Annotated in this window: 58 protein-coding genes and 4 tRNA genes (2 of these 62 cut by a window edge); 45 read left to right on the forward strand and 17 right to left on the reverse strand. The window is 70.5% G+C overall.

From position 1 onward, the window contains the following. The 7 genes from BMY97_RS34940 to BMY97_RS34970 form a co-directional block, all read left to right on the forward strand. On the forward strand, positions 1-198 hold the 3' portion of the coding sequence (locus BMY97_RS34940) for a DUF3558 domain-containing protein (protein ID WP_245787666.1). 387 nt of this gene lie to the left of the window's left edge; only the last 198 of its 585 coding nucleotides appear in the window; its start codon lies beyond the left edge, outside the window; the stop codon is at positions 196-198. A gap of 4 nt (positions 199-202) precedes the next feature. Next, positions 203-1543 carry a hypothetical protein gene (locus tag BMY97_RS34945; protein ID WP_143086373.1) on the forward strand — a complete coding sequence of 447 codons (1341 nt, stop codon included), beginning with the start codon at positions 203-205 and terminating at the stop codon, positions 1541-1543. Between the two features lie 64 nt (positions 1544-1607). Next, positions 1608-2360: an ESX secretion-associated protein EspG gene (locus BMY97_RS34950; protein ID WP_091625695.1), complete on the forward strand. Its 753-nt coding sequence runs from the start codon at positions 1608-1610 to the stop codon at positions 2358-2360. Positions 2361-3213: 853 nt separating this feature from the next. Continuing rightward, the gene (locus BMY97_RS34955) at positions 3214-4122 is read left to right on the forward strand and encodes a helix-turn-helix domain-containing protein (RefSeq protein WP_091625929.1); all 909 of its coding nucleotides are present in this window, start codon (positions 3214-3216) and stop codon (positions 4120-4122) included. Continuing rightward, positions 4085-4561 carry a DUF397 domain-containing protein gene (locus BMY97_RS34960; protein ID WP_091625932.1) on the forward strand — a complete coding sequence of 159 codons (477 nt, stop codon included), beginning with the start codon at positions 4085-4087 and terminating at the stop codon, positions 4559-4561. Before BMY97_RS34955 ends, BMY97_RS34960 begins: the two co-directional genes overlap by 38 nt. Before the next feature lie 72 nt (positions 4562-4633). Next, complete coding sequence (locus BMY97_RS49690) at positions 4634-4741, forward strand: DUF397 domain-containing protein (RefSeq protein WP_091625698.1); 108 nt, start codon at positions 4634-4636, stop codon at positions 4739-4741. A gap of 793 nt (positions 4742-5534) precedes the next feature. Continuing rightward, positions 5535-6890 (forward strand): helix-turn-helix domain-containing protein, encoded by a 1356-nt coding sequence (locus BMY97_RS34970; protein ID WP_177231684.1) that lies wholly within the window; start codon positions 5535-5537, stop codon positions 6888-6890. Between the two features lie 840 nt (positions 6891-7730). On the opposite strand, the gene BMY97_RS34975 is transcribed toward BMY97_RS34970, so the two are convergent. Next, positions 7731-8105 (reverse strand): GntR family transcriptional regulator, encoded by a 375-nt coding sequence (locus BMY97_RS34975; protein ID WP_091625703.1) that lies wholly within the window; start codon positions 8103-8105, stop codon positions 7731-7733. Between the two features lie 137 nt (positions 8106-8242). Here BMY97_RS34975 and BMY97_RS34980 point away from each other — a divergent pair, with 137 nt between their 5' ends. The 8 genes from BMY97_RS34980 (at position 8243) to BMY97_RS35015 (ending at position 12965) form a co-directional block, all read left to right on the forward strand. Next, positions 8243-8647, forward strand: coding sequence for a hypothetical protein (locus BMY97_RS34980; protein ID WP_091625706.1), 405 nt, complete (start codon positions 8243-8245; stop codon positions 8645-8647). A gap of 210 nt (positions 8648-8857) precedes the next feature. Further along, on the forward strand, positions 8858-9142 hold the full coding sequence (locus tag BMY97_RS34985) for a hypothetical protein (protein WP_143086374.1): 285 nt from the start codon (positions 8858-8860) through the stop codon (positions 9140-9142). Continuing rightward, the gene (locus BMY97_RS34990) at positions 9135-9383 is read left to right on the forward strand and encodes a hypothetical protein (RefSeq protein ID WP_091625711.1); all 249 of its coding nucleotides are present in this window, start codon (positions 9135-9137) and stop codon (positions 9381-9383) included. The genes BMY97_RS34985 and BMY97_RS34990 overlap by 8 nt, the downstream gene beginning before the upstream one ends. Beyond that, entirely contained in the window at positions 9376-9624 is a 249-nt protein-coding gene (locus BMY97_RS34995) for a hypothetical protein (protein ID WP_091625712.1), read from the forward strand. The genes BMY97_RS34990 and BMY97_RS34995 overlap by 8 nt, the downstream gene beginning before the upstream one ends. Positions 9625-9629: 5 nt before the next feature. After that, entirely contained in the window at positions 9630-9881 is a 252-nt protein-coding gene (locus tag BMY97_RS35000; protein WP_143086375.1) for a hypothetical protein, read from the forward strand. Between the two features lie 35 nt (positions 9882-9916). Then, on the forward strand, positions 9917-11230 hold the full coding sequence (locus tag BMY97_RS35005; protein ID WP_245787657.1) for an FtsK/SpoIIIE domain-containing protein: 1314 nt from the start codon (positions 9917-9919) through the stop codon (positions 11228-11230). Between the two features lie 91 nt (positions 11231-11321). Next, positions 11322-12641 (forward strand): replication initiator, encoded by a 1320-nt coding sequence (locus BMY97_RS35010; protein ID WP_091625718.1) that lies wholly within the window; start codon positions 11322-11324, stop codon positions 12639-12641. Positions 12642-12740: 99 nt separating this feature from the next. Beyond that, positions 12741-12965: a helix-turn-helix domain-containing protein gene (locus BMY97_RS35015; protein WP_091625721.1), complete on the forward strand. Its 225-nt coding sequence runs from the start codon at positions 12741-12743 to the stop codon at positions 12963-12965. Between the two features lie 136 nt (positions 12966-13101). Here BMY97_RS35015 and BMY97_RS35020 read toward each other — a convergent pair. The 4 genes from BMY97_RS35020 to BMY97_RS35035 form a co-directional block, all read right to left on the reverse strand. Continuing rightward, positions 13102-13176 (reverse strand) — tRNA-Val (locus BMY97_RS35020). A 1-nt stretch (position 13177) separates the two neighbouring features. Beyond that, positions 13178-13248 (reverse strand) — tRNA-Cys (locus BMY97_RS35025). A gap of 23 nt (positions 13249-13271) precedes the next feature. Further along, positions 13272-13344: transfer RNA gene (locus BMY97_RS35030), tRNA-Gly, on the reverse strand. Between the two features lie 139 nt (positions 13345-13483). Beyond that, the gene (locus BMY97_RS35035; protein WP_005159130.1) at positions 13484-13909 is read right to left on the reverse strand and encodes an SsgA family sporulation/cell division regulator; all 426 of its coding nucleotides are present in this window, start codon (positions 13907-13909) and stop codon (positions 13484-13486) included. A gap of 384 nt (positions 13910-14293) precedes the next feature. Here BMY97_RS35035 and BMY97_RS35040 point away from each other — a divergent pair. The 11 genes from BMY97_RS35040 to BMY97_RS35095 all read left to right on the forward strand — a co-directional run bounded on the left by BMY97_RS35040 (position 14294) and on the right by BMY97_RS35095 (position 25008). After that, positions 14294-14365, forward strand: a tRNA-Val gene (locus BMY97_RS35040). A gap of 882 nt (positions 14366-15247) precedes the next feature. Continuing rightward, a complete protein-coding gene (locus BMY97_RS35045) occupies positions 15248-16768 on the forward strand; it encodes a sugar transferase (protein ID WP_177231685.1) in 1521 nt (506 codons plus the stop codon). A 167-nt stretch (positions 16769-16935) separates the two neighbouring features. Next, positions 16936-17550 (forward strand): malonic semialdehyde reductase, encoded by a 615-nt coding sequence (locus tag BMY97_RS35050; RefSeq protein ID WP_091625724.1) that lies wholly within the window; start codon positions 16936-16938, stop codon positions 17548-17550. A 157-nt stretch (positions 17551-17707) separates the two neighbouring features. After that, complete coding sequence (gene thrS, locus BMY97_RS35055; RefSeq protein WP_091625727.1) at positions 17708-19735, forward strand: threonine--tRNA ligase; 2028 nt, start codon at positions 17708-17710, stop codon at positions 19733-19735. Next, complete coding sequence (locus BMY97_RS35060) at positions 19732-20280, forward strand: HIT family protein (RefSeq protein ID WP_245787658.1); 549 nt, start codon at positions 19732-19734, stop codon at positions 20278-20280. The genes thrS and BMY97_RS35060 overlap by 4 nt, the downstream gene beginning before the upstream one ends. Before the next feature lie 61 nt (positions 20281-20341). Then, the gene (locus BMY97_RS35065; RefSeq protein ID WP_091625732.1) at positions 20342-20872 is read left to right on the forward strand and encodes a MarR family winged helix-turn-helix transcriptional regulator; all 531 of its coding nucleotides are present in this window, start codon (positions 20342-20344) and stop codon (positions 20870-20872) included. Positions 20873-20972: 100 nt separating this feature from the next. Further along, a complete protein-coding gene (pgsA, locus tag BMY97_RS35070; RefSeq protein WP_091625735.1) occupies positions 20973-21668 on the forward strand; it encodes a phosphatidylinositol phosphate synthase in 696 nt (231 codons plus the stop codon). Continuing rightward, entirely contained in the window at positions 21665-22585 is a 921-nt protein-coding gene (locus tag BMY97_RS35075) for a phosphatidylinositol mannoside acyltransferase (protein ID WP_091625737.1), read from the forward strand. Before pgsA ends, BMY97_RS35075 begins: the two co-directional genes overlap by 4 nt. A gap of 49 nt (positions 22586-22634) precedes the next feature. Further along, positions 22635-23780, forward strand: coding sequence for a glycosyltransferase family 4 protein (locus tag BMY97_RS35080; RefSeq protein ID WP_091625940.1), 1146 nt, complete (start codon positions 22635-22637; stop codon positions 23778-23780). Between the two features lie 217 nt (positions 23781-23997). Next, positions 23998-24486 (forward strand): NUDIX hydrolase, encoded by a 489-nt coding sequence (locus tag BMY97_RS35090; RefSeq protein WP_091625742.1) that lies wholly within the window; start codon positions 23998-24000, stop codon positions 24484-24486. Between the two features lie 18 nt (positions 24487-24504). Further along, on the forward strand, positions 24505-25008 hold the full coding sequence (locus BMY97_RS35095; protein WP_091625745.1) for an XdhC family protein: 504 nt from the start codon (positions 24505-24507) through the stop codon (positions 25006-25008). Positions 25009-25011: 3 nt separating this feature from the next. Here the strand turns inward: BMY97_RS35095 and BMY97_RS35100 are convergent, their stop codons facing one another. Further along, positions 25012-27123 carry an elongation factor G-like protein EF-G2 gene (locus tag BMY97_RS35100; protein WP_091625748.1) on the reverse strand — a complete coding sequence of 704 codons (2112 nt, stop codon included), beginning with the start codon at positions 27121-27123 and terminating at the stop codon, positions 25012-25014. A 140-nt stretch (positions 27124-27263) separates the two neighbouring features. Here BMY97_RS35100 and BMY97_RS35105 point away from each other — a divergent pair, with 140 nt between their 5' ends. Both BMY97_RS35105 and BMY97_RS35110 read left to right on the forward strand, forming a co-directional pair. Next, entirely contained in the window at positions 27264-28697 is a 1434-nt protein-coding gene (locus tag BMY97_RS35105) for an FAD-binding oxidoreductase (protein WP_091625750.1), read from the forward strand. Positions 28698-28754: 57 nt separating this feature from the next. Next, a complete protein-coding gene (locus BMY97_RS35110) occupies positions 28755-29717 on the forward strand; it encodes a DUF5937 family protein (protein WP_091625753.1) in 963 nt (320 codons plus the stop codon). Between the two features lie 4 nt (positions 29718-29721). On the opposite strand, the gene BMY97_RS35115 is transcribed toward BMY97_RS35110, so the two are convergent. Together BMY97_RS35115 and BMY97_RS35120 are read right to left on the reverse strand one after the other, a co-directional pair. Further along, complete coding sequence (locus tag BMY97_RS35115; protein ID WP_091625756.1) at positions 29722-30042, reverse strand: AzlD domain-containing protein; 321 nt, start codon at positions 30040-30042, stop codon at positions 29722-29724. Next, the gene (locus tag BMY97_RS35120; RefSeq protein ID WP_091625758.1) at positions 30042-30743 is read right to left on the reverse strand and encodes an AzlC family ABC transporter permease; all 702 of its coding nucleotides are present in this window, start codon (positions 30741-30743) and stop codon (positions 30042-30044) included. The genes BMY97_RS35115 and BMY97_RS35120 overlap by 1 nt, the downstream gene beginning before the upstream one ends. A 55-nt stretch (positions 30744-30798) precedes the next feature. Between BMY97_RS35120 and BMY97_RS35125 the strand changes: the two genes are divergently transcribed. Next, complete coding sequence (locus BMY97_RS35125) at positions 30799-31377, forward strand: helix-turn-helix domain-containing protein (protein ID WP_425425370.1); 579 nt, start codon at positions 30799-30801, stop codon at positions 31375-31377. Between the two features lie 4 nt (positions 31378-31381). Here the strand turns inward: BMY97_RS35125 and BMY97_RS35130 are convergent, their stop codons facing one another. Beyond that, positions 31382-32188: a maleylpyruvate isomerase family mycothiol-dependent enzyme gene (locus BMY97_RS35130; RefSeq protein WP_245787659.1), complete on the reverse strand. Its 807-nt coding sequence runs from the start codon at positions 32186-32188 to the stop codon at positions 31382-31384. Positions 32189-32319: 131 nt separating this feature from the next. Next, the gene (gene pdxS / locus BMY97_RS35135; RefSeq protein ID WP_091625763.1) at positions 32320-33234 is read right to left on the reverse strand and encodes a pyridoxal 5'-phosphate synthase lyase subunit PdxS; all 915 of its coding nucleotides are present in this window, start codon (positions 33232-33234) and stop codon (positions 32320-32322) included. Positions 33235-33691: 457 nt separating this feature from the next. Between pdxS and pdxT the strand changes: the two genes are divergently transcribed. The 3 genes from pdxT (at position 33692) to BMY97_RS35150 (ending at position 35947) form a co-directional block, all read left to right on the forward strand. Then, positions 33692-34336: a pyridoxal 5'-phosphate synthase glutaminase subunit PdxT gene (pdxT, locus tag BMY97_RS35140; RefSeq protein ID WP_281246953.1), complete on the forward strand. Its 645-nt coding sequence runs from the start codon at positions 33692-33694 to the stop codon at positions 34334-34336. A gap of 60 nt (positions 34337-34396) precedes the next feature. Next, entirely contained in the window at positions 34397-35152 is a 756-nt protein-coding gene (locus BMY97_RS35145) for a YebC/PmpR family DNA-binding transcriptional regulator (protein ID WP_091625766.1), read from the forward strand. A gap of 258 nt (positions 35153-35410) precedes the next feature. Beyond that, a complete protein-coding gene (locus tag BMY97_RS35150; RefSeq protein WP_177231686.1) occupies positions 35411-35947 on the forward strand; it encodes a DUF4262 domain-containing protein in 537 nt (178 codons plus the stop codon). Positions 35948-35954: 7 nt separating this feature from the next. Here the strand turns inward: BMY97_RS35150 and BMY97_RS35155 are convergent, their stop codons facing one another. Continuing rightward, positions 35955-36395: a cupin domain-containing protein gene (locus tag BMY97_RS35155; RefSeq protein WP_091625950.1), complete on the reverse strand. Its 441-nt coding sequence runs from the start codon at positions 36393-36395 to the stop codon at positions 35955-35957. A gap of 75 nt (positions 36396-36470) precedes the next feature. On the opposite strand from BMY97_RS35155, the gene ruvC reads away from it, so the two are divergent. From ruvC to BMY97_RS35195, 8 genes are all read left to right on the forward strand, one after another. Next, positions 36471-37151 (forward strand): crossover junction endodeoxyribonuclease RuvC, encoded by a 681-nt coding sequence (ruvC, locus tag BMY97_RS35160; protein WP_091625768.1) that lies wholly within the window; start codon positions 36471-36473, stop codon positions 37149-37151. Then, positions 37148-37744: a Holliday junction branch migration protein RuvA gene (gene ruvA / locus BMY97_RS35165; RefSeq protein WP_091625771.1), complete on the forward strand. Its 597-nt coding sequence runs from the start codon at positions 37148-37150 to the stop codon at positions 37742-37744. Before ruvC ends, ruvA begins: the two co-directional genes overlap by 4 nt. 3 nt (positions 37745-37747) lie before the next feature. Next, positions 37748-38821: a Holliday junction branch migration DNA helicase RuvB gene (gene ruvB, locus BMY97_RS35170; RefSeq protein WP_091625773.1), complete on the forward strand. Its 1074-nt coding sequence runs from the start codon at positions 37748-37750 to the stop codon at positions 38819-38821. Between the two features lie 143 nt (positions 38822-38964). Beyond that, a complete protein-coding gene (yajC, locus tag BMY97_RS35175) occupies positions 38965-39396 on the forward strand; it encodes a preprotein translocase subunit YajC (protein WP_091625776.1) in 432 nt (143 codons plus the stop codon). Positions 39397-39599: 203 nt separating this feature from the next. Then, positions 39600-41324, forward strand: coding sequence for a protein translocase subunit SecD (gene secD / locus BMY97_RS35180; protein WP_177231687.1), 1725 nt, complete (start codon positions 39600-39602; stop codon positions 41322-41324). 1 nt (position 41325) lies between these two features. Then, positions 41326-42609 (forward strand): protein translocase subunit SecF, encoded by a 1284-nt coding sequence (gene secF, locus BMY97_RS35185; RefSeq protein WP_091625780.1) that lies wholly within the window; start codon positions 41326-41328, stop codon positions 42607-42609. Positions 42610-42614: 5 nt separating this feature from the next. Continuing rightward, positions 42615-43133 (forward strand): adenine phosphoribosyltransferase, encoded by a 519-nt coding sequence (locus tag BMY97_RS35190; RefSeq protein ID WP_091625782.1) that lies wholly within the window; start codon positions 42615-42617, stop codon positions 43131-43133. A gap of 114 nt (positions 43134-43247) precedes the next feature. Next, positions 43248-45608, forward strand: a complete 2361-nt coding sequence (locus BMY97_RS35195; RefSeq protein WP_091625785.1) for a RelA/SpoT family protein — start codon at positions 43248-43250, stop codon at positions 45606-45608. 416 nt (positions 45609-46024) lie between these two features. Here BMY97_RS35195 and BMY97_RS35200 read toward each other — a convergent pair whose 3' ends face one another. Next, positions 46025-46864, reverse strand: coding sequence for an alpha/beta fold hydrolase (locus BMY97_RS35200; RefSeq protein WP_091625788.1), 840 nt, complete (start codon positions 46862-46864; stop codon positions 46025-46027). Between the two features lie 76 nt (positions 46865-46940). Here BMY97_RS35200 and BMY97_RS35205 point away from each other — a divergent pair, with 76 nt between their 5' ends. Then, a complete protein-coding gene (locus BMY97_RS35205; protein WP_177231688.1) occupies positions 46941-47720 on the forward strand; it encodes an enoyl-CoA hydratase/isomerase family protein in 780 nt (259 codons plus the stop codon). A gap of 7 nt (positions 47721-47727) precedes the next feature. Here the strand turns inward: BMY97_RS35205 and BMY97_RS35210 are convergent, their stop codons facing one another. Together BMY97_RS35210 and BMY97_RS35215 are read right to left on the reverse strand one after the other, a co-directional pair. Then, positions 47728-48513, reverse strand: coding sequence for an aminotransferase class IV (locus tag BMY97_RS35210; protein ID WP_091625794.1), 786 nt, complete (start codon positions 48511-48513; stop codon positions 47728-47730). Between the two features lies 1 nt (position 48514). Next, the gene (locus BMY97_RS35215) at positions 48515-49402 is read right to left on the reverse strand and encodes a peptidylprolyl isomerase (protein WP_091625796.1); all 888 of its coding nucleotides are present in this window, start codon (positions 49400-49402) and stop codon (positions 48515-48517) included. Between the two features lie 135 nt (positions 49403-49537). On the opposite strand from BMY97_RS35215, the gene BMY97_RS35220 reads away from it, so the two are divergent. Both BMY97_RS35220 and BMY97_RS35225 read left to right on the forward strand, forming a co-directional pair. Further along, positions 49538-50131 carry an MBL fold metallo-hydrolase gene (locus BMY97_RS35220; protein ID WP_091625799.1) on the forward strand — a complete coding sequence of 198 codons (594 nt, stop codon included), beginning with the start codon at positions 49538-49540 and terminating at the stop codon, positions 50129-50131. 5 nt (positions 50132-50136) lie between these two features. Further along, positions 50137-50802: a hypothetical protein gene (locus tag BMY97_RS35225; RefSeq protein WP_091625955.1), complete on the forward strand. Its 666-nt coding sequence runs from the start codon at positions 50137-50139 to the stop codon at positions 50800-50802. Between the two features lie 31 nt (positions 50803-50833). Here the strand turns inward: BMY97_RS35225 and BMY97_RS35230 are convergent, their stop codons facing one another. The 3 genes from BMY97_RS35230 to BMY97_RS35240 all read right to left on the reverse strand — a co-directional run bounded on the left by BMY97_RS35230 (position 50834) and on the right by BMY97_RS35240 (position 54396). Next, positions 50834-51100, reverse strand: coding sequence for a hypothetical protein (locus BMY97_RS35230; protein WP_091625802.1), 267 nt, complete (start codon positions 51098-51100; stop codon positions 50834-50836). Positions 51101-51185: 85 nt separating this feature from the next. Beyond that, complete coding sequence (locus tag BMY97_RS35235) at positions 51186-52625, reverse strand: YibE/F family protein (RefSeq protein ID WP_245787660.1); 1440 nt, start codon at positions 52623-52625, stop codon at positions 51186-51188. Between the two features lie 793 nt (positions 52626-53418). Next, positions 53419-54396, reverse strand: a complete 978-nt coding sequence (locus BMY97_RS35240; RefSeq protein WP_091625805.1) for a GlxA family transcriptional regulator — start codon at positions 54394-54396, stop codon at positions 53419-53421. Positions 54397-54495: 99 nt separating this feature from the next. Here BMY97_RS35240 and BMY97_RS35245 point away from each other — a divergent pair, with 99 nt between their 5' ends. Together BMY97_RS35245 and BMY97_RS35250 are read left to right on the forward strand one after the other, a co-directional pair. After that, the gene (locus BMY97_RS35245; protein ID WP_091625960.1) at positions 54496-55215 is read left to right on the forward strand and encodes a DJ-1/PfpI family protein; all 720 of its coding nucleotides are present in this window, start codon (positions 54496-54498) and stop codon (positions 55213-55215) included. A 135-nt stretch (positions 55216-55350) separates the two neighbouring features. Next, a protein-coding gene (locus BMY97_RS35250) for an AfsR/SARP family transcriptional regulator (protein WP_091625962.1) crosses the window boundary here: on the forward strand, positions 55351-56127 show its 5' end (the start). The gene runs 2202 nt beyond the window's last position; the window shows 777 of its 2979 coding nt (coding positions 1-777); the start codon lies at positions 55351-55353; the stop codon falls past the right edge of the window.

Genomic DNA, 56127 nt, shown 5'->3' on the forward strand with positions numbered 1-56127 from the left:
ATTGAGGGCTTCCCCGCCGTGGCGCACGCGTCCGCTCATAACTCCTGTCAGATCTTCGTTGGTCTGGCTGACGACGTGATGATCGACGTCGGTGGTTTCCTCAGTCTGAGCAAGATTGATCAGGTTGATCCGTGTCAGTCGACGCAGAAGGCGGCGAGTGCTGTGGTGACCACGTTGAAGCAGAAGGCCGGGGCGTAGGGCTGTGAGCCTGTGGGACGAGGTTCGGAACGCGGTCGGTCACTTCGCTCATCAGGTGGGGAGCGAGATTGAGCAGGGTGTGCACGCGGCGGCGGCGTGGACCCGTAATTTGATCAGTCCGCAGGGTGGTGCGGTGGCGGTCGTGCCGATTGAGCAGGAGACCCCGAAGATCATGGCCGGCTCCAGCCAGGAGTGGCACACCGGAGCTGACACGGCCAAGGCGTTGGCTGGGCGGACGCGCGGCCTGTCGGATCGGGTGTTGGATGTGGCCAGGACGTTCGAGTCGGCGTGGACGGGCCAGTCGGCGCAGGCGGCGAACGCGCACGTGACGAAGATCGGGCATGTGCTGGATTCGACCAGCGCGACCTTGGATGCCAACTCGGGCAACGTGTCGTCGGTGGCATCGAATTTCGACTACACCAAAAACAGCATGGTCAAGCTGCCGTCGCCGCCCCCTGAAGCGAGTTTCTGGGATAAAGCCGCTCCGTGGGACACCGACACCGAGAACGCGGTGAAGAAGTACAACGCGGACGCGCAGCGCAACCTTGAGGTGTACAAGAGCTACGCGACCGCGACGCAGCAGCAGGGCAGCGCGCTGCAAAGCGACTACGGCGAGCTGGGCACGTTCGACGGCGGCGACATCACCCTGGCCAAGGACCCGGCTGCCCCGCCGGCGGCGCACGGCACGGGCGGACACGGCAACACCCCGCCGCATCAGCAGCACCAGCAGGTGGGCCCGCCGTCGTCGTCGGCCCCTCCCTCCGGTTCGCCATCGGCGTCCGGGCCAGGCGCTGTGTCTGGAGGGCACGACACCAACGGATCCTCCTTCCCGAACGCGGGCGGCGAGGGCACGAGCACGGCGGGCTACGTTCCGCCCGCGACTTCGCCGGGTGGCGGCGGGGGGTCGAATCTGTCGAACCTGCCGTTCGGCTCGATTCCAGGATCGAACACGCCGAACACTGTGGGTCCCTCGCCGTATGCGGTGGGCGGGTTCGGGTATCCCGGTGGCGGCAGCGGTCCGGGGGCCGGCAGCGGTGGTCGGCTGCCTGGCGAATCCGGTCCAGGTAGCGGCGGTCCAGGTAGCGGCCGGCAGACCGGGGCACGCGGCGGCGGTGCGGCTGAGGAGACGGTGCGTGGCGGGCCAGCGGCGTCCGGTCGAGGGGGTGGCCGGTCGACGAGTTCGCCGGGTGGGATGGCGCAGGGCGGGCGCGGCGGCAAGACCGAAGAAGACCGCGAGCATGAACGTAAATACGTGCTGGACGACGACGGCTTGTTCGACGAGGACGGCAAGACGGTCGACCCGGTGACGGGTTTGCCGCCCGTGCCGCCCACCATCGGCGCGTGAGCGGCGCGATGGTCATGCCTGGCGGCGGGTGTGTGTCGGCGGTGTCGAGGGTGGGAGTCGCGCGGTGCGGGTGATCGAGACAGGCGTGGTGGTGCCACGGCTGGCGTTCCTGACCGCCTGGGACATGCTCGACCTGGGTGATCTTCCCGCGATTTTCGGTACCAGCAAACACTTCTGGATGGACGACACTTCACGCCGCCACCTGGAGAAGTCCACACTGGACTGGTTGACGGGGCACGGGCTCGCGCGCGGTGGGCGGGTGAACCCGATGTGGTCGGCGACGCTGCGGGTCATCGCCCACGCGGACGCCGAGTTCTACGGGTGGTCGAACTTCCGCGACGAGTCGCACGGCGCGATTGCTGTGGCGGTGTCGGAGGACTCGGCTGTGCGCGTGCTGGCGGACCGGGACACGGTGACGGTTCAGCCGGTGCCCGTGCGGTGGCCGGCGACCTCTCTGGTGGAGGTGCTGCCGGACATCGCCGGTGCGCCGGTGCGCAGGGTCGCGGTGGCGAAGGATTTCTACGCTGATCCCGACAGCGCGCGTAGCGGTCCGCTCGCGGAGCCGGTGGACACTCGGGAGGTGGAGTACCTGAACGAGGTGTTGCGCCGGCCTCGGGATGGTATGCACCAGCTGTATGTCGCGACCCGTGATAGTGACGGGGATCGGGTGCGCAGTGAGCCGATCAGCGCGATCGACCTGACCGGCTCTGGGCGGGTGCTGACCTATGTCACCGGTGACGATGTGATCGTGATGGCGTCGGGCACGCCCCGCGAAGTCGTGAAAACCTTGAACGACACGGTAAAGTCGTTGGTGTAACTAAAGTTGTAGTTTTCCGATGGCGTTTCGGAGTTGAAGAATCACGCTCTTACCTAGTTTGAGTTCGGTGCCGTTTCCGAACGCGGTGAACGAGATTTCGTAGATTCCATCGCATTCGTCGATATCGACTCGGCAGTTTGTTAGCGTTTGATACGTCTCAACCTCAACGCTGGTGCAGTCGTGTCCGCAGTCGCAGGCCATTACTCACCCCGTCCGTGAGTGGAGCAGAAACTCAGGCAGACCGGGCAGCGCGAATAGCGTTCCAGGTAAGCTTTATCGGCTTGAATTACCGTGACGCCGCAGACGGCGCGGTAGCCGATGTGTAGCCAATTCACGCTGTCATACACGCGTGAACCTTTACTTACTTCCTCCACGTAATGCTGTCGGCGACGAGGGGCACCGATCTGGGACGCCATCCATCGCCCGAAGTGGGCTGAATACTTTGTACGAAGGGGCGTTGCGGTAGCCATGTTTGCCTCCGTTTTCCATGCGGCCACGCATCGAGTCATGCGCGGCCGGCTGTGTAGTGTGAAAAGTGTTGCTTGTATGTGGTCTTGGCTGCCGCGTATCGGGGGATTACTTGCAGCGACAGCCAAGACCTACGGTTACACCTCCGGCAGGTGTAACCGCAGAGGAACCTTGCACGCGCCCCGGTCGCGCGATGCCTTTCCTCAACACCAGCTCAGCTGAGCAACTGCGCTTGCTGGCCGGCTGGCGGCTACATTCCCGAAAAGCGAAACAAAATCGCCTCTGGGAGATAACGGGGCGAAAGAACGAGGTATGTTGCTTTCGGTTACGTTTCTAGCGCCGAGAGCAATGTAATCAAAAACAGCATAAATTCACAACTGAATCTATGCTGTTTACCTCGATTGGGGGAACGGTGGCACAACCATCATTTCGGCGTCGCAGACTAGCGAAAAAGCTACAAGAGCAGCGGGAAAGCGCCGGACTAACCGTTGCGGAAGCGGTGCGGTTAAGCGGGTTCTCCCAGGCAAAGCTTTCGCGGATTGAAACAGGCGCTTATGGAGTCAGTGGCGACGATGTGCACACACTCTGCGAGGCATATGGCGCTGACGAAGAAACCACAGAATCCTTCACGCGCTTAGCGCGACAAGCTAAAGAGAGAAACCTATGGTGGAGGTCCTACTCTGACATTCTGGGTAACGCAAACTACATCGAACTTGAGGCCGACTCGGCCGCCCTTCACGCGTTCACAATCGACATAATCCCCGGCTTGCTTCAAACGTCCGGCTATTACGAGGCCATCATTCGTGCCGACACTCCGTTGGTCAGCAAAGAAACTGTCGCACGCCGAGTCGAGGCAAGACTTGCGCGACAACAACAGATAAAAGATCAGAACGTTAGGGTCTGGGCAATAATTGACGAGCCTGCACTGCTGCGCCCAGTCGGAGGACACGCGGTCATGGCTGACCAAATCGACTACCTGCTAAAAATTGCCGACACTCCCCATGTGTCTTTTCAGGTCTTGCCGCTCACTGCTGGAGCACATCAGAGCATAGGGAAGCCGTTTACTCAGTTTTTCCTTCGAGACGGATTTCGGGTTGTTGGAATCGACAGTCATGACGGAGGCCTCTTCATGGAGGATAACCAAAGGGTGCGGCACTTCGAGGAGGCATGGACCAGTCTCGCGGCGATGGCGCTACCCTTTCCTCACTCGATCGAGGTACTGCGCGCTCGATCAGAAGAGCACAGGAGAAATGCCCATGCACTTAGGAAACCGGCCAAAATGGCAGAAAAGTAGCCGAAGCATCAACGACAACAACTGTGTCGAAATCCTGCGGGACGCGAATTCAGTTCACATCAGAGATTCTCAAGACCCAACCGGTCCAACCTTGTTACTATCCAACCAAAGCTGGGACAGATTCACAGGCCTTGCTTTGGATTTTGCCGATATACATGGGTTTTCTTGGGCGACGGTTGCGCCAGACAAGTCAGCGATCCGATCTTCTCTCCAAACCAGTCACATCGACTGGCATGAATCGTCCAGGTTGGACAGCGCTAGGCTGAAGGATATTCCTCAGCTAGGGTTGGCATATGCAGGCGGCGAACCTTTCGTTGTTGTCCGGCAGGCGTCCGAACCCGAAGGTTTTCTTATCTACACAGTAAACGAGTGGTTGGCGTTCATCGCCGGAATCGAACTTAGAGATTTCGAGCCAGACTTGGCCGCCGCAAACGCGTAGAAGACCACAGGTCGCATGGAAGGCACTCCTTTTCAGTGCTCGACGCGGCGAACTTGACGCTAGCCGGCAAGGGTGGTTGAAAGTAGTAGATCGAACGGGCAGGGCGACGATTGCGTAGAAGTACGGTTCCGCGAAGATAGAGTCGATGTACGACTCCAAAGCTCCCGTACATCTCGATAGATTTCGGGCTGCGTGACCAACCAACACAGTTTTCCTATTCTCGCTCACGGTCTGGCCAATGCCAGCCGGACGGTAGCGGCGGCTCAGTTTCGTCGCGCTGGAGGGTTCTCGCCGTTTGTTCTTGGTTGTCCGCTGCGATGCGGGTGGCGATGTCGGCGACGGTGGGTCGTCCTCGGCGAGTCCGTGCGCGGCGTTTCGCGGTGTAGATGATGACGCCGACCGTGTACGCCCCAGGTGGGGCGAGGATGAGCAGGGCGCAGAGCCAGAGCCGCGCCGTGTCCATGACCGCTCTCCTCCGGATCGCTTGCTCGTTGTGGATGGCCGAGGGGCGCGGTCGCTGCCTGCCTGCGGAGTGGTGTCTCCGGTCGGGCTGGTGGAGCGCTGCCCCTCGGCCGTGGTCGGGTGTCCCGTCGTGGTTGCCGCTCGGGGGAGGCGGGGCACTCGACCGGTGGCCGGAGGTCGGGCGGCCACGACTGCCAGCGTCTGCGGCGGCGGGCGTGTCGGGCGAGGTGTCGCGGGGATTCAACCCGTGGTGATCTGCTCGTCGGCTCGGTGGTGATGGTGTCGGCGGTTGGCCGGCTCACTCGTGTGGCGTAACGGTGTGATAGGTCGGGCATATCGGTCGACCCGAACTTTCCGACTTCTTGTGCTCTACATCGCGTCGTGACGCGTTTACAGTGGGTACGGTGTCCAACTGTTCGCGTATAGCTGTCCACGCGGTGAGGGGAACCGGATGCGCGCCACGATCTACGAGCAGGGGCCTCCCGACCCTGGGGTGTGGGAGGAGCGCCCGATGCGTGAAGCGCTCGCCGCACGGGACATCGCGGCGGTGTTTCGGCTGCTCAAGGCCCACGGAGTCAGTCAGCGTCGGATCGCGTGGCTGACTGGGCAGTCTCAGCCGGAGGTGTCGGACATCGCGCGTGGCCGGGTTGTCATGGCGTACGAGGTGTTGTCGCGGATCGCGACCGGTCTTCAGATTCCGCGCGGCTACATGGGGCTCGCGTACGCCCCTGATGCCGGCTCGGCGGGTCTGGTGCCGGATGGCTCGGGGGCTTCATCCTGGTTGGGCACTGGCGTCGTGGGGGGTGAAGGAGGTTCCGAGGTGGAGCGACGAGCGTTTATCGCCTTGGCCGCGCAGGCCGCGTTGGTGGGAGTGAGCGCGGCGGACTGGGATCGCATCCGCATCCGCCCGAGCGCCCCGGTCACGGTGGGCCAGCTCGGTGTGTCCGATGCCGCCGCGCTGGAGAGCTCCGTGGTGTTCTACCGGGCGCAGGACGACGCCCTCGGCGGTGGCGCGGTCCGCTCCGCGATCACCGGTCATCTGGACTGGGCGACCGGCTTGCTGGATGCGCCCGCCGCCGACGCCGCTGTTCGCGCGCGAGTGATGACCGCCGTGGCGGATCTGCATTCGGTGGCCGGCTGGGCCAGCTTCGACACCGGCGACCACTCCGCCGCGCAACGGCATTTCGCGAACGCGTTGGTGTTGGCCAAGCAGTCCGACCGCTCCGACTTGGCCGCGAAGGTGTTGTTTCAGTCGGGGCGGGTGCTGCTGCACGGCCGGGACGCCATCGCGGCGTTGAAGCTGTTCCAGCTCGGGCAGGCCGCCGCCGACGACGCGCACTGTCCGCGCGCCGCCGCGCTGCTCACGCTCAACGCCGCCTGGGCGTACGCGGAGATGGGCAAGCCGGCGCAGGCTAGCGAGATGCTCGCGCGCGCCGGGGACGCCCTCGCCCGCGAGCAGGACCCGGATCAGGCTCCGTCGTGGCTGGCGTTCATGGGGCACGCGGAGATCGACGGGATCACCGGTATGACGGCCAACGCGCTGGCCGCGCGCGATCGCGGCTACGCCGAGCAGGCGGCTGAGCACGCGACCCGCTCACGCGCCGCTCGGCCCGAGTCCGACGCCCGTTCCCGCACTTCGGATCTGTTGGCGATCGCGGCGAACCTGCTGCGGGCGGGGGACCAGGCGGCCGGGATGACCGCCGCGCGTGAAGCCCTGTCCGCTGTGCGGGCGCTGCACTCGCGGCGTTTGACCGATCGGCTCGGGTGGATCAGTCAGGCCGCGTCCCTGTATCCCCGGAGCGACGATGCGCGGCAGGTGGTCGCCGACATCGCCACCGTGCGAGGCGGTCACGCGCCGGCCGTGTGAGCGTGACGGTGGTGGGCTCGCCGCCCGCCGTGTCGTCGACTTTCCTTGCCTCGCGGCGGGCCTGCACGGTCCGTCCGCTCATGCATCTGCACGACTCGGCGAAAAGGATTATCGACCAACCCTGATTACCTCAGTGGGTAATCGCGCGTGGCCTGATGGGGGAGCTAGTGGGCTGATGGGGTGAGCCGGTCGCGTCGTGGGTCTCACGAACAGATCGCGTAAACGGCTGTCATCGGGGCAATGGCCTCCACGATCCGGTTTTGACGATAATCGGAAGTGGCGCAGGGATTATCCGGGTGATCACACTGGGCGGTGCGAGAAGGTCTAGACAAGGACGGTCAGAAAGAAGGTGCGCCGTGGGATCCCGCCAACGCGAGGAGATCAGAGACATGGCATTGACACCCCTCGGCGCGCCGGCTCGGTCCGTGGTCCCGGCGCTGTGCTCCCGGTCGTGTCGAGGGGAGCGTGGCGGGGTCGTCCGAACAGGCCAACACCACACGAGACGCGCGTCTCGTGTGGTGCTCCGTTGCGGTGATCTGCTGGCCGACTTCGCCCGCTCGGCGCGGTGTGTCGGCTAAGCAGAGTGGTTGGAAGCAGGCAGTTTCTCGCCTTCTCATGGTGCGCGGATCGCGCGGCGGCGAGAACAGGGCGCGGCAGCGAGGCCGCGTCGCGGTGTGGCCGGTTGGCTCGATGACTTCAGTGTGCGAGGAGGGGTGCGGTTGTCCGGCGATGACGAGAAGGCAGACGCTCGCGAGAGCGAGGACCGTCTCCGTGTGGTCGCGGACCGGCTGGCCATCGCGGAGGCCTACGCGCGCCGCCTCATTCGTCGCTGGGAGGCGCTCACTGGGAAGGGAGACGACGACGCGCCTTCTCGGCCGCGCTGAGCCGCTTATCGAACTCGGCGAGAATGTCCATAATGGAGTCGAGTCGGGCGTGGATCGCTTCCAGGGCGTCAGGTTGACTCTCGCCACCGGGTTCGCGTCGCACAAAGGTGCCTCGACCCGCCCACGCGGTGAGGAGCCCTTCGTCGTGCAGGACCGTGAGCGCCCGCTGGACGGTCGCGGGGGCCATGTGGTGGGTTCGCGCGAGTTCGCGGATCGAGGGCAGTTTCTCCCCTTCGGGGTACTCGCCCTTGGCAATGGCGGCGCGCAGGTCGTTCGCCAGCTGGGCAGAGGGCAGCGGCGGATCGTCGGTATGCCAGGCTGGACGCACCATACGTGACAGCTTATCCGCCTCAGCTCGCCTGAGACAAGCTAGTACATCTGACACAACGTCTGACACAAGCCCTCTTGACTGTGCTAGCACACCTGATACATTGAGTGTGTCAGTACATCTAGCACAGGAGGTGTGACGTGCAGAATCTTCCACTCAACCTGGCCGGCTTCCGGCTGCTGGTCACCGAGCAGCCCGCCGCCAAGACGCGCGAAGTCGACGGCAAGAAGGTGCCGGTCACCAACCGCGCCGGTGAGACGCAGTTCGTCGTCGGGGTCTTCCTCAAGCGGCGACCGGTGCCCGGACAGGACCCGGACAAGGGCGAGGACATCCGGATCAACCTGCCCGTCGACCCCGGAGCTGGCTTCGAGCTCGACACCCAGGTGGAACTGATCGACCCGGTGGTCAACGTCTACGAGTTGCGCAACGACGATGGCGTGATCACCCGAACCGGGCAGTGGTACAAGGCGGCCGGCGTGAAGCCGGTGACCTCGCCGTCGAAGACGAAGGACCGTCCAGCAAGTGCCGAGGCTGGATCTCGCTAACACGTTTTCTCTTCATCCGTAACGATTTTCGCTGTTTGACAATTCCACAGTGGATAGATCCATGCCAAAAGCAGGCAGGCCACTTCCTGCGTGGCCGGTTGACGCTTAAGTGTCAACTATCGGCGGGGACGTGCCAAGGTGTTGTCCCGCAAGGGTTCAGCGTACATAAACGGAAGAAAAGTCAATGATGGCAAAGAAATGGAGGATCATATGGGAACGCGCATTGTCACTGAAGATCTCATGGTGGGCGGTCGTGGCGGGCACACGGCGCACCGGGTGGACCGGTGGGTGGTGTCGTGGCTGCCCGACCGCGTGCTCGACCTCACGGCGGCGATCACCGCGATGGTGCTCGGCGACATCTACGCGGAGAATCCGCCCGCCGACTCGCCGCGCTGGCGGCACGCCCGCGACTACGAGCGGGAGCTGGATATCGGCACGAGCTACCGGCCGCCCCGGCGAGCACGCGGCTGCGGGAAAGGAGCCGGCGATGTCTAACCCGGCGACGCGGCGAGACCTGCTGCTCGCGACCCTGGCCGACATCCAGGGCGAAACCGAGCTGTTGGAGGACCGGGTTCGCGAGGTGTCGGAGTCGGTCGCGACTGTCCATTCGGGACTGGCGGTGCACACGACGTCGATCACCGCCTATCTGGTGATGGTCAATCGGAGGCTGTCCGCGCTGCTCGGGTTGGTGCGGGTGATCGGGTCGGAGCGTGGGAGGCGATGGCATAGTGAGTGACCCGCTATATGTCGCGAAAATTGTTGACGCATATCGAAAAACGGCGGCGGCGCTCGGGAGCATCGCCGATCGGTTCGACTCTCACGCCTCGGTCATCGCGACCATGGATGAAGGGCTGGGCTCAGTGGCGCGAGGCTACGCCATCGACCTGTTCGCGCTCAAACGGCGACTGGAAGGCGTGTGCAACGACCTGATGTGGATCACCCAGAAGCGCGAGGCTCTGGGAAAGAAGAGGAGGTGACCTCAGTGGCGACACGGACCGCTGTGCTGGAGATCGCGGAGGACTACCTGCTGACGGCGAAGAAGCTTCGCCGGTTCGGGGACTTCCTGGAGTCGTCGCATCCGATGATGGCGTCGACAAACCGTGTCCTGGCTAACCAGATCCAGAGCTACGGGATCAACCTGCTGCTGCTCTATGTCCGGATCAACACACTCGCCGGACAGCTCGCCGACGAGGTCAACCGCTCGGCCGGGAAACTGGAGGAAGAAGGCGTGTGATGCCTGATCCTTCGCCCCGGCAGCGGGGATGGGAGGTGAAGCTTGTCCTGTGGATGGTGCGGCATCCCGTCATGGTTGCCGTCCCCGCAGTGATTGTGATCGCGGGGCAGCGGTGGGGATGGTCGGCCGTCGCAGTCACGGCGGCCGGCCTGGCCGTGGTGACCGGGTGTTGGTATCGAGGCCATCCGGACACGTTCGACCAATACGCCGGACCGTATCTGCGGGCGTGGTGCCGCCGCTGGTCCAGCTACATCGGACCACGCTGGCGTCACGCCTTGCGGGCGTGCGAACTGTCGATCACTCATCGCAAGACTAGAGAGGAGAAATTCCCCCGTATTACCAGGATTCGATCCTATTCGACCACAGTGGACACTCTGCACCTGCGGATCGTCGCCGGACAGCAGGAGAAGCACTTCGAGGCCAAATCGGCGGAGCTGGCACACGCGCTGCGGGTGCAGCGCGTGTCGGTGGAGGTGGTCAAGCCTGGCGTGATCGGGCTGCACATCCAACGCCGCGAACCGTTCACCAAGATCATCCCCGCCCCCGACATGCCGCAGCAATCGTCCACTGTGGATCTCAAACGGGTATATGTCGGGGAGACCGAGTACGGGCAGGAGTGGCGAATCCCCATACTCGGCGGGCATTTGTTCGTCGCCGGGGCAACCGGGGCCGGCAAGAACAGCATCCCGCTCGCGCTGATGCGGTCACTGGCCCCGTTGATCCGCGACGGCCTGGTCAGGCTGTGGGTGTGCGACCCGAAGCTGTTCGAGTTCGCGTCCGCCACACCGATCTGTTACCGCTACGCCGACACCGCGCAATCCTGCGCGGACCTCATCGCCGACTACCTAGCCGAAATGCAAGCGGTGCAACGAGACTTCGCCGACCGGCGGATCCGGCGGCTGTCGGTGTCGCGGGAGACGCCGATCAACGTGCTGATCGTGGACGAGATGGCCGCGTTGATGGCGTACGGCGACTACGCCATCGCCAAACAGGTACGCGGTCATCTCGCGCTCGTGGGCTCTCAAGGTCGCGCCTCGGGGCACACGATGATCGGCATGGTGCAGGAACCCACCAAAGACACGATCAGCATCCGGGACTTGTTCACCTGGCGCATCTGTCTGCGCCTGACCGCGAGCAACCATGTCGACGGGGTGCTCGGTGAAGACTCCCGCGCGCGGGGAGCCCGCGCCGACGAGATCCCCGATCTCGCCGAAACGGCCGGCATCGGCTACGTGGTCCGGCCTCGCTCCCGGCTGCCGATCCGGGTCCGGGCCGCATATGTCGACGACACGCACATCGCCGAACTCGTCCGGTTCATCACCGAAAGTCCTCAATGGACACACCAGTAGCGTTCCGCCGCTACCTAGTTTGTTTCTGGGGTGGGGTATGGCCGCACGGCCCCGCCCCGCCCCCTTTTGTTCTCATCGCAGGGAGGTTCCTATGTGGACACTCGATGAGCGGATCTCTCACCGGTTGACCGCGCCAGGCTACGCCCAGTGGCGCGCACGGGTCTTCTCGGTGGGTGGGTGCGCTCGCCCCATCACGCTCCACGGCACAACCATCATTCGCGACACCGCGACAGGCTTAGTGCGCCACAGTGTCAGCGGTCGGATCTTCACCCCGTGCGGCAACCGCCGCTCGCGCGTCTGCCCGACGTGCTCGGACCGGTACGCGGGAGACGCCTTCCACATCGTGCGCGCTGGCTTGGCGGGAGGACCCAAGGGTGTTCCCGCGTCGGTGACGGGGCATCCCCGGATGTTCCTGACGCTCACCGCACCCTCTTTCGGCGCGGTGCACAGCAATCGGGGTCTCTCAGCTCGGGGCAGGCGGATTCCGTGCCGCTGCCGCGACCACCACCCCGACGATGATCCTCGGCTCGGCACGCCGATCGATCCCGAGAGCTACGACTATGAAGGCGCGGTGCTGTGGCAGGCCCACGCGGGCATGTTGTGGGCGCGGTTCACCACCCGGCTGCGGCGAGAACTCGCCAAAGCCGGGGGTCTTCGGGTGGGCGACTTCGCCGGTCACGGCCGGCTGAGCTTCGGGAAGGTCGCCGAATTCCAGAAACGGGGCCTGGTTCACTTTCACGCCGTGGTGCGGATCGACGGGCCAGACGGGCCGGCCGATCCTCCGCCTCCGTGGGCCAGCGATGACCTGCTCGACCACGCTGTCCGTTCCGCTGCGGCGGCCGTGGTGCTCACCATCACCAGGCCGGACGGCACCCGGCTTCAGGTGCGGTGGGGCGCGCAGCTCGACATCAGGCGTATCGCGGCGCGAAGCGTGGAAGACGGGGACGGGACGATCAGCGAGCACCGGCTCGCCGCGTATATCGCGAAGTACGCCACGAAAGACACCGGGGCCGCCACGCTCGGAACGGACAGGCCGGTCCGTTCCGAGCGGCACATCGACTATCTGCGGGTGTCGCCGCACCATCGCCGGATCATCGCCACCGCGTGGCGGCTCGGCGGATTAGCTGCCTATGAACGTTTGAATCTGAGGCACTGGGCTCACATGCTCGGGTTTCGCGGGCACTTCCTGACCAAATCCCGTTGCTACAGCACAACGTTCCGCGCTATCCGCGACGATCAGCGCGGCTATCGGCTCGCCGAGTTTCTCGACCGGCTCGGCATCACCGATCCCGGCGAGGTCGCGGTGATCAACGACTGGACTTTCACGGGGGCGGGCTATCGCGACGACGCCGAATCCGAACTCGCGGCCGGCATCGCCGCGCGCATCCGATCCAGACGACATCCCACCTAGGGGAGGAGGGGAATTCCTCATGAGCACATCGACTAACCGGAAGTAAACCGAACGAGCCACCTGCTGGACCTACCAACACCTAGGGAGAACCCGACGATCATGAACACTCAAGGATTGACCTTTGATCAAATCCAAGCCCTACCCGCGATGGTCGATCTGATCACCGCCGCTCGCGCGCTCGGCATCGGGCGCAGCAAGGCCTACGAACTCGCCAAGGGCGAAGAGTTCCCCTGCCGCGTGATCAAGACAGGTGGAACCTACCGCGTCGCCACTGCTGACCTCATGTCAGTACTCGGCATCACACCACCCAACAAGACTGAGTGATCATCACCACAGTGCGAGCATCTCCGGCGACCGTCAGGACCGGGGTGTGGGGTCTCGTTCGACGGTCAAATGACGGTCAAATGATCAAAGGCCGGTTCTCGTGGAGCTGAGAACCGGCCTTTGACCTGGGGTTTTGTGGTGCGCGATACTGGGATTGAACCAGTGACCTCTTCCGTGTCAGGGAAGCGCTCTCCCGCTGAGCTAATCGCGCGAGGTGGAGACGGGATTCGAACCCGTGTACACGGCTTTGCAGGCCGTTGCCTCGCCTCTCGGCCACTCCACCGTGTAAGGCTCGAGAGCCCTCCGAGCGGACGACGGGATTCGAACCCGCGACCCTCACCTTGGCAAGGTGATGCGCTACCAGCTGCGCTACGTCCGCACTCTCCTCGGTTCCGGTTGTCCGGTTCAGGGCCTTTCGGCTCTGCTCCCGACCCCGTCGCCGTGGTGTGAGAGAACCATATCGGACCTCGAAAACCGTCCCGTCACCGGGGGGTCACCTTCCCGTCGCGAGGCTGTGATCAGGCGAGATCGTTCGGGATGAGGTGGGTCAGGGCGTCGTCGACGTCGACCCACAGGTGTTCGTTGCCCGGGAGGACCACGTCGTAGGTGCGGTCGAGGAAGTCGGCCAGTTCCTGGGCCGACGCTTCGAACATGGCGTGGCCGGAGGGGGAGTTGAGTTCGATGAGGACGGACTCGGGGTCTTCGACCGAGGGGCGGATGCGCACGTCCCCGTCGCCGGCGTCGGCCAGGAGGCCGTCGGCGAGGAGGTCGCGGGCGTAGACCCATTCGACCCAGCCGGCGCGGCCGGTGCGGAAGGCGGCGACGACCGCGTACGGGTCGCGAGTGTCGTAGCGCAGCTCGACCTTCACCGGAACCGCCGGGGTTCGCGGCGCCAGCAGGTCGAAGACCGCCGTCGAGCGGAGCGTCACGTGATCGTTGCGCATCGTCCTACCCTTCGTCTCCCTTCCCGGCCCGGACGACCGAGGACGACGATGAGACGCACGAGACCGCCGATCCGGTCGCGAGTGTTCCGGAGATCACCCGTCCGGGGGCAGGCTGCCCCGCTTGTCCGTCGTCGCCCGCGCCGCGCAGTCCTACGCGCGCGCCCACTGGGCGGCCACCCGTACATACTGCGCGGTTCAGCCGCCGCGCGATAGCACCGTCGCACGGATGTCGAACCGGGCCGCGCGCGCCCCTCTGGTGGCATGACCCTGGTTAGCTCGGGGTTGTTCGTTCCGTATCCGCTGGTAGACGGAGTGTGGTCGCGGTGAACCACCCGTTTGCAGGCCCCCGAAAGTCGTGTTGTAGAGTTCTTCTCAACACCGCAAGGGCGATTAGCTCAGGGGGAGAGCGCTTCGTTCACACCGAAGAGGTCACTGGTTCGATCCCAGTATCGCCCACTGCCGCTTGAGGCCCCGGACCACCAGGTCCGGGGCCTCAAGCGTTTTCCGGGTCCGGCTGGGCCGATCCGGTGATCTCCCCAGGTCGGGCCGCAGGCCCGGTCGCCGAGCTTCCCCGGGGCGGGGCTACGGGCCGGTAACAAGAGTCGCCGGCCGGGCCGGCGAGGCGGGTTCCGGGTGCCCGCGGAAGCTCGACGTTTCCGTCGCGATCGTTGCTGTTTTTGTGGTTTCCGAGGTCGGAAACCGCACTGAATGTGATCCTGGCCACTTTTTCGATCATGGCGAGATGAGGGCCACCCGATCGGCCGTACGGACCGCGGGCGCGAGGTGGCGGAAGTGGTAACCGGAGTGGTTCCTTCCGTGCTCGCCGGAGCCGGACGGCCCGCGGGGGCGGCCGCGGAGCGGGGGAGTGACGGCGGTTCCCGGGTTTGACGAAAACCCGCACTCGTGACACGCCCACGGTGAATGTCACCCCACCGGCGAGCGGATTGCCGGGTCCGGCGCGAGGGGGTGTCGAGTCCACAGTGGACGGGCGTGCGGAGGGTGTGTCCACTGTGGAAGCCGCGGCCCGGTTGGGCTGTTCGGGCGGCGGCCGCGCGAAGGTGGGACGGCCGTGGAATTCTGACTACATTCCGTAGCGGTGAGTGGGATACGCCTTATTACGCATCGTCATCATCCCGTTATCAACACGGCATTCATTTGCAGGGAAGACGCCGAGGTTGTGGCTGGAAATCCTTGTAACGATGCCCTGAGAGCGGCCGATACCTTGGCGTGTGTCACTCCTGCGGTGGCTGAATCGGGTAAGGATGACGATCACGTTCAGTGATCATTCTTCTTAACGCAGCGTGTCGCCGGTTGTCCTCGAACCCTCCGGGAGGTCTGATGGAAGAGTCGGTGCGGCCCTCGTCCACGGTCAGTGAACCGCCGCCGCACATCGACCTTCGCGCTATCCCGGAGCCATCGCCCGCGCCCGCCGCGGAATCCGCGGAGCCGGCCACCTCGAAGACGCATCCGGCGGCCTGGGAGAAGCGGTACCGGACCTGGGTGATCGCCAGCGACGTGCTCGCCGCGCTCCTGGTGATCGGCGTGAGCGCGTTTGTCATCGGCCGCGTGGCGCCCCAGGACATGCACGCGTTCGGCACGGCTCTCGCGGTGCTCTGCGCGCTGCCGGTCAGCCGGGCCTGGAGCCAGCGCGTGCTGGGCGAGGGGCCCGAGGAGTACCGGACGCTCGGGCGGGGCCTGATCACCGCCGCCGTCCTGGTGGCGCTCGGCGGGCTGCTCTTCCGGGCGCTCGACGTGCAGCCGTGGGTGTTCATCGTCGTGCCGGTGATCGCGCTTTTCGCGTTCCCCCAACGGTATCTGCTCCGCCAGGTGCTGCACCGCCGGCGACGGCGCGGGCTCTGCCTGCTGCCGGTGATGGCGGCGGGCAGCCCGGCGACGGTGGCCGACCTGATCGCGCGCACGAAGTCCGAGGCCCACGTCGGCTGGCGGGTCGAGGCGGTCTGCACGTTCAGCGGCACCGGCGAGGACCGCGACAGCGGGGAGGTCGACGGCGTCCCGGTGATCGGGCGGCTCGAAGAGCTTTCCCGGCACGTGCGCCGCGGCGGCTACCGCGTCGTCGCCATCACCGCCGACCAGTACTGGACGCCGCAGCGGCTGCAGCGCCTGGCCTGGGACCTGGAGGGCACGTCGGCGGAGATGGTCGTGGCGCCGGTGCTGATGGAGGTGGCCGGGCCGCGGCTGAACGTCACCGGGGTGCTCGGCATGCCGCTGCTGCGGGTCACCGCGCCGATGTTCACCGGCGGCCACCGCTTCGTGAAAGAGGTCGTCGACCGCTGCGGGGCGGCGTTGCTGCTGACGCTGTTCTCGCCGCTGCTGCTGGTGATCGCGCTGGCCGTCAAGCTGGGCGACCACGGGCCGGTCGTGTACAAGCAGCGCCGCATCGGCAAGGACGGCGAGAGCTTCACGATGCTGAAGTTCCGCACCATGGTCCCGGACGCCGACCGGATCCGGCAGCAGCTGGAGCGGGACAACGAGGGCGCCGGACCGCTGTTCAAGATGAAGCGCGACCCTCGTGTCACCCGGGTCGGCGGCCTGCTCCGCCGGTATTCGCTGGACGAGCTGCCGCAGCTGTTCAACGTGCTGGGCGGGCGCATGTCGCTCGTCGGGCCCCGGCCGCCGCTGCCGGAGGAGACGAAGAAGTACGCGCCGGACGCGCGCCGCCGCCTGCTCGTGAAGCCGGGGCTGACCGGGCTGTGGCAGGTCTCCGGCCGCAGCGACCTCACCTGGGCCGAGAGCATCCGGCTCGACCTGCGGTACGTGGAGGACTGGTCGCTCGCGCTCGACCTGCTGATCCTCTGGAAGACCTTCCGTGCCGTCGTCGCCGGCCAGGGCGCCTACTGAGCCGTGCCGCGAGGCCTCCGCGCGGCCGCCGACCTCCGGGCCGGCGGCCGCTTTTTCGTGCCCTGGCGGGGACTGTGGGCCAGGACACGAGCGCCACCGGAAATAGTCAAACGCTCAACAAGGTTGGACGCGGGGAAGGTGAACAGCACGGAAGGAACCCCAGACCGATGACCACATTCGCTGAATCCGCCCAGGAACTGCAGGTGCCCGCCGAGATCCAGGACCTCCTGTTCCGGGAAGCCCGCACGGCCAACAGCTTCAGCGATGAGCCGGTGACCGACGAGCGGGTCCGCGCGATCTACGACCTCGTCAAGTGGGCCCCGACCTCGATGAACACCCAGCCGCTGCGCGCGCTGGTGATCCGCACCGGGGAGGCGCGCCGCCGCCTGCTGCCGCACATGGCCGAGGGCAACCGCGCCAAGACCGGGTCCGCCCCGCTGACCGTCATCCTGGCCGCCGACGTCGACTTCCACGAGAACATCCCGCAGGTGTTCCCGCACAACCCTGGCGTGAAGGACATGTTCGCCGAGGAGTCGGGCCGGGTGGAGTTCTCGAAGCTGAACTCGCTGCTGCAGGTCGGCTACTTCATCATCGGCGTGCGCGCCGCGGGCCTGGCCGCCGGCCCGATGACCGGCTTCGACGCCGCGGGTGTCGACCGGGAGTTCTTCGGCGGCAACAACTGGCGCTCGCTGGTCGTGGTGAACGTCGGCAAGCCCGGCGAGAACCCGTGGTTCGACCGGCTGCCGCGGCTCGAGTTCGACCAGGTCGTCGAGACCCTCTGAACCACCGCCCGGCCCGCGGAGGCCGCCTCGCGCCGGCGAGGCGGCCTCCGCGTGTTTTGCGCCGACGCCTGTCAAGCCGCCGGAGGCCGACGGCTAGCATCGACGAAAGTCATCCTCGTCACGCTGGAAAAGCCACCGCCCGAGAAGGAGCACGATCGTGTCGCATCCGCCGTCAGCCGCCTCAGCACCCGCCCCGCGCGTGGTGGTACCGGCGGGCACTACGGCGGGAGCCGCGGTCCGCGAAGCGGGCCTGCCGACCAAGGGGCCGGACACCGTCGTGGTGGTCCGCGACGCCGAGGGCAAGCTGCGCGACCTCGCCTGGGCCCCGGACGCCGAGGCCCGGGTGGAGGCGGTCGCCGCCAGCACCGAAGACGGCCGCAGCGTCATCCGCCACTCGGCCGCGCACGTGCTCGCCCAGGCCGTGCAGCAGGAGTTCCCGGACGCGAAGCTCGGCATCGGGCCGCCGGTGCGGGACGGCTTCTACTACGACTTCGCGGTCGACAAGCCGTTCACGCCGGAAGACCTGCAGGCGCTCGAGAAGCGGATGAAGCAGATCGTCAAGGGCGCCCAGCAGTTCTCGCGCCGCGTTTTCGACTCGGTCGACGACGCGAAGAAGGAGCTGGCCGACGAGCCGTTCAAGCTGGAGCTGGTCGACCTCAAGTCCGATGTGGACACCAGCGAGGTGATGGAGGTCGGTGGCGGCGAGCTGACCATCTACGACAACCTCGACCCGCGCACCAAGGAGCGCGTGTGGAGCGACCTCTGCCGCGGCCCGCACGTGCCCACCACCAAGTTCATCCCCGCGTTCAAGCTGACCCGGGTGGCCGCCGCGTACTGGCGCGGCAGCGAGAAGAACCCGCAGCTGCAGCGGATCTACGGCACGGCGTGGGAGTCGGGCGAGGCGCAGGACGCCTACCTGGAGCGGATCGCCGAGGCCGAGCGCCGCGACCACCGCCGGCTCGGCGCCGAGCTGGACCTGTTCTCCTTCCCGGAGGAGATCGGCTCGGGCCTGCCGGTGTTCCACCCCAAGGGCGGCATCATCCGCCGGGAGCTGGAGACCTACTCGCGCCGCCGCCACGAGGAGGCCGGCTACGAGTTCGTGAACACCCCGCACATCAGCAAGGGCGAGCTGTTCCACACCTCGGGCCACCTGCCGTACTACGCGGACACCATGTTCCCGCCGGTCAAGTTCGACGACGAGGACTACTACCTCAAGGCCATGAACTGCCCGATGCACAACCTGATCTACCGCTCGCGCGGCCGGTCCTACCGGGAGCTGCCGCTGCGGCTGTTCGAGTTCGGCACCGTGTACCGGTACGAGAAGTCGGGTGTGGTGCACGGCCTCACCCGCGTGCGCGGCCTGACCATGGACGACTCGCACATCTACTGCACCAAGGAGCAGATGCCGGGCGAGCTGCGGTCGCTGCTCAAGTTCGTGCTCGACCTGCTGGCCGACTACGGCCTTTCGGACTTCTACCTCGAGCTGTCCACGCGCGGCGACTCGGAGAAGTTCATCGGCGAGGACTGGGAGTGGGAGGAGGCCACCGAGACGCTGCGGCAGGCCGCCGTGGACTCCGGCCTCGAGCTCGTGCCGGACCCGGGCGGCGCGGCGTTCTACGGCCCGAAGATCTCCGTGCAGGCCAAGGACGCGATCGGCCGCACCTGGCAGATGTCCACGATCCAGCTGGACTTCAACCAGAACAAGCGGTTCGAGCTGGAGTACACCGCCCCGGACGGCTCGCGCCAGCGGCCGGTGATGATCCACCGCGCGCTGTTCGGCTCGATCGAACGGTTCTTCGGCGTGCTGACCGAGCACTACGCGGGCGCGTTCCCGGCGTGGCTCTCGCCGGTGCAGGTGGTCGGCATCCCGATCACCGCCGACCAGGTCGAGTTCCTCCAGGGCGTGGAGAAGGCGTTGCGCGCCAAGGGAATCCGCGTGGAGACCGACGCGAGCGACGACCGCATGCAGAAGAAGATCCGCACGCACACCACGCAGAAGGTGCCGTTCATGCTGCTGGCCGGCGCCAAGGACGCGGAGGCGGGCGCGGTGTCGTTCCGGTTCCGCGACGGCGGCCAGATCAACGGGGTCGCGGTGGACACGGCGGTCGAGGCGATCGCCGAATGGGTGTCCCGCCGCGAGAACGCTTCGCCGAGCACCGAGGCCGTGGAGGCGATCCTGCGGTGAGCGACCCGGACGGCCCGGAGCTCGTCGAGCAGGACGGAGCGGGGGTCCCGGACGCGCTGCAGCGCCTGTGGACCCCGCACCGGATGGCCTACATCAAGGGCCAGGACAAGCCGGACGACGGCGAGGCGGACGGCTGCCCGTTCTGCCGCATCCCGGGCCTCGACGACGAGACGGCGCTGGTGCTGGCGCGCGGCGAAACGGTGTACGCGCTGCTGAACCTGTACCCGTACAACCCCGGTCACCTGATGGTGGTGCCGTACCGGCACGTGGCGGACTACCCCGAGCTGACCGCCGACGAGACCCGTGAGCTGGCCGAGTTCACCCAGCACGCGATGCGGGTGGTGCGCGTGGTCTCGGCGGCGCACGGGTTCAACATCGGCATGAACCAGGGCGTGATCGCCGGCGCGGGCATCGCGGCTCACCTGCACCAGCACGTGGTGCCGCGCTGGGGCGGGGACGCGAACTTCATGCCGGTGATCGGGCACACGAAGGTGCTGCCGCAACTGCTGGGCGAGACCCGGAAGCTGCTCGCCGACGCCTGGTGACCCCCGGCTCCGCCACTCACGAGCAGGTAATTGAGTCCTCAATCAGGGGTAGGATGGGGTTATGTCCGAACCGCGATGGCTTTCCGACGACGAGCAGCGAGTCTGGCGTGACTTCTCCATGGCCAGCGCCATGCTGCAGGCGCACCTCGAGGGCCAGCTCCAGCACGCGTCGGGCATGCCGCACACCTACTACGAGGTGCTCGTCTCGCTGTCGGAGGCCGAAGACCGCCGGCTCCGAATGAGCGAGCTGGCCGCGGTGCGGCGTTCGTCGCGCAGCCGGCTTTCGCACGCCGTCGCGCGGCTGGAGGCCAAGGGCTGGGTGCGGCGCGAGTCCTGCCCCACGGACAAGCGCGGGGCGTGGGCGGTGCTCACGGACGAGGGCTTCGCCGCGCTGGAGGAGGCCGCGCCGGGTCACGTCGAGGCGGTGCGCGAGAGCCTGTTCGACCCGCTTTCGCCCGCGCAGGTGGCGGCGCTGGGCGAGATCAGCGCCGCGATCCTGGACCGGCTCCGGCCGCGTTGCGCGGCTGCCGAGGCCGCCGAAGAAGCGGCCGGCTTCCTCGCGCCGGTCGTCGAACTGCCGAAATCCGGCTGATCGACCGGCGGGTCGCGGGGCGGGACGTCGGGGTCCGCGGGGCGGGTCGATAGGCTTTCGAGGCCCACCCGCCCCCGAGCCAGGTGCACCAGACGACGAGATGCTCAATATTTTCGCCCGTGCCTCAGTCTCCCGCGTCACCGATCCCATCGGCCGGACGCTGGTCCGGGCCGGACTGACCCCCAACGCGATGACCGTGATCGGCACCGCGGGTGCCGTCGCGTGCGCGCTCGCCTTCTTCCCGCAGGGCCTCCTGCTGTGGGGGACCTTCACCGTGTGGGGGTTCGCCATGCTGGACCTCCTCGACGGCGCCATGGCCAGGGCCCGCGGCTACGGCACCCCCTTCGGCGCCGTGCTCGACGCGACCTGCGACCGGCTGGTGGACGGCGCGCTGTTCGCCGCCATCGCCTGGTGGTGCTTCGTGGTGGACCACAACAACCGGGCCGCGGCCGCCGCGCTGATCTGCCTGGTGCTCGCCCAGGTGATCTCCTACGTCAAGGCCCGGGCCGAGGCGTCCGGGCTGGAGGCCGACGGCGGCCTGATCGAGCGTGCCGAGCGGCTGATCATCGCGCTCGTCGGCACCGGGCTGCACGGCCTCGGCGTGCCGTGGACCGTGGAGATCACCCTCTGGCTGCTCGCCGTGCTGTCGGCGGTCACGCTGATCCAGCGCGCCGCCGCGGTCGCGAAGGCCGCCCGCGCCGTCGCCGCCCGCCAGGCCGCGGAACCGCCTGTGGCGCCGGACGGGCCGCAGGCGCCGCTGGCCGGAGACGTGCGCCCGGGCGGGGCGCAGCCGTGAGCGCGCTGTCCCGGCGGCTCGGCGAGTTCGGTTACGCGGCGGGCTGGAGCCTCACCCGCCGACTGCCGGAATCGCTGGGGGCGATGCTGTTCGGCCTCGGCGCGGACGTCGCCGTGCGCCGGGGCGGCGGCGGGGTGCGCCAGCTGCGCGCCAACCTCGCGCGCGTGGTGCCGCAGGCCGACGAGACCGAACTGGACGAACTGGTCCGCCAGGCCATGCGCTCGTACTCGCGCTACTGGTACGAGACCTTCCGCCTGCCCGCGATGGACCGGGACACGGTGATCGGCAAGGTGGGCGCGAAGATCACCGGCGTCGAGAACATCGACGCCGCGCTGGCCGAGGGGAACGGCGCCGTGTGCGCCCTGCCGCACAGCGGCAACTGGGACGCCGCGGGCGTCTGGATGGCGGACTACCTGGGCAGCTTCACCACCGTGGTCGAGCGGCTGGAGCCGGAGTCGGTGTACCGCCGGTTCGTCTCCTTCCGCGAGTCGCTGGGGTTCGAGATCGTGCCGTTGACCGGTGACAGCGCCGCGATGCGCGTGCTGCTGAAACGGTTGCGGGAGAACAAGGTGGTCTGCCTGGTCGGCGACCGGGACCTGACCGCGAGCGGCCTGCCGGTGAAGTTCTTCGGCGACCGCGCGCGGATGCCGGCCGGCCCGGCGCGGCTCGCGGCCACCACCGGCGCGGCGCTGCTGCCGGTCGGCTCGTGGTTCACCGAGGACGGCTGGCAGATACGGGTGCACCCGCGGATCCGGGTCACCGCCCGCGCGGAGGTGCCGGCGGCCACGCAGGCGCTGGCCGACGTCTTCGCCGGCGACATCGCCGCGCACCCGGCGGACTGGCACATGCTGCAGAAGTTCTGGCTTTCCGACCTCGAGGCGGGCGAAAGCGCCGGTCTCGAAGAAGCAGCGAGCTGAACCGGTGGCGGGGGGCCGGGGACAAGAGCGACCAGAGCACCGGCACGGGCTGAAGATCGGGATCGTCTGCCCGTACTCCTTCGACGTGCCGGGCGGGGTGCAGGGGCACGTGATCGACCTGGCGCGGGCGCTGATCGAGCGCGGACACCGGGTGTCGGTGCTGGCGCCGGCCGACGAGGACGCCGTGCTGCCGGACTTCGTGCACCCGGCCGGGAAAGCGCTCGGCGTCCGCTACAACGGCTCGGTGGCGCGGCTGCAGTTCGGGCCGGTGTCCTACGCCCGGGTGCGCCGGTGGATCCGGGACAACGGCTTCGACGTGCTGCACCTGCACGAGCCGGCCGCGCCGAGCCTGTCCCTGCTGGCGTTGAAGATCGCCGACGGGCCGATCGTCGCGACCTTCCACACGGCGACCACCCGCTCTCGCACGCTCTCGGCGTTCCAGCCGGTGCTGCGGCCGCTGCTGGAGAAGATCACCGCGCGGATCGCGGTGTCCGCGCTGGCCCGCCGGGTCCAGGTGGAGCACGCGGGCGGCGACGCGGTCGAGATCCCGAACGGCGTCGACGCCGAGTTCTTCAGCCGCGCCGTCCCGCTGGAGGGCTACCCGCGTGCGGGCGGCACGGTCGGGTTCGTCGGCCGCTTCACCGAGCCGCGCAAGGGCATGGAGGTGCTGCTGGAGGCGTTGCGGCGGCTGCTGCCGGACTTCGAAGACCTGCGGCTGCTCGTGGTCGGCCGCGGCGAGCCGGACCAGCTGCGCCGGATGGCCGGGCCGCGGCTGTGGCCGCACATCGAGCTGCTGGGCCAGGTGGACGACGCGACGAAGGCGCGCGCCCTGCGCAGCGTCGACGTCTATTGCGCGCCGAACACCGGCGGCGAGAGCTTCGGCATGATCCTCACCGAGGCCATGGCCGCGGGCACCCCGGTGCTGGCCAGCGACCTCGACTCGTTCCGCCGGGTGCTCGACGACGGCACGGCCGGGATGCTCACCGGGACCGCCGATCCCGCGTCGCTCGCCGACGGTCTGCGCGAGCTGCTCGGCGACCCCGCGCGGCGCGCGTCGCTGGCCGCGGCGGCGGGGGAGCGGGTGACCGCGTACGACTGGTCGGTGGTGGTCACGCAGGTGCTGCGCGTGTACGAGACGGCGATCGCCGCCGACCCGCGCCGCGTCGTCGCCGCGGACCGGGAGCTGGCCCGGTGATCGGGACGGGCCGCTCGCTGCCGGGCGCTGTGGTCGCCGGGCGGGCGGTGTTCGGGACGCGGGCAGGGTTGTCGGCGCAGCTGGTGTTCGGGACGCGGGCGGGGTTCCTGGGGCGGCCGGTGTTCGGGACGCGGGCAGGGTTCCCGACGCACGCGGTGCTGCCGGTGCAAGCGGGGTCCCGGATGCGGCCCGAGCCGGGCGCGACTGAGGCGGGCGCATGAGCGTGCTGGCCTGGCTCCTGCCCGTGGTCGCGGCGATTGTGCTGCTGGGCGGGCTTTTCCTGGTGGCGACGGCGAACCGGCTCGACCGCCTGCACGTGCGCACCGATGCGGGCTGGGCGGCGCTCGACGCCGCGCTCGCCCGGCGCGCGGTGGTCGCGCGCGCGGCCGCGGCGCTGCTGGACGGCGACGGCACCGGGCTGCACGCCGCGGCCGAGCGGGCCGAAGGCGCCGCCCGCGCCGACCGGGAGGCCGAGGAGAACGAGCTGACGCTCGTGCTCGCCCGCGTCGACCGGTCCCGGCTGCCCGCGGTGCTGGCCGAGGAGCTGACCGACGCCGAGCACCGCGTCGTCATCGCGCGGCGGGTGCACAACGACGCGGTCCGCGACACCCTGGCGCTGCGCCGCCGCCGGAAGGTGCGGTATTTCAAGCTCGCGGGCACCGCCCCGTTGCCGGAGTACTTCGAGTTCGCCGAACCGGACCTGTAGCGGTGGCAGACTGAAGCCATGACCGCTGAACCGGACGCCTGCGCGGTCGCGCACGGCGAAGCCGAGGACAAGCCGGCCGAGCGGACGCTGGTCGCCGTGTTCGCGTCGCCCGTCTCGCGATACCTGCTGGCGTACGCCGCCGACGCGGGCTACCGCACCGTGCTGTTCGAGCCCGACGCCGCGCGGGCCACCGGTGATTTCGACGTCCGCACCACGCCGCCGGAGCTGGACCGCGGCACCGACGTCGTGGTCACCGACCACCACCGGCCCGAGCTGGGCGAGGTGCTGCGGACCGCGCTGGCCGGAGACGCGCGCTGGATCGGCGTGCTCGGCAACCCGCGTCACCCGGGCCCGCATGTCGAGGCGCTGACCGCGCTCGGCGTGCCCGCGCCGGACATCGCACGGGTGCACCGGCCGGTCGGGCTGAACATCGGCTCGCGCACCCCGCCGGAGATCGCCATCGCCACCTTGGCCGGCCTGCTCGCCGACCGCAACGACCGGCCGGGCGGCTTCGAGTTCTGAAGTTCAGCCCAGGACCGCCGCTCCCTCGGGCATCGGCTCGAAGCGGGCCGGGCGGCGGGTGAAGCTCGCCGTGCCCGAAGACAGTGAGCGCAGGTCGACGGCGTAGCGCAGGAGTTCGGCGGCCGGGACTTCCGCGCGGATCACCGTGAACCCGCCTTCGCCGGCCTCCGTGCCGAGCACCCGGCCACGGCGTGACGACAGGTCGCCCAGCACCGTGCCGAGGTGTTCGTCCGGCAGCGTGACGGCGACCTCGTCCAACGGCTCCAGCAGCGTGACCCCGGCGGCGGCCGCGGCCTCGCGCACGCCGAGCGCGCCGGCGGTCTGGAAGGCGGCGTCGGAGGAGTCGACGCTGTGGGCCTTGCCGTCGACGAGGGTCACGCGCACGTCCACCACCGGGTGCCCGTCGCCGAGCCCGCGCCGCAACTGCGCCCGCACGCCCTTCTCCACGCTCGGGATGAACTGGTGCGGCACGGATCCGCCGACCACCTTGTCGACGAACTCGAAGCCGCCGCCCCGCGGCAGCGGTTCCACCTCGAGGTCGCAGACGGCGAACTGGCCGTGGCCGCCGGACTGCTTGACGTGCCGGCCGTGCCCGCGCGCGGGTTTCGCGAACGTGGCGCGCAGGCTGATCCGCACCGGCTCGGTGCCGACGTCCGCGCCGCCCGCCCGAAGCCGCGAAAGCACCACGTCCGCGTGCGCCTCGCCCATGCACCACAGCACGAGCTGGCCGGTCTCGGCGTTGCGGTCCAGGCGCAGCGTCGGGTCGCCCGCCACGAGCCGGGAAAGGTTGCGCGACAACGTGTCCTCGTCGCTGCGGGTCTTCGCCACGACGGCGACCGGCAGCAGCGGCTCGGGCATCCGCCAGGGTTTCATCACGAGCGGGTCTTCCGGGGACGACACCGTGTCGCCGGTTTCGGCGGAGCCGACCTTGGTCAGCGCGCACAGGTCGCCGGCCACGCAGTACGGCACCTCGCGCAGGTTCGCGCCGAGCGGGGAGTACAGGTGCGCGACGCGCTCGTCGGCGTCGTGGTCCTCGTGGCCGCGCTCGGCGAGCCCGTGGCCGGAGACGTGCACGGCGTTCTCCGGCCGCAGCGTCCCGGAAAAGACGCGGACCAGCGAAACGCGGCCGACGTAGGAGTCGACGGCGGTGCGCACGACCTCCGCGGCGAGCGGTCCCTCCGGGTCGGCCGAAAGCGCGCCGTGCGGGCCGCCGTCGGGCGTGGTCACCTCGGGCAGCCGGTGCTCCAGCGGCGAGGGGAACGCGCGGACGATGCCGTCGAGCACCTCGGCCAGGCCGGTCCCGCTGGTGGCGCAGACCGGGATGACCGGGTGGAACGAGCCGCGCGCGACCGCCGTTTCGAGGTCGGCGATCAGGGTCTCCTCGGCGATCTCCTCGCCGCCGAGGTACCGCTCCATCAGGGTCTCGTCCTCGCTCTCGGCGATGATGCCCTCGATCAGCTCGTTGCGGGCGTCGGCGAGCCCGGCCAGGTCGGCGGCGTCCAGCTCGCCGGCCCGCGGCGGGTGGCCGTCGGAGTAGTCGAAGTACCGCTGGGTGATCAGGCCGGCCAGGCCGTTGCGCGTGGGCAGGTAGAGCGGCAGCACGCCGGCGCCGAACGCGGCCTGGCACGCGGCGATCTCGGCGAGCGCGTCCGCGCGGTGGTGGTCGAGGCGCGAGACGACCACCGCGCGCGGCATGCCGACCGACGCGCACTCCTCCCACACCGCGACCGTGGCGGCGTCGACGCCCTCGGCGGCGCACACCACGAACAGGGCCGCGTCGGCGGCGCGCAGCCCGGCGCGCAGCTCACCCACGAAATCGGCGTACCCCGGGGTGTCGATGAGGTTGATCTTGTACCCCTGGTGCAGGACCGGGGCGACGGACAGGCCGACCGAGCGCTGCTGGCGGACCGCCGCGGGGTCGTGGTCGCAGACCGTGGTCCCGTCGATCACGGTGCCGGCCCGCGGCACGGTGCCCGAAGCGGCCAGCAGGGCCTCGGTGAGCGTGGTCTTCCCCGATCCGGAGGGCCCGACGAGCACGACGTTGCGGACCTTGGCGGGGTCGGCCACAGCGACGGCGGCCCCGGTGTCGGTGCTCCTGCTCTGTTTGTCGGCCATGACGGCTCCTCGGCGAACGGCGGGTGTACGCGATGTGTCCTCGATCACACACCCGCTACCCTGGGCAGGGCAAGGCGAGGCCGGGGGGACCAGCCGTTTGCCCCCCGTCCCGCGCAGGCGTGAGCGCGAGGGGGACCACGATGACGATCAGCAGGCGGACGTTCCTGGTGCTGTCCGGGGCGGCGGCCACCGGGCTCGGCGCGAGACCGGGGCCCGACCTCTGGGAGCAGCTCCGGCGGCGGTTGACCGGGCCGCTGCTGCGTCCCGGCGACGCGGGGTACGAGGACGCGCGCCGCGGCTACTTCACGATCTACGACCACCGTCCCGCCGCGATCGCGGGCTGCGCGCGGGTCGAGGACGTCCAGGCCTGTGTGGACTTCGCGGCCCGGCACGGCCTTCCGCTCGCGGCCCGTTCCGGCGGCCACAGCTACGTCGGGTACTCCACTGTGGACGGTGGGCTGGTGGTGGACCTCGGCCGGCTGGCCGGCGTCGAGGTCCGGCCGGACGGTCGCGCGGTCGTCGGCGCCGGCGCGCGGCTGGGCCCGGTCTACGCGGCACTCGGCGCGGCCGGGCGCGCGCTGCCGGCGGGGACCTGCCCGACTGTCGGCATCGCCGGGCTCACCCTCGGCGGCGGCGTCGGGGTGCTGGGCCGCGCGTACGGGCTGACCTGCGACCACCTCGAGTCCGCGCGAGTGGTGACGGCGGACGGCTGCCTGCGCACCGTTTCGGCGGCCGGCGAGCCGGAGCTGCTGTGGGCGCTGCGCGGCGGGGGCGGCGGCAATTTCGGCATCGTCACCTCGTTCACCTTCCGCACCGTGCCGGCCCCGGACCTGACGTCGTTCAGCTTGCAGTTCCCGCCCGCGGCGGGGGCGGCGCTGTTCGCCGCGTGGCAGGACTGGCAGCCGCGGATGCCCGACGAGCTCTGGTCCGACCTCGGCCTCGGCGCCACGGCGGCGAACTTCGGCGGCTGTTTCGTCGGACCGCGGACCCGGCTGAAGCCGATCCTCGACGACTTCGTCCGGCGGGTGGGGACCGCGCCGATCGCGCGGGAGGAGCCGGAGACGGACTTCCTCGGCGCCATGCGGTACTTCGCCGGCTGCGACGACCTGTCCGGGCCGTCGTGCGGGCCCGGCTGGGGCGGCGGCGGGGGAGCGATCTCGTCCGCCGGCTACGTGGCGACGTCGCGGATGCTCATGCGGCCCGCCGCGGACCCGGCCGCGGTGGTCGCCATGGTGAGCGAGGACCCGGTGAACTACACGATCGTGGACGGCGGTGGCGGCGCGATCGCCCGCGGCGATTCCGCGTTCCCGCACCGGCGGGCGCTCGCGAGTTTCCAGTTCCTGCACGACGTCGCCCCGGCCGGGGAAGCGGCGGCGCGGCGGGAGATCGGTCGCCTGCGCGACGGGCTCGGGCCGGAATTCGGCACCACCGGCTACGTCAACTACCTCGACCCGGAGATGCCCGACTGGGGCCGGGCGTACTACGGCGCGAACCTGCCCCGGCTGCGCGCCGTCGCCCGCCGTTATGACCCGGACGGGTTATTCTCCTTCCCCCAGGCAATAACCCGTTCCTGAGTGTCCACAACGGACCGTCTACACTCGCCGGATTCCCCGCAGCCGAGGAGGTGGCGCGTGCTCGACGTGGCCTGGTCCGTGGACGAGCTCGCGCGGACGCGGCTGGCGTTCTCGCCGTTGTGGGAGATCGTGGCCAGCGCCGGGGTGCTGCGGCACCCGGGGGAGCACGCGCTGCACCTGCCCTGGGTGAAGCAGGCGGCCGCGGCGCTGGACGAGGCCGGGGTGGACGTCACGCCGCTGGCCGACCTGGTGGCGGGCCGGCACGTGCCGCGGTTCCTGGCGCCGGCGCCCGCGTCGCCGGTGCCGGAGCTGGCCGACGAGCTGGCGGACCTGCGCGACGTCCCGGCCCGCGCGGTCCGGCGCGAGCTGGAGCGGATGGACCCGCCGCGGCCGGCCGCGCTCACCCGGCTGCACCGCGACCCGGAGGCCGGGCTGGAGCGGCTGGCGAACCTGATGGAGCGTTACTGGGCGGTGGCACTCGCGCCCGCGTGGCCGCGCATGCGCGCGCTGCTGGAAGGCGATGTCCTGCACCGTTCCCGGCTGCTCGCGGCCGGCGCGGCGCAGGACCTCTTCGCCGACCTGGCGCCCGCCGTCCGGTGGACCGACGGCGGGCTGACCGACGCCGGACGCCGGGTGCACGCGCCGGGCGCGTCGCACGGACGAGGGCTGGTGCTGGCGCCGTCGGTTTTCGTCTGGCCGCGGGTGGTTTCCCGGACGCACGCGGGTTCGCAGCCCGTGCTGCGGTACCCGGCGCGGGGGCTCGCCGGCCTGTGGGAGGCCGGCGGAACGCAGTCGCCCGCCGCGTTGCGCGGGGTTCTCGGGCGCAGCCGCAGCATTTTGCTCGCCGCGCTCGCGACGCCCGCGGACACGGCCGGGCTGGTGCGGCGCACCGGGCTGAAGGCGGCCGTCGTCGCGAAGCACCTGGAGCTGCTGGCGCTCGCCGGGCTGCTCACGACCACCCCGGACGGGATGCACGTCCGCACCGTCGCGGCCGACGAGCTGGTCGCGGCCGGCGGCTGAGCCGTCACGGCACCCCGGCCAGGCGCAGCAGGGCGGCGGTGGCCGCGGCGGCGACCACCACCGCGACGAACGGGGCCTTGCGCCAGGCCAGCACCCCGCCCACCAGCACCCCGGCCGGGCGGGCGATCCCGGCGAACGAGTGGCCCTCGGTCAGCGCGCTGGTGGCGACGAGCGCGGCCAGCAGGACGATCGCGGACAGCGCCATCAGCCGTTCCGCGCGCGGGGACAGCTTCACCCGGGTCCGCAGCACCGGCCCGGCGAAGCGGAACGCGAACGTCCCCGCGCCCAGCACAGCGGCCGCGATGATCAGTTCGACGGAGTCCATCAACGCACCCCCTCGGGTTCACGGGCCTTCGGCTCCTTCGCCGCGGCGCCCGCGACCACACCCACCAAGGCGAACAGCACCGGCAGCCCGGCGGGCAGGAACGGCGTCGCGATCAACGCGGCCACCACGCCGAGCAGCACCGGCAGCCGGGTCGTCCGGTCGCGCAGGGACGGCAGCACCAGGGCCAGCAGCACGGCGGGGAAGGCGGCGTCGAGGCCGAACGCGTCGGTGTCGCTGATCGCCGTGCCCGCGAAGGCGCCCAGCACCACGCCGAGGTTCCAGCACACGAACAGGCCGGCGCCACAGGCCCAGTACGCGGCGCGCTTGCGGCCGGAATCCTTCTGCGCCAACGCGAACGCCACCGATTCGTCGATCATCAGGTGGCTGCCCGCGATGCGGCTCGCCCAGCGGGTGCCGAGCACGTCACCGATCGCGAAGCCGAACGGCACGTGCCGCGCGTTCACCAGCAAGCCGGCGACGACGGCGGCCAGCGGGTTGCCGCCGGCCGCCACGATGCCGACGAACATGAACTGCGACGCGCCGGCGAAGACCAGCAGGGACAACAGCATCGGAGCCCACAACGGGAAGCCGGAGCTCACCGAGATGGCCCCGTAGGAGACGCCCACCAGGGCGTCGGCCAGGCAGACCAGGCCGATGTCCCGGGCGAGGCCCCGGTCGAGTGTTCGCCATATCGAACGCATAGTGCCCTATACTGAACACGACCTCGGCCGTTCGTCAAGGCGAACGAGAAGACTGATGGAGCGAACACACATGTCGCACGACACCGGGAGCGCCCCGCTCGACATCATCGCGACGTCGCTGCGCCGTGAACGCACCCGCGCCGGCCTCTCCCTGACCGAGCTGGCGCGGCTCGCGGGACTGGCGAAATCCACGCTGTCGCAACTGGAATCCGGCTCGGGCAACCCCAGCGTCGAGACGCTGTGGGCCCTCGGCGTCGCGCTCGACGTGCCGTTCTCCCGCCTGGTGGAACCCGAACGGCCCCAGGTCCGCGTGATCCGCGCGGGCAAGGGGCCGACGGTGTTCGCCGAGCACGCCGACTACGCGTGCACGCTGCTCTCGGCGTGCCCGTCTTCGGCCCGCCGGGACATGTACCTGATCCGCGCGGAGCCGGGCACTCCGCGGCGGTCGGACCCGCACATGAACGGCGTGGTCGAGCACATCGTGATCTGCGCCGGCCGCGCCCGCGTCGGCGTGGCCGACGACCCGGTCGAGCTGCTGCCCGGCGACTACATCTCCTACCCCGGCGACGTCCGGCACATCTTCGAAGCGCTGGAGCCGGGCACGTTCGGCGTGGAGATCTCCGAATACTCCTGACCGGTCAGCCGCTGGCGTGGGCGGTGTTGTCGATCCAGTGCCGGGCGAGGCCGATGTCGCCGTCGACGCTGATTCCGGCGGTTTCGCGGTCGGCGAGGGGGAGCCGGCGGGCCAGGACCAGCAGCAGCGATCGTGCCGGGCCGGTCACCGTCACGTCGGCCTGCCGCGTTCCGGGCTGCCACACCGCCCCGTCCGGCCGCCGCTCGACGAACCAGGCCTCCGCGGCGTCGGTGGCCTGCCACCGCAGGGTCTGCCCGGTGCCCCGGATGGCGTGCGCGGACTCGGGCCGCTGCATCGTCCACGTGGGCGAGGTGAGCATCGCGAGGTGGTTGCCGATCAGCGCGGCGGCGATCCCGGCGTCGACGTCGGCCGGGCGGCCCGCCGCGCCGGCCGCGTCGAAGCCGTGGACGACGGCCTCGGTCACCATGCTGGACATCCAGAATCTCGCCCCGGACCGCCCGTCGCCCGCGGCGTTGAACACCGGCGCCTCGAGCGCTTCGTCGGAGCACGCGTTCGCGACTCGCTGCGCGGACTCCGAGAGCCACGCCGGCCACTCGCGGGGATCGGCGGGCGGCTCGGCCATCTCCGTCGGCAGCTGTGCGGGGTCGGTGATGCGCCGCTCGATGATCTCCGCGACCCAGTTCTGGGTCTGGCCCACGTGGGCGACCAGGTCGGTGACGGTCCACTTCGGGGCGGTCGGCACGGCGGCGTCAGGCCCGGCCGCGACGGCCGATTCCGCCAGCCGCCCGGTGTGCTCGACGATCGCGCGCCGGGCGGTTTCCGCGTTCAGCTCAGTGTTCAGTTCAGTCACGGGGAGTGTCCTCGGTGTCGGGGGAGCAGCCTTCGGCCACGCGTCGAACGACGCTAGCCGAAATCGACAGCCCCAGGCACGCAAGAGGGCCCGGCGGGCAGATGTCCACCGGGCCCTCGATCGCCGTGCTGCTACCAGCCGCGCTCGGCGAGGCGGTGCGGCTCGGCCAGCTCCTCGACGTTGATGCCGACCATCGCTTCGCCCAGGCCGCGCGAGACCTTCGCCAGGACGTCCGGGTCGTCGTAGAAGGTGGTCGCCTTGACGATCGCCTCGGCGCGCTGGGCCGGGTTGCCCGACTTGAAGATGCCGGAGCCGACGAACACGCCCTCGGCGCCGAGCTGCATCATCATCGCCGCGTCGGCCGGGGTGGCGATGCCGCCCGCGGTGAACAGCACCACCGGCAGCTTGCCCTGCTGCGCGACCTCCTTGACCAGCTCGTACGGTGCCTGCAGCTCCTTCGCCGCGACGAACAGCTCGTCCTCGGGCAGCGAGCCCAGCTTCCGGATCTCGCCGCGGATCTTGCGCATGTGCGTGGTGGCGTTGGAGACGTCGCCGGTGCCGGCCTCGCCCTTGGAGCGGATCATCGCCGCGCCCTCGGTGATGCGCCGCAGCGCCTCGCCCAGGTTGGTCGCGCCGCAGACGAAGGGCACGGTGAACGCCCACTTGTCGATGTGGTTCGCGTAGTCCGCGGGGGTGAGCACCTCGGACTCGTCGATGTAGTCGACGCCGAGCGACTGCAGCACCTGCGCCTCGACGAAGTGGCCGATCCGGGCCTTCGCCATCACCGGGATCGAGACGGTCTCGATGATGCCGTCGATCAGGTCCGGGTCGCTCATCCGCGCGACGCCGCCCTGCGCGCGGATGTCGGCGGGCACGCGCTCGAGCGCCATCACCGCGACCGCGCCGGCGTCCTCGGCGATCTTGGCCTGCTCGGCGGTGACCACGTCCATGATCACGCCGCCCTTGAGCATCTCCGCCATGCCGCGCTTCACCTTGGCGGTGCCGGTGGCGGACTGGGGTGCGGGGCTGGACTGCTGCTCGGACAACTCGGGGGCCTTTCTCGCGAAGCTCGCTGGACACCTTCGAGGGTAGGTCCGAGGTGGACCGCCGAAGCAGGCCAGTGGACGGGTATCTCGGCAGTCCACTTTCGCGGCCGTCCCGACCAGGGGATCCCTGGCCCGTGGTCCGGGTCACGTCCGGCGGAAACGGCGCTGACCAGCGTCGTCACCGGCGGCGTAGACTGGAGCCAGCCCTTCGCCGGATGGCCGGCAGTGGCCCGTCCGGGTGGTTCTCCCCGGCCGGAAGATCACCTCGTGGGTGGCCACTCGGCGGCAATTTCGGCAGTCCACTTCGGCGATGGCACGTGGCCGGTGCGGTCCGGCGCCCCGGATCCCCGGTCGCGCGGGTGACGGCGCGGCGGCCCCGCCGTCCGGCGTTCTGACCTGGCGGGACGGCCGGCGAGCCGTCCCCCTAAGCTGGGCGGAACGTTTTTCGGGAGGTCGGGTGGCGACAGCTTCGGGGGCGCGGCCGGTGGTCGGCGTGCTCGCCCTGCAGGGTGCCGTGCGTGAGCACGTCGCGATGCTGGAGCGCGCCGGCGCGCGGGCCGTCCCGGTCCGCCGCGCCACCGAGCTGTCCGAAGTGGACGGACTGGTGCTGCCCGGCGGCGAGTCCACCACGATGTCGCGGCTGCTGGAGAGCTTCGAGCTGCTCGAGCCGCTGCGCGCGCGGATCGCGGACGGGATGCCCGCCTTCGGCTCGTGCGCCGGGATGATCCTGCTGGCCCGCCAGGCGCTCGACGGGCGCCCGGACCAGCAGCAGCTCGGCGGGCTCGACGTGGTCGTCCGGCGCAACGCGTTCGGCAGGCAGGTCGACTCGTTCGAGGTGGACCTGGACTTCGCCGGCGTGGCGGGCGGGCCGGTGCACGCCGTGTTCATCCGCGCCCCCTGGGTCGAGAAGGCGGGCGCGGGGGTCGAGGTGCTGGCCACCGTGTCGGCCGGGCTGGTGCCCGAGGACCCGGCGGGCGGCGAGCCGGCGGCTAGGATCGTCGCCGTCCGGCAGGGGGCGGTGCTGGCCACCGCGTTCCACCCGGAGATCACCGGGGACGAGCGCGTGCACCGGTTGTTCGTCGAGCTCGTGCGGGAAGCCTGAGCGGGAATGGCGGCGTCCGGGGCGTGAAGACCGGGCGGACGCGGAACAGATGGAGGAGAGATGAGCGGCCACTCCAAGTGGGCGACGACGAAGCACAAGAAGGCCAACATCGACGCGAAGCGTGGCAAGCTCTTCGCCCGGTTGATCAAGAACATCGAGGTGGCCGCGCGGACCGGCACCGGCGGTGGTGATCCCGAGGGCAACCCCACGCTCTACGACGCCATCCAGAAGGCGAAGAAGAACTCGGTCCCGCAGGACAACATCGAGCGCGCGCGCAAGCGCGGCGGCGGTGAGGAGGCGGGCGGCGCCGACTGGCAGAACATCACGTACGAGGGCTACGGCCCCAACGGCGTGGCGGTGCTGATCGAGTGCCTGACCGACAACAAGAACCGCGCCGCGATGGAGGTCCGAACCGCGCTGACCCGCAACAACGGGTCGCTGGCCGACCCGGGCTCGGTGGCGTACCTGTTCGAGCGCAAGGGCGTGGTGATCATGCCCAAGAGCGGCACCGCCGAGGACGACGTCCTGATGGCGGTCCTCGACGCCGGCGCCGAGGAGGTCAACGACCTCGACGAGAACTTCGAGATCGTCTCCGAGGGCGGCGACCTGGTGCCGGTGCGCAAGGCGCTGCAGGAAGCCGGGTTCGAGTACGAGTCGGCGGAGCTCACCTTCCTGCCCTCGATGACCGTGGAGCTGGACGCCGAGGGCGCGAAGAAGGTCTTCCGGCTGATCGACGCGCTCGAGGATTGCGACGACGTGCAGAACGTCTACGCGAATTTCGACGTGCCGGACGCGGTGATGGCCGAGATCGACTGATTGTGGCTCGGCTGGCGAGGTGTGGAGAACGTCTACGCACGGTGTAGTTTTCCACGTGCCGGACGAGGTCATGGCCGAGATCGACTGATTTCTTTTTCCCGCGAAAAAGCCGCGCGCGCCGTTGTCCGGCACGCGCGGCTTTTTCGTGCCAGGGCAGGGATTCCGCCGGGATCGAACTCGTCGGTAGCCGGATCCCTTGGTGTGCCCGGGAAAATTCGCGCGCGTGGGCCCTGGGCTCAGCCGCGCGGGTACGGCACAATGTGCGCCGTGACGACCCGCACCCCCGCCTCCCCGGCCCCCGTTTCCGAAGAACAGCGCCTGATCGAATGGATCGAAGCCCAGGCGAAGGAACGGGGCAACGCCGTCATCGCGGTTCCCGACGACGACAGCGGGGCCGGCTACAGCTTCACCGCCTGCGCGTGGGCGCTGCACAGCGTGCCGGAGGCCGTGGTCGTCGGCCTGCCCGGCGACATGGGCCCGACGCTGCTCGACGCGTATGTCGACCGCGCGGCCAACGGCGAGATCTTCGAGGTCGGCAAGCGCTACGACGACTTCTTCGAGGGCGGCCAGGTCGTCTTCGAGCGGGTGGCCAAGGGCCACTACCCCGAGTACTTCGGCTCCGCGTTCCTGGTCTACCCCGACGGCGACTTCCCGGCGCTGCAGATCCTCGTCGCCACGCCGGACGGGCAGTTCCCGTGGCACGCCGACGCGCCCGAGGGCTTCGCCCAGTGGCAGCCGGTGCTCACCGAGTCCGGCCTGCCGGAGAGCTGGACCCCGGGCGTCGACGGCCCCTGAGGGCCTTTCACCACGCGCGCAGGTCCTCGGCGGCGGCCGGGAATCGCGCGGCGAGCGTGGCCGCGTCGGCGAACTCCACGCAGTCGTCGGTGTAGGGCGGCACCACCACCGTGCCGAGCAGGCTCCAGCGCCCGAGCGTGACGGTGGCCTGCCAGGTGCCCGCGGGCACGACCACCTGCGGCCGCTGGCCGTTCGCGACCTCGCTGCCGAGCACCGGCCGGGTCACCGATCCGTCCGGGTGCAGCAGGAGCATCCGCGCCGGCGCCCCGGCGTGGTGCACGAACACCTCGGTGCGGTCCAGCCGGTGCGGCGCGGACGATTCCGGCGCCACCAGCAGGTAGTAGATCGCCGAGCCCGCCTCGGACCGCCAGCTCTGCGCGAACCGGCCGCCTTCCACCGGCAGCGGCTCGAGACCCAGGTGACTGATGAATTCCTCCGGCTCCGGCATGGCTTCCATGGTGCCGCAGCCCCGCCCAGTAGCCTGCACCTCGAACGAATGTTCGCGTCCGGTGAAGGAGAGCGTGTGCGGGTGCTCGGGGTCGACCCCGGTCTGACCAGGTGCGGCCTGGGCGTGGTCGACGGCGGCCAGGGCCGCACCGTCCGCGCCGTCGCCGTCGGGGTGGTGCGCACGCCGCCGGACGCCGACCTGGCGCACCGCCTGCTCGGCATCGCCGACGAGGTCGAGGCCTGGCTGGACCGGTACCGGCCGGCGGCCGTCGCCGTGGAGCGCGTGTTCGCCCAGCACAACGTCCGCACCGCCATGGGCACGGCGCAGGCGGGCGGGGTGGTCGCGCTGGCCGCGGCGCGCCGGGGCCTGCCGGTCGTGTTCCACACGCCCAGCGAGGTCAAGGCCGCCGTCACCGGGTCCGGCCGCGCGGACAAGGCGCAGGTCACCGGTATGGTGATGCGCCTGCTCAACCTCGAGGTGAAACCGCACCCGGCCGACGCGGCCGACGCGCTGGCACTGGCGATCTGCCACCTCTGGCGCGAGCCGATGCGGGTCCGCCTCGCCGAGGCCGAGGCCCGCGCGGCCGAGCTGGCCCGCACGCACAAGGCACGGCTCGCCGCCGCAGCGAAGCAGGCCGGCGGCGCCTCCGCACCGGTCGCCCGGCGCGCCCGGACCGCGCCGAAGCAGGCAGCGCCCAAGCAGGCCGTGCCCGCGAAAGAAAAGACCAAGCAGGACAACACAGGAGCCCCGCGATGATCTCCTCGGTACACGGCGAAGTGCTGTCGGTCGGCCTGGACCACGTGGTGGTCGAGGTCGGCGGCGTCGGCTTCGCCGTGCAGGCCACCCCCGCGACGCTCTCGACGCTGCGGCGCGGGGAGAAGGTGCGGCTGCACACCGCGCTGATCGTCCGCGAGGACTCGCTGACGCTGTTCGGGTTCGCCGACGTGGACGCGCGCGAGCTGTTCGGCCTGCTGCAGACGGTCTCCGGGATCGGCCCGCGGCTCGCCCTGGCCACCCTCGCCGTGCTGGAGCCGGACAAGCTGCGCGCGGCGCTCGTCGAGGGCAACATCACCGTGCTGACGCAGGTGCCCGGCATCGGCCGCAAGGGCGCGGAACGGCTCAGCCTGGAGCTGCGCGACAAGGTCACCGCGCTCGGCGGGACGGGCGAGGCGCCGGTGGTGTCCGCGCCCGGCGCCTTGCGCGCCGAAGTGGTGGAAGCGTTGGCCGGGCTGGGTTTCCCGGCGAAACAGGCCGAGCAGGCGGTCGACCGGGTCCTCGCCGACGGCGACGGGCACACCACGGCCACGGTGCTGCGCGCGGCACTCGCCACCCTCGGCCGCAAGCAGTAGCCGATGGACCACGAAGTGACCGAGTTCGAAGCGGACGACGAAACGCTCTCGGCCCTGCCGCAGAACGGCGACGGCGACGTCGAGACCACGCTGCGGCCCCGCAAGCTCGACGAGTTCGTGGGCCAGCCCCGCGTGCGCGAGCAGCTGGAGCTGGTGCTGGAGAGCGCGCGGCGGCGCGGCGTCCCGCCCGACCACGTGCTGCTGTCCGGCCCGCCCGGCCTCGGCAAGACCAGCATGGCGATGATCGTCGCCGCGGAGCTGGGCGCGGCCATCCGGATCACCTCCGGGCCGGCGCTGGAGCGGGCCGGCGACCTCGCCGCGATGCTGTCCAACCTCGCCCCCGGCGACGTGCTGTTCATCGACGAGATCCACCGCATCGCCCGGCCCGCCGAGGAGATGCTGTACCTGGCGATGGAGGACTTCCGGGTCGACGTGGTGGTCGGCAAGGGACCGGGCGCCACCAGCATCCCGCTGGAGATCGCGCCGTTCACCCTGGTCGGCGCCACCACCCGGTCCGGCTCGCTGACCGGCCCGCTGCGCGACCGGTTCGGCTTCACCGGCCAGATGGAGTTCTACACCGACGCCGAGCTGGAGCTGGTCGTCCGGCGCGCCGCGACGATCCTCGACATCCCGATCGACCGCGACGGCGGCGCGGAGATCGCCCGCCGCTCGCGTGGCACGCCCCGGATCGCGAACCGCCTGCTCCGGCGCGTCCGCGACTACGCCGAGGTGCGTGCCGACGGCACCGTGAACCGCGAGGTCGCCCGCGCCGCGCTCGAGGTCTACGACGTCGACGAGCTGGGGCTGGACCGGCTGGACCGGGCCGTGCTGAACGCGCTGGTCCGCTCGTTCGGCGGCGGCCCGGTCGGGGTCTCGACGCTCGCGGTGGCCGTGGGGGAGGAGCCGACCACCGTGGAAGAGGTGTGCGAGCCCTACCTGGTGCGCGCGGGTATGCTCGCCCGGACTCCGCGTGGCCGGGTCGCCACCGCGGGCGCGTGGGAGCATCTCGGCCTGGTTCCCCCGCCCGATTCCGGACGGCCCGACCGGAGCGGTCCCACCCTGTTCGACCAGGGCTGACGGGGCCGCCCGGCACCGGCGGCCGGAGGTCGGCAGAGGAGTGGGTGCTGGAGTTTCCGCTGGCACCTGGCACACTCGAAGACAGCACATCCGCTAAAACCGGACGTAACGGCAACCCGGCGGCGTCCGTCGAATGGAGAGTCATGAACCAGTTACTGCTGCCGTTGCTGCTGCTGCTCGTGGTGGCCGTGCCGCTCATCATGGGCACCCGCAAGCAGAAGAAGCAGCAGGCGGCCCAGAAGGACCTGCAGGAGGGCCTGGCCCCCGGCGACCGCGTGATGACCACCTCGGGCCTCTACGGCTTCGTGGCCGACGCGTCGGGCGACACCACGATCGACATCGAGATCGCGCCGGGCGTCATCACCACCTGGCTGCGCCAGGCCGTCCGCGAGAAGGTCGAGCCGACCGTCGAGACCGAGGAGGACTCGGTCGAGGACGCCGACACCGACACCGCCGCGGTCGGCGGCGTGGCGTCGACCTCTTCGGAGGCCCCGGCCCAGGAGTCCATCTCCGCCGCCGAGAGCGAGAAGTCGGGCGCCCAGGTGGCGCCCCCGCTGGAGCACGGGAAGAAGTAACCTCCCGCTGGTCGGGCAGGGACTCGCCCGCGGCCGACGAAAGTCGGTACGGGTGAACGCCGGGCTCACGCAGCACCGAGTAGTGTCTCGGTGCTGCGTGCGTGTCCGCCGTCATAGTCATGCCCAGCAGCGTCCGGGAGTCCCCTCCCGGTTCGCTCACCGCAACCAGTGGGGCACACCCAGTCCGAGGAGACCGAAGCACCGTGGCACCATCGGCCGGGCACCTTCGCCCGGGACGTTATCTCGCTTTCTTCGCCCTGATCGTGATCGTGCTGTACGCGCTGGTGTTCTTCACCGGCGGCGGCAAGCCGGCCCCGAAGCTCGGCATCGACCTGCAGGGCGGCACCCGGGTCACGCTCACCGCGCGCACGCCCGACGGCAGCCAGCCCAACCGCGATCAGCTCAACCAGGCCCGCCAGATCATCGAGACCCGGGTCAACGGGATCGGGGTGGCCGGCGCCGAGGTCCTGCTGGACGGCAGCAACGTCGTCATCACGGTCCCGGGTGAGCAGGGCGACCAGGCGAAGACCCTCGGCCAGACCGCGAAGCTCGGCTTCCGCAAGGTGATCACCTCGCAGCCGAACACCCCGGCCGGAGCCACGCCGCCGCCCGCCTCGGGCACCCCCTCGACGCCGCCCTCGGGCACGCCGTCCACGCCGCCGTCCTCCTCCGGCAAGCCCTCGGCGCCCCCGGCCAGTGGTGGCGGAGGTGCCGCCGGCGCGCCCGCGCAGACGCCGAGCACCTCGCCCGCGCCGCCGTCCGGCGGCCAGAAGCAGCAGACCCCGATCGAGCAGGCCCAGGCCGTCCGGCAGAACGCCGACCTGGCCTCGACCGACCAGGCCAAGGCGCAGGCCGCGCAGCAGGCGGCGCTGGCCTCCCTGACCTGCGCGGACAACGTCAAGGACCCGCTCGAGGGCAACGACGACTCGAGCAAGCCGCTGGTCGCCTGCGGGGACAAGAACGCGACGAAGTACGTGCTGGGCCCGGAGTTCCTGCCCGGCACGGACATCTCCACCGCCTCCTCGGGCTACGACCAGCAGCGCGGCCAGTGGACCGTCGACATGACGTTCAACTCGGCCGGCGGCAAGATCTGGGGCGACTTCACCTCGGCGAACGTCCAGTCGCAGGCCGCGTTCGTGCTCGACACGAAGGTGGTTTCGGCGCCGACCATCCAGTCGGCCATCCTCGGCGGCAACACGCAGATCACCGGCCAGTTCACCCAGAGCGACGCGAAGAACCTGGCCGACATCCTGAAGTACGGCTCGCTGCCGCTGTCGTTCAGCTCCTCGGACGCGACCACGGTGTCGGCCACGCTCGGCCTGGCCTCGCTGGAGGCCGGCCTGATCGCCGGCGCGATCGGCCTGATCGTGGTGTTCATCTACTGCCTGTTCTACTACCGGCTGCTGGGCATCCTGACGATCTTCTCGCTGGTGCTGTCCGGGCTGCTGGTGTACGCGGTGCTGGTGCTGCTCGGGCGGTGGATCGGCTACACGCTCGACCTCGCGGGCATCGCCGGCCTGATCATCGCCATCGGCATCACGGCCGACTCGTTCGTCATCTACTTCGAACGACTGAAAGACGAGATCCGGGAAGGCCGGACGTTCCGGTCCGCGGTGGGCCGCGGCTGGGTCCGCGCCCGGCGCACCATCCTGGCGTCCGACGCGGTGAGCTTCCTGGCCGCGGCGATCCTGTACGTGATCGCGGTCGGCGACGTGCAGGGCTTCGCGTTCACCCTCGGCATGTCGACGGTGCTCGACCTGGTGGTCGTCTACCTGGTCACGCACCCGCTGGTGTCGCTGTTCTCCACGTCGAAGTCGGCGTTCCTGTCCAACCCCCGGCACCTCGGCCTCGGCGCCGTGCAGCAGCTGGGCTCGCAGCGCAAGGCCGCGCGTCCTTCGGTCGGCCGCTCGAACGTGAAGGAGGCCTGACGTGGGCGAGGAAGACCAGGGCAAGGCCCCCGAAAGCACCGAAGCCACGGGCACCGACGCCACGGGCACGGAAACCACGGCGGTCAAGGGCGGCAAGGCCAAGAAGGAGAGCGTGTTCCACCGGCTCTACGTCGGCACGGGCGCGTTCGACATCATCGGCGTGCGCAAGCGCTGGTACATCTTCTTCGCCGCGCTGGTGCTGGTGTGCATCGGCTCGATGGTGTTCCGGGGGTTCACCTGGGGCATCGAGTTCGACGGTGGCACGCAGATCCAGATGCCGTCCCACGGCGCCCACGGCGAGGCCACCACCCAGCAGGTCGTCGGCTCGTTCTCCAAGGCGCTCGGCGAGCAGCCGGCGGAGACGCAGAAGGTCGGCACGGGCAACGCTTCGACCATCCAGATCCGCTCGGAGACACTCGACGCGGCCAAGGTCGCGAAGGTGAAGCAGCAGCTGTTCACCGACTTCGCGCCGATCGGCAGCAACGGGCAGGCGAGCGAGGCGTCGATCAGCGACAGCGCGGTGAGCGCGTCCTGGGGCGGGGAGATCTCCCGGCAGGCCATCATCGCGCTGCTGGTGTTCCTGGTGGCCGTGGTCATCTTCCTGGCGATCTACTTCGACACCAGGATGGCGCTGGCCGCTCTGGTCTCACTGCTGCACGACATCGTGGTCACCGCGGGCGTGTACTCGCTGGCGGGCTTCGAGGTCACCCCGGCGACGGTGATCGGCCTGCTCACCATCCTCGGCTTCTCGCTGTACGACACGGTGGTGGTGTTCGACAAGGTTCGCGAGAACACCCGCGGCCTGCTCGGCCTCACCCGCCGCACGTACGCGGAGGCGGCGAACCTGGCGCTGAACCAGACCCTGATGCGGTCGTTCAACACCGCGTTCATCGCGCTGCTGCCGATCCTGGGCCTGCTGATCGTCGGCTACATCCTGCTCGGCTCCGGCACGCTGCAGGACCTGGCGCTGGTGCAGCTGACCGGCACCCTGGTCGGCGTGCTGTCCTCGGTCGCGCTGGCGACGCCGCTGCTGGTCGACTTCAAGATGCGAGACCCGCAGTACCGGCAGCAGGCCGAGCGGGTCCGCGCCCGCCGGGCCAGCCAGGAGAAGAAGGCGGCCGCGCGTGCGGCCGGCGGCGACGACTTCGACGCGGGCGACGACGAAGCGCTGGAGGCCGAACTCCGCAAGGAGAAGGCATACGCGGCGGCGGCCAGCGTTTCGGCGCGCACGCCGAAGTCGAAGCCCCGTCGCAGCGGCGTGTCCTCGGCGAAGCGGAAGCGCTGAGCCGCATGGATCTGGACAAGGCCCTCGGCCTGATCGCCGAGGTGCCGGACTTTCCCGAGCCCGGCGTGCTGTTCCGCGACCTGAGCCCGCTCTTCGCGGACGCCGCCGGGTTCGCCGCGGTGACCGACGCGCTGGCCGGCACCCTCGACCCCGGGGTCGAGCTGCTGGCCGGCGTCGAGGCTCGCGGGTTCTTGCTCGCCGCGGCCGTCGGGTACGCCCGCGGCCTGGGCGTGGTGCTCGTGCGCAAGCCCGGCAAGCTGCCGTCGGTGGCCGGCCGGGTCGACTACGCGCTGGAGTACGGCACCGCGAGCGTGGAGCTGCCCGCCGGCATCGTCCGGCCCGGCCAGCGGGTCGCCGTGCTCGATGACGTGCTCGCCACCGGCGGGACCGTCGCGGCCACCGGCAAGCTGCTGGAGGACGCGGGCGCCGAGGTCACGGGCGTTTCCGTGGTGCTCGAACTCGCCGGGCTCGGCGGCCGGGCTGTGCTCGGCGGACGATCGGTGCACTCGCTCCGGACCTGCTGACCCGCGCCCGGCCGGGAGGCCCGGAGACCCTCCGAATGGGCGTGGGCGGAGAGGCCGGGCGGCCCAGCGGTTACCCTGGGGGTTCGAAGGCCGCACGAGCAGCAGGAGGTGCGGGTGAGCCAGGAGCTCGACGCAGCGTCGCCCGCCAAGGACGCCGCCGGAGGGCGGGGTGCGCAGGCCGTGCTACCGCCCAAGCCCAACGGCGCGGCGCCCACCCCGTCGGCGACACGCCGCGTCCGGGCCCGGCTGGCGCGCCGCATCACCGCCCAGCGCGCCGCCCCGGTCAAGCAGGTCCTCGAGCCGCTGGCCGTCATCCACCGCGAGCTGCACCCGAACGCGGACCTGGCGCTGCTGCAGCGCGCCTACGACGTCGCCGAGGAGCTGCACCGCGAGCAGCGGCGCAAGTCGGGCGACCCGTACATCACGCACCCGCTCGCCGTCGCCACGATCCTGGCCGAGCTGGGCATGGACACCACCACGCTGGTCGCCGCGCTGCTGCACGACACCGTGGAGGACACCGGCTACTCGCTCGACGAGCTGAAGGCCGACTTCGGCGACAAGGTCGGCGAGCTGGTCGACGGCGTGACCAAGCTGGACAAGGTCAAGCTCGGCACCTCGGCCGAGGCGGAGACCATCCGCAAGATGGTCATCGCGATGGCGAAGGACCCGCGGGTGCTGGTCATCAAGCTGGCCGACCGGCTGCACAACATGCGCACCATGCGGTTCCTGCCGCCGGAGAAGCAGGCCCGCAAGGCGCGCGAGACGCTCGAGGTGCTCGCCCCGCTGGCGCACCGGCTGGGCATGGCCACGGTCAAGTGGGAGCTGGAGGACCTCGCGTTCGCCATCCTGCAGCCGAAGAAGTACGACGAGATCGTGCGGCTGGTCGCCGACCGCGCGCCGTCGCGCGACACCTACCTGCGCTCGGTGATCACGGACCTGACCAGCAACCTGGTGTCCTCGCGGATCACCGCGAAGGTCGAGGGCCGGCCGAAGCACTACTACTCCATCCACCAGAAGATGATCGTCCGCGGCCGCGACCTCGACGACATCCACGACCTGGTCGGCGTGCGGATCCTGGTGGAGGACGTGCGCGACTGCTACGCGGCCATGGGCGTGGTGCACGCGCTCTGGCAGCCGGTGCCCGGCCGGTTCAAGGACTACATCGCGCAGCCGCGGTTCGGCGTCTACCAGTCGTTGCACACCACCGTGATCGGGCCGGACGGCAAGCCGCTGGAAGTGCAGATCCGCACCTACGAGATGCACCGCACGGCCGAGTACGGCATCGCCGCGCACTGGCGGTACAAGGAAACCAAGGGCACCCACGGCGGCAACGGGGCCGGCAACTCGGTCGACGTCGACGAGATCGCCTGGATGCGCCAGCTGCTCGACTGGCAGCGGGAGGCGGCCGACCCGGGCGACTTCCTCGAGTCGCTGCGCTACGAGCTGGCCGCGCGCGAGATCTTCGTGTTCACGCCGAAGGGCGACGTGATCACGCTGCCCGCCGAGTCGACGCCGGTCGACTTCGCCTACGCCGTGCACACCGAGGTGGGGCACCGCTGCATCGGCGCCCGCGTGAACGGGCGCCTGGTCGCGCTCGAGCGGAAGCTGGAGAACGGCGAAGTCGTCGAGATCTTCACCTCCAAGGCCGAAAGCGCCGGGCCGAGCCGCGACTGGCTGCAGTTCACCGGCTCGCCGAAGGCGCGCGCGAAGATCCGCCAGTGGTTCGCCAAGGAGCGCCGCGACGAGGCGATCGACGCGGGCAAGGAGGCGATCACCAAGGAGGTCCGCAAGGTCGGGCTGCCGATCCAGCGGCTCGTCTCCGCGGAGTCCATGGGCTCGGTCGCCACGGAGCTGCGCCACGCCGACATCTCCTCGCTGTACGCGGCCGTGGGGGAGGGCCACACCAGCGCCAAGCACGTGGTGCAGCGGCTGGTGGCGCTGCTCGGCGGCGTCGACGAGGCGGAGGAGGAGCTGGCCGAGCGGGCCACGCCGTCCACCGTCACCCGGCGCCGCGGGTCCAACGACGTCGGCGTGGTGGTCAAGGGCGCCGGCGACATCTGGGCGAAGCTGGCGCGCTGCTGCACCCCGGTGCCGGGCGACGAGATCCTCGGCTTCGTCACGCGCGGCGGCGGCGTCAGCGTGCACCGCACGGACTGCACGAACGCCGACGACCTGCGCGCCCAGCCGGAGCGCCTGGTCGAGGTCGAGTGGGCGCCGTCCGCGTCTTCGGTCTTCCTGGTCGCGATCCAGGTCGAGGCCCTCGACCGGCACCGCCTGCTCTCGGACGTGACGAAGGTGCTGGCCGACGAGAAGGTCAACATCCTCTCCGCGTCGGTCACCACCTCACGCGACCGCGTGGCGGTCAGCCGCTTCTCGTTCGAAATGGGCGATCCCAAGCACCTCGGCCACGTGCTGAAGGTGGTCCGCGGCGTGGAAGGCGTGTACGACGTGTACCGGGTGACTTCGGCTTCCTAGGCGTTGTTTCACCGTGACGCCCGAACCACCTTCCTGGGCAGGTTGCCGATCGTCCAGGGCCACCAGGCCGGAAGCACACATCGCCGCCGCGATGCGTGAAGACCTGGCTGGACCGCTACGCCGCCGAGGGCGAGTCCGGTCTTCGTGACCGATCCTCAGCGTGAACGCCGCGGCCCGGCCTGGCTCGGCTGTGAACTGGGCGTCCCGACACCGACGGTGCGCGGGTACTGTCCCGCCACCAGATCCCGCGGCCGGCCTCACCCGGGCGATCACCTACTTCGCCGCCCCACTGCCTCTGGCAGAACGGCAAAGTCGAACGTCTCAACCGCACGCCGCAGACCGAATGGAACTACCGCCAGACCTTCGCCAGCAACACCGAACGCACAGCAGCCCTCGCACCCCGATGGCCAATACACCTAGGCGAGGAACTCCAGCAGCGCCTCGGTGGTCTCGGCCGGGCGTTCCATCGGCGGCAGGTGCCCGGTGTCCGGCAGGTCGAGCCGCCGGGCGCCGGGGATGGTCGTGGTGAACAGGTCCGCGAGGGCGAGCAGCCCGGAGGCGTCGGCCAGTCCGATGAGGACCAGGGCCGGCGCCGTGATCCCGGCGAGGCGGTGCCGGGTGTCCGGGACGTCCTCGGTCCATTTCGGACCGTTCCACATCCGGTGGTACACCACCGCGCACATTTCCTTGGCCGCCAGCCACGTCTGCTCGTCCAGCACGTCGGGCGTCCGATGTGGACCGACGACGAAGTAGCGCGCGTTGGCCTCCGCGGCGGCGGCGACGTCGGCCTCGTCGACGCGCTCCGCCGTGTGTGCCCGGTACTGCTCCAACCGGTCAAGCGGGACCGCGGCCTGAAGTGCTGCCTGCATCCCGGCGGCCATGTCCGCCGGCCACTCGTGCCCGGACAGGCCGGCGCCGACGAGCGCGATCCGGCGGACGCGCGAGGGCGCGGCCAGCGCGGCGTCCAGGGAGTACGCGCCGCCCATCGACGAGCCGACCAGCGCCGCTTCCTCCACGCCGAGGGCGTCCATCACCGCGAGCAGGTCGCGGTGGTGCGAAACGGTTCCCTCGGGGTCGTCGGATTCGCCGTGGCCGCGCCGGTCGTAGCGGATCACGCGATGGGACTCGGCCAGCGCGGTGAACTGGTGGTCCCACATCCGCCGGTCCGCGAGTCCGGCGTGCAGCAGCACGACCGCGGGCCCCTCGCCGGCTTCGTCGTAGCCGAACCGGGCTCCGTTTGCTTCGATCATCCCCATGCCGGCCGACGCTAGCCCCGACGGCCGCGTCACAGCCAGGGGTTTCGCGCAGGGCGATCCGGTTAGGGTGCTGGGCATGACCGACGGATTCGAGTTCACCCGCGACGGCGAGATCGCCCGGCTGACGTTCACCCGGCCGGAGAAGATGAACGCCATCACCTACGGCATGTGGTCGGCGATCCCGGACGTCGTGGCGCGGGTCGAGCAGGACCCGGCGCTCAAGGTCCTGGTGCTCGACGGCGCGGGCAAGCACTTCTCGGCGGGCGCGGACATCAGCGAGTTCCGCGAGCTGCGTTCGACTGCCGAGGGCGCGGCGACCTACGACAAGGCGGTGGACGGCGCGGTGAGCGCGCTGACCGCGATGCGCAAGCCGTCGGTGGCGATGATCCAGGGCAACTGCATCGGCGGCGGCTGCCAGGTTTCGGTGGCGTGCGACTTCCGGTTCGCCGCGGCCGGCGCGCGGTTCGGCATCACACCGGCGAAGCTCGGCATCGTCTACCACTTCGATTCGACGCGGCAGCTGGTCTCGCTCGTCGGGCCGGCCGATGCCAAGTACTTCCTGCTCTCGGGCGAGCTGGTCGGCGCGGTGCGGGCGCGGGAGATCGGCTTGGTCAACGACGTCTTCGAGGCCGAGGAGCTGGCCGGCGCGACCGCCGCGTTCGTCGCGACGCTGTGCGCGCGCTCGCAGGCCTCGGTCCGCGGGATGAACCGGATCATCGAGAAGATCGTGGCGGGCCAGGAAAGCACTGACGCCGAGGTCGAGGACATCCGGCTCGCCGCGTTGCACGGCGAGGACTACGCGGAGGGCGTCGACGCCTTCCTCAACCGCCGGCCGCCGAAGTTCACCTACCGCTGACGGCCGCTCAGATTTCGTCCCAGGCGGTGCTTTCGTAGGCCTCGCGCAGCAGGCGGGCGGCGGCGGGGTCCGAGCGCAGCGGCACTCCGTCCACTGAGGCCACGGGGCGCCCGATCGTCTCGGAATTGGTCAGGAACACGGCGTCGAACCCGGGCAGCTCACCCGGGTACACCGGGCGGACCTCCTGCGGGACGCCCGCCGCGCGCAGCTGCCGCTCCAGCACCAGGTACGTGATGCCCGGCAGCACCGCCGCCTCGGGCCACACCACCGTGCCGCCGGAGAGGAAGCCGACGTTCCAGATCGAGGCCTCGCTGACGCGTCCGGCGTCGTCGATGAACAATGCGTCTTCGTATCCTGCGAGGCGCGCCTGCCGGGAGTGGTGGATCAGGCCGAACGTGCCGAGGTGCTTCACCTGCGGCAGATCCCGTTGGTAGCGCACGGACTTGAGCCGGATCGGGTCGGTCACCGGCTCGTGCGGCGGCCCGGTCCGGATCAGGATCTCCGGCGCCATCACCGGTTCGTCGCTGCTGACGCGGGAGAAGACCACCACCCGCGCCGACAGCGCGTCGTGCCCGGCGATCGCGTGGCGCAGATGCGCACGGACCAGGCCGGTGTCCAGCTCGCTGCCGAACAACAGCCGCGTGCTCGCTTCCAGCCGGCTCAGGTGGAAGCCGAGACCGCACACCCGCCCGGCGCGGACCTGCATCGCGGTGAAGTGGCCGTAGCCACCCATCGCGGACGCGAGGCCCGGCACGCCGGGCGGGGCGCCGTTCAGCTCGAGCGGGAAATCCACCTCACGCGGAGACGGTCACCGCGGTGAACTTCACCGGGTTCTTGGGCTCGCCGGTCGCGCCGTCCTGGCCCACCGCCCCGATGCCGGTCTTCGCGATCTGGTCGAGCACCTTCAGGCCCTCGTCCGAGATGCTGCCGAAGATCGTGTACGTGGCGGGCAGCTGGGCGGTGCCGTAGACCATGAAGAACTGGCTGCCGCCGGTGTTGGGCTGGCCGGTGTTGGCCATCGCGAGGATGCCGCGGCCGTATTTCTCGCCGGTGAAGTACTCGTCCGGCACGGTGTAGCCGGGGCCGCCCTGGCCGTCGGTCTGCACGTTGCCCTTGGCGTTCGGGTCGCCGCACTGCAGCATCTGCAGGTCGGTGACGCCGAGGCGGTGGCAGATCGTGTCGGTGTAGAAGCCCTGCTTGGCCAGGCTCACCATGCTCTGCACGGTGCACGGTGCCAGCGCCCGGTCGAGCGTCACGGGGATGTCGCCCGCGGTGCTCTTGAAGGTGAGCGTCACCGTCCCGGTGGCCGGCACGTTCTTGCCGTCCGGCACCGTCGGCTTCTTCGCGCCGGTCGGGCTCTGCGCGTCCGCCGCGTAGGTGCACGTGGTCGGGTTCGGCAGGGCCTTCGGCCGGGTCGGCATGGCCGTGCGCTGCGTCGGGATGTTCGTGAGCGACGGCACCGGGGCCGCGCTCGACGAAGGCGGCGGCGAGGCGGCCGCCGTGTCGCTGCTGCTGCCGCCGCTGTTCACGACCCACACCACGACACCGGCCACGATGAGGACGACACCGCCGACCACACCAGCGCCAACGATCTTGCGTCGCTTCGCCCGCTCCGCCCGGCGTACGAGCTGCCGCTCGAGTTTCCGCTTCGCGGCTTCACGGCGCTGCTGGTTGGTCGCCACCCGCCCTCCAGTTTCCGCTCGATGTCACACGTCTGAGGTAGCGGCAGTGTATGGGCACAGCCTGTGAGGACTCTGTACAGGGGCGGCTAGTCTCGACCCGATCGTGATCAGCGGCGCTTCCCGGGGAGGGTTTTCGTGCTTGTCGCCGGGTTTGCCGCGGGGCCGCTGCGGGCCAACTGCTACCTGCTGGCGCCGTCCGCCGGCGGTGAGTGCGTGGTGGTGGACCCCGGCGAAGAGGTGGGTGAACCCCTCACCGCGGCCCTCGCGGAGCACGCGCTGGTCCCGGTCGCGCTGCTGGCCACCCACGGCCACCCCGACCACATCGGCTCGGCGGCGGCGCTGGCGCGGGCCCACGACGTCCCGCTGCACCTGCACCCGGCCGACGCGGATTGGCACGACGGCCCGTTCGAGGCACTCACCGAGGGGACGCTGACGGTGGCCGGCCTCGACGTCACCGTGCTCGGGGTGCCCGGCCACACGCCGGGTTCGGTGGCCTTCACCGTGACGGCGGGCGAAGGTGGCAGGCTGGTGCTGACTGGGGACACGCTGTTCGCCGGGTCGATCGGCCGCTCCGGCGACCGGGGCGCCGGCGCCGAACTGGAGAGATCGTTGCGCACGAAGCTGCTCACCCTGGCCGACGACACCGTGGTCCTGCCCGGCCACGGACCGGCCACCACCATCGGCCGGGAACGCGCCGGGAACCCGTTTCTCCCCGGGGCGGGGGTGTGACCGGGATGACCGAGCAGGGTGGCGCGAAGAGCGCCGGAACGCCGCCGGAGCGGCTGCCGCTGTTCGCCGACGACCCGAAGCTGCGGCGGCGGCGCGGCTGGTCCGGGATGCTCGGCGCGGTGATCATCGGCGCCGCGGCCGGCGGCATCACCGGGCTGATCGCCGGGCAGCTGACCGGTCTGATCGTCGCGGTGGTGATCGCGCTGCCGCTGGTCTACGTGGTGCTCTACAGCGTCCGCCGCCGCATCTGGATCGAAGGCACCACGCTGCTCGTGCGGACGTGGGGCGTGCGGCGCGTCGACCTCGTCGAGGCGCGGCGGCTGGACATCGTGATCAGCGACGTGCGGGGCACGCGCACGGTGAGCCTGCTCGTGAACGCGGGACGGCGCGGCAAGGTGGTGAAGATCGACCTGGCCGTGTTCTCCGGCGCCGGCGGCCGTGAGCTGAGCGCCCTGCAACTGCGCCGCGTGGCCGACGCGCTGCTGAACAACACCGAGGCCAACGGCCTGGTCTTCTCGGAGCTGCTGGTGGCCGAACTCCGCTCGGAAGCCCGTGGCGGCGGGGCGGCGGAGCGGCCGCTGTACCGGCTCGCGTCAGCCGCTCCGGCCGGGCGCTACGTGCAGCGTTTCCCGATGGAGGCGGTCAGCCGCTTCGTCACGACGCTGGACTGAACGCCTTCGCCGCGGCGTTTTCCGGTCTGGGTCAGCCGCGGCGGGCGACGGGCTCCGCGTGGTCCGCCTGCGGCTCGGCGTCCAGGCGGGCCCGGATCTGCTCCACCTGGTCGGCCAGCTCCGGTAGTTCCTGCGCGAGGTAAGTCAGCAGGCGTTCGAGCTGCCGGAGCGTGGCGCGCATTTCGTCGAGGGCGGTGACGATGCGGGGGACCGCCTCGGCCGCGGCGAGCCCCGCGGCGAAGGCCCGCCGGGTGAGGTGCAGCGCGAGCCGCGGCCCGGCGAGTACGACGTTGAACACGGCCCCTCCTGACGAACCCGGCAGCGCTCCGTGCGGCCTTCGTACCGCACGCGCGGGCCGCCGGACCGGCCGGGGCGGGATCGTGTTACTGGTGTGACTGCTGGGTATTCGTGGTGCTCACGAGGTGGTCGGCCGGTTCGCGGGCGGCGATCAGCGCGGCCAGCACGGTGGTGACCGGGACGGCCGCGACGATGCCGACCGAGCCCGCCAGCGTGCGGATGATCTCCGACGCGATGTCCTCGCTGCCGAGCAGCGCGCCGAGCCCGACGCCGGAGATCGAGGAGTACAGCAGCACCGGCAGCGCGGCGCCGGCGTAGGCCATCACGAGGGTGTTCACCGCCGAGCCGACGTGGTCGCGGCCGATGCGCAGGCCGGAGCGGTACAGCTCGCGCCAGCCCAGCGACGGGTTCGCCCGCCGCAGCTCCCAGACGGCGCTGGTCTGCGTGATGGTGACGTCGTCGAGCACACCGAGCGCACCGATCACGACGCCGGCCAGCAGCAGGCCCCGGGCGTCGATGCCGTGGCCGAGCGAGCCGATGAGGGTCGACGTGGCGTCGTCCAGGCCGGTCAGGGACGCGGTGGCGGAGAAGATCGCGGACAGCACGCCGATGAGCGCGAGGCTGACCAGCGTGCCGAGCACCGCGACCGAGGTTCTCGCGGACAGCCCGTGGGTCAGGTAGAGCGCGACGAACATGATCGCGCCCGCGCCCGCGATCGCGACCACCAGCGGGTTCTCCCCGGCGAGGATGGCGGGCAGCACGAACAGCACGATCACCACGAAGCTCAGCACCAGCGCGACGAGCGCGGCCAGCCCCTGCCACCGTCCGAGCACCAGCACCGCGACGGCGAACAGCGCGGCCAGCAGCACCAGCGGCGTGCCGCGCTGGAAGTCGACGAGCTGGAACGACGACGGGTCGCCCGCGTCGCCGCCGTTGTAGGCCAGCACCACGGCGTCGCCGGTGGAGAAGCGCGGGGTGCTGGGCTCGATCGGCACGGTCAGCTTGAGCCGCTTGCCGTTCCCGGGCCCGCTGGTCATGGTCAGGTCGACGGTCAGGCACGGCTTCTGGCCGGGATCCGGCTGCGCGCCGACCTGCACCTGCCCCGACGCGAGGCACGGCCCGGTGGCGGTCGCGGTGATCGACGCCTGCACCGGAGTTCCTTGCTGCACCGCGCTTTTCGGCGCCGGCTTGCCCCACGGGTAGAGCACGATCATCCCGACGACCGTCGCCAGCGCCAGCGGGGTGAGCAGCCAGACCAGCAGATTCCGCACGCGGCGGGATGCCGGTGCGGCGGGGCCGTGGCCGTGGCCGTGCCCATGCCCGGCCGCGGCGACCGGATCCGGTGGCTCGACCGGGGGTCCCCCTCGCGCCCGTCCGGCGCCCCGGGTCCCGGCCGGCGCCTCCGCCTGACCACGACGGGCGCCGGTGCTTTCGGCGGCCGACTCGGCGCGCGGCGCGCGGCGGCTGCCGGTGGCTTCGCCGGGTGATTCGGTGTCGGCTGCGCGGCGGGCGTCGATGCGGGGCACGCGGCGGGTGGCGGTGGTTTCGGTGCGGGGCTGGCGACGGCCGCCGGTTGTCTCGGCTGGGGTCTCGGCGTCGGTTTCCGGGCGGGGGATTCGGCGGGAACCTGTTGTGCCGCTGGGAAGTTCGCCTCGTCGCGGGCGGGCGGGGTCACCGTCGGCGCGGGGGCGGCGGGGGCGAGGGTCGCCGCTGCCCGGTGGCAAGGGGGTTTCTCCGGTACGGCGGCGGTCCGCGGGGGCGCGGCGCGGGCGGTCGTCTTCCGCGGCGGGCCAGGCGGCGGCGGGGTCCGGCCAGGAGGCGGCCGGGGCGTCGGCGCTCGGCCAGGCGTCGCCCGGAGCGCTTGGTGACTCGGCGGCGGGCCATTCGCCGCTCGGTGACTCCGCGGCGGCAGGCCACCTGCCGTTTGGTGATTCGGCGGCGGGCCACCTGCCGCTTGGTGATTCGGCGGCAGGCCACCCGCCGCTCGGTGATTCGGCGGCAGGCCACCCGCCGCTTGGTGAGTCCGTGGCGGGCCACCCGGCGTTGTCGCCGGAGGTGGGCGGAGGGGTGGCCCCGGGCGGAGGCGTGGCACGGGGGCGCCGGGGGCGGGACGGGCCGGGCGCCGCGGTGGGGGGCTCGCCGGTCACCCGGCGGATCGGGCCGGTGCCGTCGGGGTCGTCGGTGCCGCCGTCGGGGGAGCCGGGGGAGCCGGGGTAGTCGGAGTAGTCGCGCGGTGCCACGGCGAACATCCTGCACTCCCCGGTCCGGGCTCACCCGGGTCGGGTGGGGGAGGAGCCGGTCGTATCCGGCGTTTCGGCCTCAGCTGTAGGCCTGGCGCAGATGGACGCGGCGGTAAGCCGAAGGCGGCGTGTCGAAGTGGTCCAGGAACGCCTGGCGCAGGGTTTCGGTGGAGCCGAAGCCGCAGTGCCGGGCGATGGCGGTGAGCGGCAGGTCCGTGCCGGACAGCAGCCGCGCGGCGTGTTCGGCGCGGACGGTCCGCACGTATTTGCCCGGGGTGGTGCCCAGGTGCGCGTCGAACAGCCGGGTGAGCTGACGGGTGCTGATCCCGGCGTGGCGGGCCAGCACCGGGGTGCCGAGGTCGTCGGCGAGGTGTTCGCTCACGTACGCGGCGAGGTCGCGGACCTGCCCGTGCTCCGGCGGCGGCCCGGACAGGAACATGCTCACCTGCGCCTGGTTCCCCGGCCGCTGAAGATACGTGACGAGCGCGCGGGCCACCTCGCGCGCCATCGCCGGCCCGTGGTCCTCCTCGACGAACGCCAGCGTGAGGTCGAGGCCGCTGGTGACCCCCGCCGAGGTGTAGACGTCGCCGTGGCGGATGAACAGCGGCACCGGGTCCACCGTCACCGCCGGGTACTTCTCGGCGAACCGGGACGCGTACGCCCAGTGCGTGGTCGCGCGCCGGCCGCTCAGCAGCCCGGCCGCGGCGAGCAGGGTCGAGCCGGTGCAGACCGACGCCGTGCGCCGGCTGGTCCGCGAAAGCCGCCGCAGGTGTTCCAGCAGGCGCTCGTCGCGCGCGGCCGCCGTGTGGCCGCCCCCGCCCGCGACGATCACCGTGTCCAGCTCGCCCCGCACCTGGTCGAGCCGGAGGTGCGGGGTGAGGGTGAGGCCGGACTGGCAGCGGAACGGGTGACCGTCCACAGTGGCCAGACGGATCGTGTACGGCGGGCGGGCGCCGATCCGGTTCGCGGCGTCGAGCGCGTCGGACACGCAGGCGACGTCCAGCAGCTCGGCGTCGGGGAAGCCGACGATCACGACCTGCCGCGGGGGACCGGGCATGATCGGGAAGCTACCAGCTCGACCGGCCGACGGACATGGTTCGCAGGAATCAGGACACGGTCGCCGCGCGTGCGGGCGGCGCGGGCCACCGTGGGCCCCATGACCGAGAAGCCGAAGACCGAGAAGCAGAAGACGTTCGCCTTTGTCGTCTACCCCGGCCTGACCTCGCTCGACCTGGTCGGCCCGCTGCAGGTGCTGGCCGCGCTGGCCTCGGCCGATCCGGGGCTGCGGGTGGTGGTGGTCGGGGAGACGCTCGACCCGGTGGACACCGACTCGCCGCTGCGGATCGCGCCGAGTCACACGTTCGACGCGGTTCCGGACCCGTTCGCGATCCTCGTGCCCGGCGGCGGCGCGCCGACCCTGCAGGCGATGGCGAACCCGGCCCTGATCGGCTACCTGGCCCGGGCGGCGGAGACGGCCGAGTTCGTCACCTCCGTCTGCACCGGCTCCCTGCTGCTCGGCGAGGCCGGGCTGCTGAAGGGCCGCAAGGCCACCACCCACTGGATGTTCCGCGACCTGCTGCGCGCGTCCGGGGCCACACCGGTGGCCGAACGCTGGGTGGAGGACGGCCCGGTGATCACCGCGGCCGGCGTCTCGGCGGGCATCGACCTGGCCCTGCACCTGGTCGAACGGCTCGCCGGGACGGAGATGGCACGGATCGTCCAGTTCGGCATCGAGTACGACCCGCAGCCGCCGCTCGGCCCGCTGGACTGGGCGAACGCCCCGCACGGGAACCTGGCACCGCTGCGCGAGCACTTCCTGCGCGACGGCCTCGCCGGCCACCCGGAGCTGATGGCGAAACTGCTGGCCCACGCCTGACCGGAACACGACGGCCGACCCACCAACGGGGTGGGCCATCCGGGTGAGGACCGCCGGAAGCGCCCGGCGGCCCGGACCCCGCGGTTACATTCGGGCCACTCGACCAGGCGCGATCCAGTGGCGGGGAGCTTCGCGGTGCGGTTCCAGGTCCTCGGCCCGTTGGCGGCCACGGTGGTGAACACCCCGGTGACCCTGCCCTCGGCGGCCCAGCCCCGGCGGCTGCTCGCGCTCCTGCTGGCGCGGCCGAACGAGTTCGTCGGCCGGGCCACGATCGTCGACGAGCTGTGGCCGGACGGCGCCCCGCCCAGCGCTGCGGCGATCGTCCAGGTCACCGTTTCGAAGCTGCGCAAGACGCTGTCTCCGGGGCTGGCTTCGGACGCCCCGGCACAGCGGCTGCGCTCGGGCCCGCGCGGTTACGCCCTGACCGTCGGCGAGGACGAGCTGGACGCCACCGAGTTCGTCGCCCTCGCTTCGGCCGGGCTGGCCGCCGAGGACCCGGCGGCCAAGCGCGGGCTGCTCAAACGGGCGCTCGCCTGCTGGCGTGGCGGGGCGTTCTGCGACGTCGAGACCGGCCCGCTGGTGGAGGCGCACGAGCTGTGGCTGGAGGACCGGCGCCGCACGGTGCTGGTGCAGCTGGTGGAGCTGCAACTGGCCGGCGGGGACCGCCACGCCGTGGTCCACCGGCTGGCCCCGGTGGTCGCGGACCGGCCCGCCGACGAGCGGCTCGCCGCCCGCCTGGCCGACGCGCTGGCCGGCCTCGGCCGCCGCGATTCGGCCCTCGACGTGCTCCGCCGGACCCGCCGCGCGCTGTGGGACGAGGCGGGCGTGACCCCGGGCCCGGAGCTGGACGCCGTTTACCGCCGCGTCGCCGGCACCGAGTGGACGACGGCGGGCCCGCCCGCCCAGCTGCCC

It is taken from the genome of Amycolatopsis saalfeldensis, from assembly GCF_900110575.1.
Classification (GTDB): Bacteria; Actinomycetota; Actinomycetes; order Mycobacteriales; family Pseudonocardiaceae; genus Amycolatopsis; species Amycolatopsis saalfeldensis.

What these genes read in the sequence shown, in the direction of transcription:
- BMY97_RS34955 (WP_091625929.1), top strand. Translation starts at nt 3,214, where the DNA reads ATGCTGTTTACCTCGATTGGGGGAACGGTGGCACAACCATCATTTCGG.
- BMY97_RS34960 (WP_091625932.1), top strand. Translation starts at nt 4,085, where the DNA reads ATGCACTTAGGAAACCGGCCAAAATGGCAGAAAAGTAGCCGAAGCATC.
- BMY97_RS34970 (WP_177231684.1), top strand. Translation starts at nt 5,535, where the DNA reads ATGCGTGAAGCGCTCGCCGCACGGGACATCGCGGCGGTGTTTCGGCTG.
- BMY97_RS34975 (WP_091625703.1), bottom strand. Translation starts at nt 8,105, where the DNA reads ATGGTGCGTCCAGCCTGGCATACCGACGATCCGCCGCTGCCCTCTGCC.
- BMY97_RS34985 (WP_143086374.1), top strand. Translation starts at nt 8,858, where the DNA reads ATGGGAACGCGCATTGTCACTGAAGATCTCATGGTGGGCGGTCGTGGC.
- BMY97_RS34990 (WP_091625711.1), top strand. Translation starts at nt 9,135, where the DNA reads ATGTCTAACCCGGCGACGCGGCGAGACCTGCTGCTCGCGACCCTGGCC.
- BMY97_RS35010 (WP_091625718.1), top strand. Translation starts at nt 11,322, where the DNA reads ATGTGGACACTCGATGAGCGGATCTCTCACCGGTTGACCGCGCCAGGC.
- BMY97_RS35015 (WP_091625721.1), top strand. Translation starts at nt 12,741, where the DNA reads ATGAACACTCAAGGATTGACCTTTGATCAAATCCAAGCCCTACCCGCG.
- BMY97_RS35035 (WP_005159130.1), bottom strand. Translation starts at nt 13,909, where the DNA reads ATGCGCAACGATCACGTGACGCTCCGCTCGACGGCGGTCTTCGACCTG.
- BMY97_RS35045 (WP_177231685.1), top strand. Translation starts at nt 15,248, where the DNA reads ATGGAAGAGTCGGTGCGGCCCTCGTCCACGGTCAGTGAACCGCCGCCG.
- BMY97_RS35050 (WP_091625724.1), top strand. Translation starts at nt 16,936, where the DNA reads ATGACCACATTCGCTGAATCCGCCCAGGAACTGCAGGTGCCCGCCGAG.
- BMY97_RS35065 (WP_091625732.1), top strand. Translation starts at nt 20,342, where the DNA reads ATGTCCGAACCGCGATGGCTTTCCGACGACGAGCAGCGAGTCTGGCGT.
- pgsA (WP_091625735.1), top strand. Translation starts at nt 20,973, where the DNA reads ATGCTCAATATTTTCGCCCGTGCCTCAGTCTCCCGCGTCACCGATCCC.
- BMY97_RS35090 (WP_091625742.1), top strand. Translation starts at nt 23,998, where the DNA reads ATGAGCGTGCTGGCCTGGCTCCTGCCCGTGGTCGCGGCGATTGTGCTG.
- BMY97_RS35095 (WP_091625745.1), top strand. Translation starts at nt 24,505, where the DNA reads ATGACCGCTGAACCGGACGCCTGCGCGGTCGCGCACGGCGAAGCCGAG.
- BMY97_RS35100 (WP_091625748.1), bottom strand. Translation starts at nt 27,123, where the DNA reads ATGGCCGACAAACAGAGCAGGAGCACCGACACCGGGGCCGCCGTCGCT.
- BMY97_RS35105 (WP_091625750.1), top strand. Translation starts at nt 27,264, where the DNA reads ATGACGATCAGCAGGCGGACGTTCCTGGTGCTGTCCGGGGCGGCGGCC.
- BMY97_RS35115 (WP_091625756.1), bottom strand. Translation starts at nt 30,042, where the DNA reads ATGGACTCCGTCGAACTGATCATCGCGGCCGCTGTGCTGGGCGCGGGG.
- BMY97_RS35120 (WP_091625758.1), bottom strand. Translation starts at nt 30,743, where the DNA reads ATGCGTTCGATATGGCGAACACTCGACCGGGGCCTCGCCCGGGACATC.
- BMY97_RS35125 (WP_425425370.1), top strand. Translation starts at nt 30,799, where the DNA reads ATGGAGCGAACACACATGTCGCACGACACCGGGAGCGCCCCGCTCGAC.
- BMY97_RS35145 (WP_091625766.1), top strand. Translation starts at nt 34,397, where the DNA reads ATGAGCGGCCACTCCAAGTGGGCGACGACGAAGCACAAGAAGGCCAAC.
- BMY97_RS35150 (WP_177231686.1), top strand. Translation starts at nt 35,411, where the DNA reads ATGTGCGCCGTGACGACCCGCACCCCCGCCTCCCCGGCCCCCGTTTCC.
- BMY97_RS35155 (WP_091625950.1), bottom strand. Translation starts at nt 36,395, where the DNA reads ATGCCGGAGCCGGAGGAATTCATCAGTCACCTGGGTCTCGAGCCGCTG.
- ruvA (WP_091625771.1), top strand. Translation starts at nt 37,148, where the DNA reads ATGATCTCCTCGGTACACGGCGAAGTGCTGTCGGTCGGCCTGGACCAC.
- ruvB (WP_091625773.1), top strand. Translation starts at nt 37,748, where the DNA reads ATGGACCACGAAGTGACCGAGTTCGAAGCGGACGACGAAACGCTCTCG.
- yajC (WP_091625776.1), top strand. Translation starts at nt 38,965, where the DNA reads ATGAACCAGTTACTGCTGCCGTTGCTGCTGCTGCTCGTGGTGGCCGTG.
- BMY97_RS35190 (WP_091625782.1), top strand. Translation starts at nt 42,615, where the DNA reads ATGGATCTGGACAAGGCCCTCGGCCTGATCGCCGAGGTGCCGGACTTT.
- BMY97_RS35200 (WP_091625788.1), bottom strand. Translation starts at nt 46,864, where the DNA reads ATGGGGATGATCGAAGCAAACGGAGCCCGGTTCGGCTACGACGAAGCC.
- BMY97_RS35205 (WP_177231688.1), top strand. Translation starts at nt 46,941, where the DNA reads ATGACCGACGGATTCGAGTTCACCCGCGACGGCGAGATCGCCCGGCTG.
- BMY97_RS35225 (WP_091625955.1), top strand. Translation starts at nt 50,137, where the DNA reads ATGACCGAGCAGGGTGGCGCGAAGAGCGCCGGAACGCCGCCGGAGCGG.
- BMY97_RS35240 (WP_091625805.1), bottom strand. Translation starts at nt 54,396, where the DNA reads ATGCCCGGTCCCCCGCGGCAGGTCGTGATCGTCGGCTTCCCCGACGCC.
- BMY97_RS35245 (WP_091625960.1), top strand. Translation starts at nt 54,496, where the DNA reads ATGACCGAGAAGCCGAAGACCGAGAAGCAGAAGACGTTCGCCTTTGTC.